Annotated in this window: 51 protein-coding genes and 1 pseudogene (2 of these 52 cut by a window edge); 22 read left to right on the top strand and 30 right to left on the bottom strand. The window is 73.2% G+C overall.

What is annotated here, in order from left to right; genetic code table 11:
- A protein-coding gene (locus FHX40_RS00490) for an MBL fold metallo-hydrolase (RefSeq protein ID WP_142257762.1) crosses the window boundary here: on the top strand, positions 1–671 show its 3' portion. The gene continues 172 nt to the left of window position 1, outside the view; only the last 671 of its 843 coding nucleotides appear in the window; its start codon lies beyond the left edge, outside the window; the stop codon is at positions 669–671.
- A 25-nt stretch (positions 672–696) separates the two neighbouring features.
- On the opposite strand, the gene FHX40_RS00495 is transcribed toward FHX40_RS00490, so the two are convergent.
- On the bottom strand, positions 697–2,139 hold the full coding sequence (locus FHX40_RS00495; protein WP_142257763.1) for an amidohydrolase: 1,443 nt from the start codon (positions 2,137–2,139) through the stop codon (positions 697–699).
- Positions 2,140–2,247: 108 nt separating this feature from the next.
- Between FHX40_RS00495 and FHX40_RS00500 the strand changes: the two genes are divergently transcribed.
- From FHX40_RS00500 to FHX40_RS00510, 3 genes are all read left to right on the top strand, one after another.
- Positions 2,248–2,742: a hypothetical protein gene (locus tag FHX40_RS00500; RefSeq protein ID WP_142257764.1), complete on the top strand. Its 495-nt coding sequence runs from the start codon at positions 2,248–2,250 to the stop codon at positions 2,740–2,742.
- Between the two features lie 577 nt (positions 2,743–3,319).
- Positions 3,320–4,612, top strand: coding sequence for a gallate dioxygenase (locus FHX40_RS00505; protein WP_142257765.1), 1,293 nt, complete (start codon positions 3,320–3,322; stop codon positions 4,610–4,612).
- A 175-nt stretch (positions 4,613–4,787) separates the two neighbouring features.
- Positions 4,788–5,774: a pirin family protein gene (locus tag FHX40_RS00510; RefSeq protein ID WP_142257766.1), complete on the top strand. Its 987-nt coding sequence runs from the start codon at positions 4,788–4,790 to the stop codon at positions 5,772–5,774.
- Between the two features lie 10 nt (positions 5,775–5,784).
- On the opposite strand, the gene FHX40_RS00515 is transcribed toward FHX40_RS00510, so the two are convergent.
- On the bottom strand, positions 5,785–6,282 hold the full coding sequence (locus FHX40_RS00515; RefSeq protein WP_142257767.1) for a MarR family winged helix-turn-helix transcriptional regulator: 498 nt from the start codon (positions 6,280–6,282) through the stop codon (positions 5,785–5,787).
- A 150-nt stretch (positions 6,283–6,432) separates the two neighbouring features.
- Between FHX40_RS00515 and FHX40_RS00520 the strand changes: the two genes are divergently transcribed.
- Complete coding sequence (locus FHX40_RS00520; protein ID WP_142257768.1) at positions 6,433–8,601, top strand: MMPL family transporter; 2,169 nt, start codon at positions 6,433–6,435, stop codon at positions 8,599–8,601.
- Between the two features lie 444 nt (positions 8,602–9,045).
- Entirely contained in the window at positions 9,046–10,080 is a 1,035-nt protein-coding gene (locus FHX40_RS00525) for a glycoside hydrolase family 11 protein (RefSeq protein WP_142257769.1), read from the top strand.
- 114 nt (positions 10,081–10,194) lie between these two features.
- Here FHX40_RS00525 and blaOXA read toward each other — a convergent pair whose 3' ends face one another.
- Positions 10,195–11,091, bottom strand: a complete 897-nt coding sequence (gene blaOXA / locus FHX40_RS00530; protein WP_142257770.1) for a class D beta-lactamase — start codon at positions 11,089–11,091, stop codon at positions 10,195–10,197.
- Positions 11,092–11,224: 133 nt separating this feature from the next.
- Positions 11,225–11,473 carry a hypothetical protein gene (locus tag FHX40_RS00535; RefSeq protein ID WP_142257771.1) on the bottom strand — a complete coding sequence of 83 codons (249 nt, stop codon included), beginning with the start codon at positions 11,471–11,473 and terminating at the stop codon, positions 11,225–11,227.
- 327 nt (positions 11,474–11,800) lie between these two features.
- Between FHX40_RS00535 and FHX40_RS00540 the strand changes: the two genes are divergently transcribed.
- On the top strand, positions 11,801–12,679 hold the full coding sequence (locus FHX40_RS00540) for an SMP-30/gluconolactonase/LRE family protein (RefSeq protein ID WP_142257772.1): 879 nt from the start codon (positions 11,801–11,803) through the stop codon (positions 12,677–12,679).
- 51 nt (positions 12,680–12,730) lie between these two features.
- On the opposite strand, the gene FHX40_RS00545 is transcribed toward FHX40_RS00540, so the two are convergent.
- Positions 12,731–13,693, bottom strand: coding sequence for a DUF3995 domain-containing protein (locus FHX40_RS00545; RefSeq protein ID WP_142257773.1), 963 nt, complete (start codon positions 13,691–13,693; stop codon positions 12,731–12,733).
- Between the two features lie 224 nt (positions 13,694–13,917).
- On the opposite strand from FHX40_RS00545, the gene FHX40_RS00550 reads away from it, so the two are divergent.
- From FHX40_RS00550 to FHX40_RS00560, 3 genes are all read left to right on the top strand, one after another.
- Positions 13,918–15,222, top strand: a complete 1,305-nt coding sequence (locus FHX40_RS00550; RefSeq protein WP_142257774.1) for an aspartate aminotransferase family protein — start codon at positions 13,918–13,920, stop codon at positions 15,220–15,222.
- Positions 15,223–15,453: 231 nt separating this feature from the next.
- The gene (locus FHX40_RS00555) at positions 15,454–16,773 is read left to right on the top strand and encodes a flavin-dependent oxidoreductase (protein ID WP_229788797.1); all 1,320 of its coding nucleotides are present in this window, start codon (positions 15,454–15,456) and stop codon (positions 16,771–16,773) included.
- A 2-nt stretch (positions 16,774–16,775) separates the two neighbouring features.
- Positions 16,776–17,798 carry a hypothetical protein gene (locus FHX40_RS00560; RefSeq protein ID WP_142257775.1) on the top strand — a complete coding sequence of 341 codons (1,023 nt, stop codon included), beginning with the start codon at positions 16,776–16,778 and terminating at the stop codon, positions 17,796–17,798.
- A gap of 79 nt (positions 17,799–17,877) precedes the next feature.
- On the opposite strand, the gene FHX40_RS00565 is transcribed toward FHX40_RS00560, so the two are convergent.
- Positions 17,878–18,717, bottom strand: a complete 840-nt coding sequence (locus tag FHX40_RS00565; RefSeq protein WP_229788800.1) for a CPBP family intramembrane glutamic endopeptidase — start codon at positions 18,715–18,717, stop codon at positions 17,878–17,880.
- 52 nt (positions 18,718–18,769) lie between these two features.
- Here FHX40_RS00565 and FHX40_RS00570 point away from each other — a divergent pair, with 52 nt between their 5' ends.
- A complete protein-coding gene (locus FHX40_RS00570) occupies positions 18,770–19,372 on the top strand; it encodes a TetR/AcrR family transcriptional regulator (RefSeq protein WP_142257776.1) in 603 nt (200 codons plus the stop codon).
- On the opposite strand, the gene FHX40_RS00575 is transcribed toward FHX40_RS00570, so the two are convergent.
- The 5 genes and pseudogenes from FHX40_RS00575 to FHX40_RS00595 form a co-directional block, all read right to left on the bottom strand.
- Positions 19,326–20,954, bottom strand: coding sequence for an ABC-2 transporter permease (locus tag FHX40_RS00575; RefSeq protein WP_229788802.1), 1,629 nt, complete (start codon positions 20,952–20,954; stop codon positions 19,326–19,328). The genes FHX40_RS00570 and FHX40_RS00575 overlap by 47 nt on opposite strands.
- Positions 20,951–21,847, bottom strand: a complete 897-nt coding sequence (locus tag FHX40_RS00580) for an ABC transporter ATP-binding protein (protein WP_142257777.1) — start codon at positions 21,845–21,847, stop codon at positions 20,951–20,953. Before FHX40_RS00580 ends, FHX40_RS00575 begins: the two co-directional genes overlap by 4 nt.
- Before the next feature lie 3 nt (positions 21,848–21,850).
- On the bottom strand, positions 21,851–22,591 hold the full coding sequence (locus FHX40_RS00585; protein WP_142257778.1) for a DUF4097 family beta strand repeat-containing protein: 741 nt from the start codon (positions 22,589–22,591) through the stop codon (positions 21,851–21,853).
- Positions 22,592–22,708: 117 nt separating this feature from the next.
- Entirely contained in the window at positions 22,709–23,854 is a 1,146-nt protein-coding gene (locus tag FHX40_RS00590; protein ID WP_211350121.1) for a sensor histidine kinase, read from the bottom strand.
- Positions 23,855–23,964: 110 nt separating this feature from the next.
- Positions 23,965–24,626: pseudogene (locus tag FHX40_RS00595) on the bottom strand (response regulator).
- A gap of 139 nt (positions 24,627–24,765) precedes the next feature.
- Between FHX40_RS00595 and FHX40_RS00600 the strand changes: the two are divergent.
- On the top strand, positions 24,766–25,944 hold the full coding sequence (locus tag FHX40_RS00600) for a CaiB/BaiF CoA transferase family protein (protein WP_229788805.1): 1,179 nt from the start codon (positions 24,766–24,768) through the stop codon (positions 25,942–25,944).
- Positions 25,945–26,115: 171 nt separating this feature from the next.
- Here FHX40_RS00600 and FHX40_RS00605 read toward each other — a convergent pair whose 3' ends face one another.
- Positions 26,116–27,759 (bottom strand): tetratricopeptide repeat protein, encoded by a 1,644-nt coding sequence (locus FHX40_RS00605; RefSeq protein WP_142257781.1) that lies wholly within the window; start codon positions 27,757–27,759, stop codon positions 26,116–26,118.
- 814 nt (positions 27,760–28,573) lie between these two features.
- Positions 28,574–29,890 (bottom strand): NsdA family TPR-like regulatory protein, encoded by a 1,317-nt coding sequence (locus FHX40_RS00610; RefSeq protein ID WP_142257782.1) that lies wholly within the window; start codon positions 29,888–29,890, stop codon positions 28,574–28,576.
- Positions 29,891–30,198: 308 nt separating this feature from the next.
- Here FHX40_RS00610 and FHX40_RS00615 point away from each other — a divergent pair, with 308 nt between their 5' ends.
- On the top strand, positions 30,199–30,633 hold the full coding sequence (locus tag FHX40_RS00615; RefSeq protein ID WP_170198667.1) for an ATP-binding protein: 435 nt from the start codon (positions 30,199–30,201) through the stop codon (positions 30,631–30,633).
- 421 nt (positions 30,634–31,054) lie between these two features.
- On the opposite strand, the gene FHX40_RS00620 is transcribed toward FHX40_RS00615, so the two are convergent.
- Complete coding sequence (locus FHX40_RS00620; RefSeq protein ID WP_142257784.1) at positions 31,055–31,570, bottom strand: hypothetical protein; 516 nt, start codon at positions 31,568–31,570, stop codon at positions 31,055–31,057.
- Between the two features lie 176 nt (positions 31,571–31,746).
- Here FHX40_RS00620 and FHX40_RS00625 point away from each other — a divergent pair, with 176 nt between their 5' ends.
- Both FHX40_RS00625 and FHX40_RS00630 read left to right on the top strand, forming a co-directional pair.
- Positions 31,747–32,139, top strand: a complete 393-nt coding sequence (locus FHX40_RS00625) for a hypothetical protein (RefSeq protein WP_142257785.1) — start codon at positions 31,747–31,749, stop codon at positions 32,137–32,139.
- Between the two features lies 1 nt (position 32,140).
- Positions 32,141–34,609, top strand: coding sequence for a DUF4132 domain-containing protein (locus FHX40_RS00630; RefSeq protein ID WP_142257786.1), 2,469 nt, complete (start codon positions 32,141–32,143; stop codon positions 34,607–34,609).
- Between the two features lie 38 nt (positions 34,610–34,647).
- Here the strand turns inward: FHX40_RS00630 and FHX40_RS00635 are convergent, their stop codons facing one another.
- Positions 34,648–35,124, bottom strand: a complete 477-nt coding sequence (locus FHX40_RS00635; protein WP_229788808.1) for an MSMEG_1061 family FMN-dependent PPOX-type flavoprotein — start codon at positions 35,122–35,124, stop codon at positions 34,648–34,650.
- Between the two features lie 32 nt (positions 35,125–35,156).
- A complete protein-coding gene (locus FHX40_RS00640; protein ID WP_142257788.1) occupies positions 35,157–35,417 on the bottom strand; it encodes a hypothetical protein in 261 nt (86 codons plus the stop codon).
- 145 nt (positions 35,418–35,562) lie between these two features.
- On the opposite strand from FHX40_RS00640, the gene FHX40_RS00645 reads away from it, so the two are divergent.
- A complete protein-coding gene (locus tag FHX40_RS00645; RefSeq protein WP_142257789.1) occupies positions 35,563–36,030 on the top strand; it encodes a MarR family winged helix-turn-helix transcriptional regulator in 468 nt (155 codons plus the stop codon).
- Between the two features lie 6 nt (positions 36,031–36,036).
- Here the strand turns inward: FHX40_RS00645 and FHX40_RS00650 are convergent, their stop codons facing one another.
- Complete coding sequence (locus FHX40_RS00650) at positions 36,037–36,879, bottom strand: hypothetical protein (protein ID WP_142257790.1); 843 nt, start codon at positions 36,877–36,879, stop codon at positions 36,037–36,039.
- Between the two features lie 271 nt (positions 36,880–37,150).
- Here FHX40_RS00650 and FHX40_RS00655 point away from each other — a divergent pair, with 271 nt between their 5' ends.
- The 6 genes from FHX40_RS00655 to FHX40_RS00680 all read left to right on the top strand — a co-directional run bounded on the left by FHX40_RS00655 (position 37,151) and on the right by FHX40_RS00680 (position 43,448).
- A complete protein-coding gene (locus FHX40_RS00655) occupies positions 37,151–37,897 on the top strand; it encodes a S1C family serine protease (protein ID WP_229788811.1) in 747 nt (248 codons plus the stop codon).
- 63 nt (positions 37,898–37,960) lie between these two features.
- Positions 37,961–38,950 carry an AAA family ATPase gene (locus tag FHX40_RS00660; RefSeq protein ID WP_142257792.1) on the top strand — a complete coding sequence of 330 codons (990 nt, stop codon included), beginning with the start codon at positions 37,961–37,963 and terminating at the stop codon, positions 38,948–38,950.
- A gap of 3 nt (positions 38,951–38,953) precedes the next feature.
- The gene (locus FHX40_RS00665; RefSeq protein ID WP_142257793.1) at positions 38,954–39,838 is read left to right on the top strand and encodes a DUF58 domain-containing protein; all 885 of its coding nucleotides are present in this window, start codon (positions 38,954–38,956) and stop codon (positions 39,836–39,838) included.
- A 148-nt stretch (positions 39,839–39,986) separates the two neighbouring features.
- Positions 39,987–40,946 (top strand): VWA domain-containing protein, encoded by a 960-nt coding sequence (locus FHX40_RS00670; RefSeq protein ID WP_142257794.1) that lies wholly within the window; start codon positions 39,987–39,989, stop codon positions 40,944–40,946.
- Complete coding sequence (locus tag FHX40_RS00675; RefSeq protein WP_142257795.1) at positions 40,947–42,044, top strand: VWA domain-containing protein; 1,098 nt, start codon at positions 40,947–40,949, stop codon at positions 42,042–42,044.
- 39 nt (positions 42,045–42,083) lie between these two features.
- Entirely contained in the window at positions 42,084–43,448 is a 1,365-nt protein-coding gene (locus FHX40_RS00680; RefSeq protein ID WP_142257796.1) for an FAD/NAD(P)-binding protein, read from the top strand.
- A gap of 1 nt (position 43,449) precedes the next feature.
- On the opposite strand, the gene FHX40_RS00685 is transcribed toward FHX40_RS00680, so the two are convergent.
- The 13 genes from FHX40_RS00685 to FHX40_RS00745 form a co-directional block, all read right to left on the bottom strand.
- Entirely contained in the window at positions 43,450–44,160 is a 711-nt protein-coding gene (locus FHX40_RS00685; RefSeq protein WP_142257797.1) for a class I SAM-dependent methyltransferase, read from the bottom strand.
- Positions 44,161–44,285: 125 nt separating this feature from the next.
- Positions 44,286–45,155, bottom strand: coding sequence for an HpcH/HpaI aldolase/citrate lyase family protein (locus tag FHX40_RS00690; RefSeq protein ID WP_142257798.1), 870 nt, complete (start codon positions 45,153–45,155; stop codon positions 44,286–44,288).
- Entirely contained in the window at positions 45,155–46,621 is a 1,467-nt protein-coding gene (locus FHX40_RS00695; RefSeq protein WP_142257799.1) for a dihydroorotase, read from the bottom strand. The genes FHX40_RS00690 and FHX40_RS00695 overlap by 1 nt, the downstream gene beginning before the upstream one ends.
- A gap of 61 nt (positions 46,622–46,682) precedes the next feature.
- A complete protein-coding gene (locus tag FHX40_RS00700) occupies positions 46,683–48,113 on the bottom strand; it encodes an MmgE/PrpD family protein (protein ID WP_142257800.1) in 1,431 nt (476 codons plus the stop codon).
- Positions 48,106–49,005: a cyclase family protein gene (locus FHX40_RS00705; RefSeq protein WP_142257801.1), complete on the bottom strand. Its 900-nt coding sequence runs from the start codon at positions 49,003–49,005 to the stop codon at positions 48,106–48,108. The genes FHX40_RS00700 and FHX40_RS00705 overlap by 8 nt, the downstream gene beginning before the upstream one ends.
- Entirely contained in the window at positions 49,002–50,198 is a 1,197-nt protein-coding gene (locus tag FHX40_RS00710; RefSeq protein WP_142257802.1) for a CaiB/BaiF CoA transferase family protein, read from the bottom strand. Before FHX40_RS00710 ends, FHX40_RS00705 begins: the two co-directional genes overlap by 4 nt.
- Before the next feature lie 68 nt (positions 50,199–50,266).
- A complete protein-coding gene (locus FHX40_RS00715) occupies positions 50,267–51,586 on the bottom strand; it encodes an MFS transporter (RefSeq protein WP_142257803.1) in 1,320 nt (439 codons plus the stop codon).
- Positions 51,583–51,936 carry a hypothetical protein gene (locus FHX40_RS00720; protein WP_142257804.1) on the bottom strand — a complete coding sequence of 118 codons (354 nt, stop codon included), beginning with the start codon at positions 51,934–51,936 and terminating at the stop codon, positions 51,583–51,585. Before FHX40_RS00720 ends, FHX40_RS00715 begins: the two co-directional genes overlap by 4 nt.
- A gap of 38 nt (positions 51,937–51,974) precedes the next feature.
- Positions 51,975–53,936: an oxidoreductase gene (locus tag FHX40_RS00725; protein WP_142257805.1), complete on the bottom strand. Its 1,962-nt coding sequence runs from the start codon at positions 53,934–53,936 to the stop codon at positions 51,975–51,977.
- The gene (locus tag FHX40_RS00730; RefSeq protein WP_142257806.1) at positions 53,929–54,876 is read right to left on the bottom strand and encodes an OsmC family peroxiredoxin; all 948 of its coding nucleotides are present in this window, start codon (positions 54,874–54,876) and stop codon (positions 53,929–53,931) included. Before FHX40_RS00730 ends, FHX40_RS00725 begins: the two co-directional genes overlap by 8 nt.
- Before the next feature lie 179 nt (positions 54,877–55,055).
- Positions 55,056–55,559, bottom strand: a complete 504-nt coding sequence (locus FHX40_RS00735) for a (2Fe-2S)-binding protein (protein ID WP_142257807.1) — start codon at positions 55,557–55,559, stop codon at positions 55,056–55,058.
- The gene (locus FHX40_RS00740) at positions 55,556–56,410 is read right to left on the bottom strand and encodes an FAD binding domain-containing protein (protein WP_142257808.1); all 855 of its coding nucleotides are present in this window, start codon (positions 56,408–56,410) and stop codon (positions 55,556–55,558) included. The genes FHX40_RS00735 and FHX40_RS00740 overlap by 4 nt, the downstream gene beginning before the upstream one ends.
- Positions 56,407–56,501: the end of a xanthine dehydrogenase family protein molybdopterin-binding subunit gene (locus tag FHX40_RS00745; RefSeq protein ID WP_142257809.1), read on the bottom strand. 2,287 nt of this gene lie beyond the right edge of the window; only the last 95 of its 2,382 coding nucleotides appear in the window; the start codon falls outside the window, past its right edge; the stop codon is at positions 56,407–56,409. Before FHX40_RS00745 ends, FHX40_RS00740 begins: the two co-directional genes overlap by 4 nt.

The raw sequence follows: 56,501 nt of genomic DNA on the forward strand, positions 1-56,501 counted from the left end.
TGCACGAGCTGCCGCCGATCGACGTGATCGTGCTCTCCCACATGCACGGCGACCACTGGGACCGCGTGGCCCGCCGCGGGCTCGACCCCAGGACGCCGGTGGTCACCACCCCGCAGGCCGCCCGCGTCCTCGCCCGCCAGGGCTTCGAGACCTCCGTCGGCCTCGAGGACTGGGAGACCCACCGGCTGTACGGCCCGGGCGGCACGCTCACCATCACCGCGGTGCCCGCCCGGCACGGGCCGTGGCCCGCCCACCTGCTGCTGCCGCCGGTGATGGGCAGCGTGCTCACCTTCACCGACGAGGCCGGCGAGGTGACGCTGCGCGTGCTGATCAGCGGCGACACGGTGCTCTCCCGCGAGCTGGCCGAGATCCCGCGCCGCTTCCCCGACCTCGACCTCGGCATCGTGCACCTCGGCGGCACCCGGCTGCTGCGCCTGCTCACCGTCACCATGAACGGCCGCCAGGGCGCCCGCTGGGTGGCGGTCATGCGCCCGCGCCGGGTGCTGCCGGTGCACTTCGACGACTACACCGTGTTCCGCTCGCCGCTCGCCGACTTCCGGCGCGAGGTCGAGCGCACGCCGTACGGCGGGCGGCTCGTCTGCCTGGACCGCGGGGAGAGCCTGGAGCTCACCCCGCGGTCCTTCCCCGCGGCGCAGCCGCAGCCGGGCTGACGGCCGGGCCGTACCGCGGGGCGGCTCAGATCGCGCGGTACGTCCACCTGCCGCCGAGCAGGGTGCCGAGCACCTCGATGTGGCGCAGCCGCGCCGGGTCGAGCGCGGCCGGGTCGTCGGCCACGATCACCAGGTCGGCCACGTCGCCCGCGCGCACCCCGTCGCGGCCCCGGGCGGACGAGCGCAGCGCGTCCCGGACCGAGATCGCCTGCTCCGGGTGCCACGGCTCGCGGTCGTCGTCGGTGCGGGCGGTCGCGGACTGGATGCCGTCCCACGGGTCGAGCGGCGCGACCGGCGCGTCCGAGCCGAACTCCAGCGTCGCCCCGGCCCGCACCAGGTCGGCGTACGCGTACGCCCGCCCGGTACGGCCCGGCCACTGCCGCTCGGCCACGTCCCGGTCGTCCGGCGCGTGGGCGGGCTGCACGCTCGTGACCAGCCCGGGCCGGGCGAAACGGGCGGCGTCGCCGGGGCGCAGCAGCTGGGCGTGCTCGATCCGGCCCGGGCAGCCGATCCGCTCGTAGGCGGACAGCGCGATGTCCACCGCGAGGTCGCCGATCGCGTGCACGGCGGGGTGCAGGCCGTGCTCGGCGGCCCGGCGCATGACCGCCTCCAGCTCGTCGGGCGGCGTCTCCAGGCTGCCGTGGCCGCCGCCGGACGGGTAGGGGTCGGCGCAGTAGGCGGTCCGGGTGTTGAGCGAGCCGTCCACGAACATCTTCACCGGGCCGACCTCGAGCAGCCCGGCCCCGTCGGGAACCGGGTCGCCGGTGCGCACCCCGGCGGCGATCGCCTCCTCCAGCCGGTCCCGGGGGATCGAGCAGACCACCCGCACGTCCACCCGGTGCCCGGCCACCCGGCGCCGCCAGTCGGCGATGTTGTCGGCGTACTCGAAGTCGAGCACCCCCACCACGCCGCGCGCCGCCGCGGCCGTCATCGCCTCCGCCACCCACCGGTCGAGCTCGCCCTCGCCCGGCGGCGGCAGCGCGGCCATCGCCGTGTAGCACTCCTGCTCGCGCAGCACCCCGGTCGGGTGGTCGCCGCGGCCGATCTCGGCGAGCGCGGCCGGGCTGAACCAGGCGGTGTGCAGGTCGTTGCTGACCAGGACGATCGGGCGGCCCGGGGCGACCGCCTCCAGCAGTGACTTGTGCGGCACGTCCGGCCAGAGGGCGTCGCGGAAGCCGAACCCGACGGTGAAACCGGTCCCGTCGCGCACCAGCTCGGCCGCCTCCTTCGCCGACCGGGCCCCGCTCACGTCGACGCGGCGGCGGGTCTGCGCCCACTGCGTCGCGTGCACGTGACAGTCCCACAGGCCGGGCAGCAGCGTGGCGCCGCCGAGGTCCACCACCTCGTCGGCGGACGGCGTCGCCGTGCCGACCGGGTCGATCGCCGCGACCCGGCCGTCGGTGATCAGGACGTTCCGGACGGGCCCCCGCAGCCCGATCCGCGCCTCGCGCAGCAGAAGTGAAGCCATGCGGCCGACGGTAGTCGGCCCGGTCCGGCCCGGTCACCACGGGTGCGGGCGCGGCCGCGGCTCCGCCGGGCCGTACGGGACGGGCGTGTCGCGCCTTGGACGCGCGCCGTGCCCGGAAGGTTGTGTGACCTATCTCGCTTTTATGCGCCGAACCCGGTCCGGTTATTCGCCATCAGACACGACGGAATCGCCAATACCCGCAAGCGGGGGAAAACGCATCCGAAAAGGAGGTCGGAAAGTGCGAAGGAACTCGTCGCCGCGGCCGTCGCCGGCGTCATGACCATCGGTTTCGCCGCAGGCTCCGCCAACGCCACCACACAGACCACCCGGACGGCGGCCACGAAGACCACCCATGCGCAGAGCGCGCCCTACAACATCAGGATCGACTCGCCGCTGAAGGAAGGCTACCTGCAGGTCGGAGTTGGGAAGTCCACGTCCTTCAAAGCGCTGCACTTCAGGATCGTCGACCGCGCGGATAACACGCGCGTCACCTGGGCCGAGTTCATCTACCGGGGCACGCGAGCGGCAAGCTCCGCTACGCCCACACCAGGAGCTTCGAAAACGACAGCGGCAAGGGGAAGATCCGCTTCGTCGGCTACATGAAGGTGCGGGTCTGCGAGGGTGACCCGACCGACCGAACCTGCACCAACTGGAAGAAGTTCCAGTGACATCCCGGACCGGGCGGCCGAGGGCCGCGAACGGGCCGCCGGCGCCGCCGTTCCGGACGCCCGGGCGCCCGCCACGCCGCCGGGGACGGCCCGGCGCGATCCGGTCCGGGCCGTCTATGCTGGGACGACGCCACGCGGCCGGGAACCGGCCGGCCGATCGCCCGGTGAGGCCGCGCCGCCCGCGCGAACCGTCCCCGGCCGCCGCGGCGAGTGCGCCCCGCGCGGGCGGCCGGTCCCCGTGCGCCCGCCGTCCACCGCCGGGCCGGTCACCCCGGCGAGGCCGCCGCGCCGCACGCGGCCGGTGCCGCCGGCCGGCGCGGGCATGCCGCACCACGTCGCCGCGGAGGGGTGGCAAGCGACAAGGAGCGTATTCCCGTTGGGACTTTCGCCCCTTTAGATCCTTTTTGTGGTCATGCAGATTCGCAGGTGGTGGTGCCGCCGGTGCGGATGCGTCGTCGGCGGCGTGCGACCTTCGCTAACCCTCACGCATCCATCCCGATCGGAGTGACGGCATGGCCAAGATCGTAGGCGGAATCGCTGCGTCGCACACGCCGACCATCGGTTTCGCCAAGGACGCGCGCAAGCAGCACGAACCGGGCTGGGCGCCGATCTTCGAAGGCTTCGAGAAGATCCGGGAGTGGCTCGCCCGGCAGCGGGTCGACGTCCTGTTCATGACCTACAACGATCACATCACCTCGTTCTTCTTCGATCACTACTCGGCCTTCGCGCTCGGGGTCGACGAGATCTACCACCCCGCGGACGAGGGCGGTAAGCCGCGTGAGGTCCCGCCGGTGAAGGGGCACGCCGAGCTCGCCCGGCACATCGGGTACGCGCTCATGGCCGACGAGTTCGACATGTCGTTCTTCCAGGGCAAGCCGCTCGACCACGGCATCCTGTCGCCGCTGTCGGTGATCGGCGACGAGACCGGCCGGTGGCACGGCAGCATCGTCCCGCTGCAGGTCGGCGTGCTGCAGCTCCCGATCCCGAGCGCCCGGCGGTGCTACAGGCTCGGCAGGTCGCTGCGCAAGGCGATCCAGAGCTTCCCCGACGACGACCTGCGCGTCGCGATCGTGGCCACCGGCGGCATGTCCCACCAGGTGCACGGTGAGCGGGCCGGCTTCCTCAACGAGGAGTGGGACAACGAGTTCATCCGCCTGCTGGAGACCGAGCCGGAGAAGCTCGCCGACATGCGCGTCGCCGAGTACGCGCGGCTCGGCGGCATGGAGGGCGCGGAGGTCATCACCTGGCTGATCATGCGCGGTGCGCTCTCCGACACGGTGACCAAGGTGCACCAGCAGACCTACGCCCCGTCGGTCACCAACATCGCCACCCTGATCTTCGAGGACATCGGCGACGAGCCCGACCCGAAGGAGATCGCCGAGTACCGCGAGCACATCTACGCCCAGCTCAAGGGCGCCGAGGAGCTGCCCGGCACCTACCCGTACACGCTCGAGCGCAGCCGCAAGGGCTTCCGCGTCAACGACTTCCTGCACCGGCTGATCGAGCCCGCGCACCGCGAGCGGTTCGTCAACGACTTCGAGGCGCTCGCCGACGAGTACGGCCTGACCGAGGAGGAGAAGGACCTGATCCGGCGCCGCGACTGGATCGGGCTCATCCGGTACGGCGCGATCTTCTTCGTGCTGGAGAAGATGGCCGCCGTGCTCGGCGTCTCCAACCCGGAGGTGTACGCGGCGTTCCGCGGCGAGACCCTCGAGCAGTTCCTCGCCACCCGCAAGGTCGCGATGACCTACGGCGTCGGCGCGGGCGGCAAGACCGGCGGCGAGCGGCAGGAGTCCGGCTCCTGATTCCCGCCCGGTACGGCCGGCACGCGCGGCGGTCGTGCCGGCCGTACCGGCCGGACGGGCCGGACGGGCCGATCGCGGCGGCGCCCGGCCCGTCGCCTGCCAGGAACATAACCGGCAGCATGGACGTTCTCCACAAAGTGGTTGATAATTCAATCAACCTGGAAAGGGGAACACCATGCCCGCGATCACAGCCGACACCCTCACCCTCCCGCGGATCCCCGCGCCCGACCCCGCCGTCGTCGAGCAGCGCCCGGTACGGCAGGTGACCACCGCCCCGAGCGGCCTCGAGGGCGAGGGCTTCCCGGTACGGCGGGCCTTCGCCGGCGTGTCCTTCGCCGACCTCGACCCGTTCATCCACATGGACCAGATGGGCGAGGTGGAGTACGCCCCGGGCGAGCCGAAGGGCACGCCCTGGCACCCGCACCGCGGCTTCGAGACCGTCACGTACATGATCGACGGGATCTTCGAGCACCAGGACTCGCACGGCGGCGGCGGTGTGATCACCAACGGCGACACCCAGTGGATGACCGCGGGCGCCGGCATCCTCCACATCGAGCGGCCGCCCGAGCACCTCGTCGCCTCCGGCGGGCTGTTCCACGGCATCCAGCTCTGGGTGAACCTGCCGCGGGCGAACAAGTTCAACCCGCCGCGCTACCAGGACATCCGCGGCAAGGAGGCGGTGCTGCTCTCCTCCGACGACGGCGGCACGCTGCTGCGGCTGATCGCGGGCGAGGTCGCCGGGCACACCGGCCCGGGCGCCACGTTCACCCCGATCACCATGATCCACGCCACGGTGAGCCCCGGGGCGCGGCTGAGCATGCCGTGGAACCCCGGCTTCAACGCGCTCGCCTACGTCCTCGCCGGGCGGGGCGCGGCCGGGGTGGACCGGCGGCCCGTCCACAAGGGGCAGCTCGCCGTGTTCGGCCCGGGCGGGGCGATCACGCTGTCCGCCGACCGCACCCAGTCCTCGGCCGAGCCGAACCTCGAGGTGCTGCTGCTCGGCGGCCGCCCGATCCGCGAGCCCGTGGTGCACTACGGCCCGTTCGTGATGAACACCAAGGCCGAGATCATCCAGGCGATCGAGGACTACCAGGCGGGCCGGTTCGGCGTCATCCCCGCCGAGCGCATGCCGCACACCGGCGGCGAGGCCCCGCCCGCCTGATCACGTGGGCTCAGCGCCCGTCGCCCGCGGCGAGCGTGTGGAGCGTCTCGGTGGCGCGCCGCAGCCAGTCCGCGATCACCTCGAGCTCGGCCTCCGAGTAGCGGGCGTGCAGCGCCAGCATCGCGGCGCGGATGTTCTCAGGTAAGGCGGAGGCCGGGGCGGCGTCGGTGAGCTCGGCCGGCCGTACCACGACCTTGCGCCGGTCGGCCGGGTGCGGGGCGCGGGTCACCAGGCCGCGCGCCTCCAGCCGGTCGATGAGCGCGGTGACCGATCCCGTGGCGAGCCGGAGGCACTGCGCGATCTCGCCGGGCGTCATCGGCCCCTCGATGCGCAGCAGCATGTACGCCTGGAAGTCGTTCGGTCCCAGGCCGAAGCCCACCGACAGGGCGTGCAGCAGCCGGACCACCCCGGCCGCGAGCCGCAGCCCGCCGTCCTGGATCTCCGCGTAGCAGTGCTCCCGGGAGCGCACGGGGCGGTCGCCTCGTGATCTCTCCCGCCCGCTGTCCATTCGTCTCCCTAGGTGTCGCCCGCAATTTTAGGGGCAGCACATCCGTCGGCCGGTCGGTCGGTACCCCCTCGCGTACCCGAGGCGGGGACCGTGTAGGTTGGTCCTCTCGAAAATCGAGATATTCGCTTCTCTAACGTCGAAGGGAAACCGATGACCACCGACGACGCCCCGGGCGGGCGAACCGCGACCCTGCCCGCCCCCGCACCGGAGCGGAGCAGGACCCGGCGGCACCGCTGGTGGTACGGCGCGGCCGCGCTCCTCGCCCTCGTCTGGCTGTTCGGCGTCGGGCCGCTCGGCGCGTTCATGGGCAAGCTCACCGAGGTGCAGACGAACGACCAGGCGAGCTTCCTGCCGATCAGCGCCGAGTCGACCGAGGTGACCGAGGCGCGCAAGGCGTTCCAGGGCACCGCGTCGATACCCGCCATCGTCGTCTACTCCGACTCCGCGGCGATGGGCCCGGAGCGGCTCGGCCAGATCGCGCAGGACGCGCAGCGCATCGCGCGGGAGCCGTACGTCGCCGGGCGGATCGCCGGTCCGATTCCCGGCACCGAGGACCGGAGCGTCGCCCAGCTCATCGTCCCCCTGACGAACGAGGGCAACGTCGGCGACCACGTGGAGAGCCTGCGCGAGCTGCTCGGCAACACCGCCGCGCAGGGCGCCACCGTGCAGGTCGCCGGTCCGGCCGCGCTCAGCGCCGACCTCAAGGCCGCGTTCGGCGGGGTGGACGGCACGCTGCTCGCGGTCGCGCTCGGCGCGGTGCTGATCATCCTGATCCTCGTCTACCGGTCGCCGCTGCTGCCGCTCGTCGTCATCCTCGGCGCGATGCTCGCGCTCGTGCTCGCCGCCGCGGTCGTCTACCTGGTGGCCGACGCGGGCTGGATCGAGCTGAACGGCCAGAGCCAGGGCATCCTGTTCATCCTCGTCGTCGGCGCGTGCACCGACTACGCGCTGCTGCTCGTGGCCCGCTACCGGGAGGCGCTGCAGGAGCACGAGCGGCCGATCGACGCGATCCGGGTCGCGGTGCGCGGCACCTACGAGCCGATCCTCGCCTCCGGCGGCACGGTGATCCTCGGCGTGCTCTGCCTGCTCGCCAGCGACCTCGCGTCGAACCGCGGCCTCGGGCCGGTCGCCGCGCTCGGCATCGCCGCCGCGCTCATCGCCGCGTTCACCTTCCTGCCCGCGGTGTTGCTGCTGCTCGGCCGGGCCGCGTTCTGGCCGCTCATGCCGCGGCCGTCCGCCGGCCGGGCCATGGCCGGCACCACCGAGGAGATCGTGCGCGAGCACCGGCTGTGGGGGCGGGTCGCCTCCGCGGTGCGCGCCCGGCCGCGGCTCTGGTGGGTCGGCACCGTGGTGGTGCTCGCCGCCGCCGCGGCGTTCGTGCCGCAGCTCCGCGCCGAGGGCACCTCGCAGTTCGACGTGTTCCGCACCGAGGTCGAGGCGGTCGCGGGCCAGCGCACCCTGGAGCGCGGCTTCGGTACGGCGAGCTCCGCCAACCCGGCGGTCATCATCGCGAGCGCGGACAAGGTGGCCGAGGTGACCGAGGCCGCCAAGGGTGTGACGGGCGTCACCGCGGTCACGCCGTACGCCGAGGGCGAGGGCGCCGAGCCGAAGGTGGTGGACGGCCGGGTGATGCTCAACGCCACGCTCGCCGAGCCGGCCGAGTCGAAGGCCGCGGTCGAGATCGTGCGCGACCTGCGGGCCGCGGTGCACGCGGTGCCCGGCGCGGACGCCAAGGTGGGCGGGATCACCGCGGTGAACCTCGACACCCTCGACACCGCCTCGCGTGACCTGCGGGTGGTGATCCCGCTCGTGCTCGGGGTGGTGCTGCTCGTGCTGATCGTGCTGCTGCGCGCGCTCGTCGCCCCGCTGCTGCTCATCGCCACCACCGTGCTGTCGTTCGCGTCGGCGCTCGGCGTGGGCGCGCTCGTGTTCAACCACGTGCTCGACCTGCCGGGCGCGGATCCCGGGGTGCCGCTGTACGCGTTCGTGTTCCTGGTGGCGCTGGGGATCGACTACAACATCTTCATCATGACCCGGGCCCGGGAGGAGACGATCCGGCACGGGCACCGGGACGGCATGATCCGCGCCCTCACCCTCACCGGCGGCGTGATCACCTCGGCCGGCGTGGTGCTCGCGGCCACGTTCGCGGCGCTCGCCGTACTGCCGCTGCTCTTCCTGCTCCAGCTCGCCTTCCTCGTCGCGTTCGGCGTGCTGCTCGACGCGCTGGTCGTGCGCTCGCTGCTGGTTCCGGCCCTGTCGCTCGACGTGGGGCGGACCATGTGGTGGCCGAGCCGCCTGGCCCGATCCCGGAAGTCCTGACAACGCCGTTTACGGCAGCGAATAATTCGGAAGATCACAGAAAACTTTCGGCCGCTCGACCCGTAGGTCGGCGGCCGAAAGTCGTTTCTCCGTGCCGGCCTGCGCGAACGCTGGGGAGGACGCCGTGAAACTCTCAGTCGAACCCGGGTATTCATGTGAATGATTAGCAACAGTTATGTTACGGAGATATTTCTGAGAGTGTTGACAGGTCGTGAAGTCGGTCCGATACTTTCGAGCTAGCTCCGATAGTTTTCGATACGCCGGCACATCGAGCACGTCGGACGAGTCACGCGCCACGTCGGTTTTCCGCCGCACGCCGCGCAGAGCGGCCGGAGAACCCCCGCGTGTCCGCGGCATCGGTGCCGGTCCGTCGTTCGCCGCCGACCGCGCGCCGGGTCGCGACACGCCAGCCCCCATCGGCCCTTCTTCACGAGGAAGCCGTACATGAACGAACCCCTCACCATCACGCAGGCCAGGCGCCGCAGACGCCTCGGCCTCCGGCGCATCGTCACCAGTGCCTTCGCCCTGGCACTCGCCATCGCCGGTGCGCTGCTGCCCGGCACGGCCCACGCCGACACCACCATCACCCAGAACCAGACCGGGTACGACAACGGCTACTTCTACTCGTTCTGGACCGACGCGCCCGGGACCGTCTCCATGACCCTCCACTCGGGCGGCAGCTACAGCACCTCGTGGCGGAACACCGGGAACTTCGTCGCCGGCAAGGGCTGGTCCACCGGCGGACGGCGGACCGTGACCTACAACGCCTCCTTCAACCCGTCGGGTAACGCCTACCTCACGCTCTACGGCTGGACCAGGAACCCGCTCGTCGAGTACTACATCGTCGAGAGCTGGGGCACCTACCGGCCCACCGGCACCTACAAGGGCACCGTCACCACCGACGGCGGCACGTACGACATCTACGAGACCTGGCGGTACAACGCGCCGTCCATCGAGGGCACCCGGACCTTCCAGCAGTTCTGGAGCGTCCGGCAGCAGAAGCGGACCAGCGGCACCATCACCATCGGCAACCACTTCGACGCCTGGGCCCGCGCCGGCATGAACCTGGGCAGCCACGACTACCAGATCATGGCGACCGAGGGCTACCAGAGCAGCGGTAGCTCCACCGTCTCCATCAGCGAGGGTGGCAACCCCGGCAACCCGGGTAACCCCGGCAACCCCGGCAACCCCGGTAACCCGGGTAACCCCGGCGGTGGCTGCGTCGCGACCCTCTCCGCCGGCCAGCAGTGGAGCGACCGCTACAACCTCAACGTCTCGGTCAGCGGCTCGAACAACTGGACGGTCCGGATGGACGTGCCCTACCCGGCCCGCATCATCGCCACCTGGAACATCCACGCCCAGTGGCCCGAGTCCCAGGTGCTCATCGCCAGACCCAACGGCAACGGCAACAACTGGGGCGTGACGATCCAGCACAACGGCAACTGGACCTGGCCGACGGTCACCTGTACCGCGAACTGAGTTCCCGCCCCCCAAAGGTGGCGCGGCGGCTCCCGGCCGCCGCGCCACCGCGCTTTGCCGTGCCGTCTCCGCTCGCCGGGAGCGCCCGTTTCCGGCGAGCGGAGCGCCTCGACGTCAGGACGCGGGCAGCACGCCGAGGCGGGTCAGCAGCTTCCGGGCGACCGGGATGCGCTTCTCGGCGTCGGCGTCCTTGACGACGTCGATGTTGAGGGCGAACGCGTACACCCTCCCGTCACGCTCCACCCAGCCGACCCACCAGCCGATGCCCGGCTCGGTCGCCGAGCCCCAGCCGGTCTTGGCGTAGAGCGTGTACTTCTTGGTCTGCTCGACCTTCACCAGCTCGCGCACGGTCCGCTGGTGCTTCTTCGCGGCCGGGAGCCGCAGCCGGGCGAGCCGGGACAGGAACCGGGTCTGCTCCACCGCCGAGATCTTCAGCGGCCCGTCGAGCCAGAACCGGTCCACCTTCGTGCCGACCTGGCGGTTGCCGTAGCCGAGGCGGTTGAGCCACTGCCGCTCCCGCTTGATGCCGATCCGGCGGGCGAGCGTCTGGAACACCGGGACGTTCGACACCTTGATCGCATCCCGCAGGTTCATGTCCCGCTCCCACTCGGGGATCGGCTGCGGCTGCCCGCCGTACGGGATCACCTCGTTCTCGTCGGCGACGGCGCCGGTCTCCAGCGCGATGAGGGCGTGCGGGATCTTGAAGGTCGAGGCCGGGATCAGCCGCCGGTTCGCCCGCGCCTGGTCGACCACGACGGTCCGGTTCCGCGCCACGTCGAGCAGCGCGAACGTGCCGGTCACGCCGGCCTCCCGGAAGACCTTCCGCAGATCGTCGCGGACGACCACCCGGCCGCCCTCGGCCGCGTGCCCCACGGCCGCCGCGGTCGCGGCCGTACCCGCCCCGGCGTACGCGACACCGCCCGCGAGCGGCACGGACGCCACGGCCAGTACGGCGGCGCCCAGCATGGCGCGCAGCCGCAGGCCGCGCAGCGGAGGTCGGCGATGACCCATCGATGGTCCCCCTTGCTCTTGATCACAAACGAACCCGTCGATCAGAGCAGGCGGAGGGGCCACTTGTCCACCCAATATGAAGATTCGTCATGTTTGGTGTGGATATGGCGACCCCGTGCGGCCGTTCCGGGCGTCAGGGGCGGCCCTGGTCGGTACGGCACTGCCGCAGCCAGGCGAAGACCACCTTGCCGAAGTTCACCATCATCGTGTGCGGCCGCTGGCCGGACGTCTGGGTGACCTGCAGCCCGACCACCCTGCCGTCCTGCATCCAACCGGCCAGGTCGCCCTCGCTCGGCGGCTCGCCGTGGCACCGCAGCGTGAGATCGTGGGGCTGCCCGGCCACCCGCAGGTGCAGCTCGTACGTCGGATCCAATCCCGCCATCGTCCGCCTCCAGGGCGTGGTCGCCACGACGAAGGGCGCACGCCGGCTCCGAGCCGGAGCCCGCCGCCTTCCCGCCCGACCCGACGCCCGGGGGCCGGTGTCGCCGTCCTCGACGAGGCGGGCTGCCCCGTTACCGAGGAAGTATTCGAAGGTCATCCAACCCGGGACGAACCGGCCCGGGGGAGCGGGCGCCGGAGATTGATGCGACCGGCGAGGGGGCATACGGATCACCGGGCACACGCCGGGCCGGCCCGGCACGCCCGTGCCGCCCGCGTTCCCGTGGTGATCACGCGCCCGGACCGGCTCCTGTCGGAGGGGAGGACACGAATGACGGACACGATCACGGTCGCCGAGGGCTTCCACTTCCTTGAGGCGCCGCGGTGGCGCGACGGGCGGCTGTGGTTCTCCGACTTCTACGGCCACCAGGTGTACTCGATGCGCGAGGACGGGTCGGACCTGCGCACCGAGGCCCACGTGCCCGGACAGCCGTCCGGCCTCGGCTGGCTGCCCGACGGGCGCCTGCTGGTGGTGTCGATGCGGGACCACAAGGTGCTGCGCCGCGAGCACGACGGCACCCTCGCCGTCCACGGCGACCTCGGCGATCTCCCCGGGCACGCCAACGACATGGTGGTGGACGCCCAGGGCCGCGCGTACGTCGGGGACTTCGGCTTCGACCTCATGGCCGGGGAGCCGATACGGCCGACCTCGCTGCACCGGGTGGACCCGGACGGCCGGGTGACCGAGGTCGCCGACGAGCTGTGGTTCCCCAACGGCTGCGCGATCACCCCGGACAACGTGCTGCTCGTCGCCGAGACCTTCGGCAACCGGGTCACCGCGTTCGACATCGCCCCGGACGGCTCGCTGGTGAACCGGCGCGTGTGGGCCGAGTTCGGCCCGCTCCCGTCCGAGCGCACGCTCGACAAGGTGCTCGGCTCGCTGCGCGTCGCGGGCGACGGCGCCTGCCTGGACGCCGAGGGCGGCCTGTGGATCGCCGACGCGCTCGGCAACCGGCTGGTCCGCGCGGTCGAGGGCGGCACGATCACCGACGAGATCAAGCCCGACACCCCGGTGTACGCCTGCGCCCTCGGCGGCGCCGCGGGCACCACCCTGTTCGCCTGCGCCGCGCCCGACTTCTTCGAGGAGCCCCGCAAGGCGGCCCGCGAGGCGCGCATGATCGCGATCGAGGTCACGATCCCCGCGGCCTGACGACCTGACGGGACGAGCGCCGCCGCGCCGTCAGGCCGGGGAGCCACCGGATCAGGCGGCCGTGGGGAACGGCAGGCGGTCCGGGTCCCGGGGCGCGGCGGCCCGCTCGGTGAGCAGGAACGCGCCGTGTACCGCCATGGCCAGGCCGGTCAGCGTCTCGAGGAGCCGCACCAGGGCGATCGCGCCGCCGGGTCCGCCGCCGAGCTCGGCCGCGGCCAGGGCGGTCGCCGTGCCGTACAACCCCCAGGCGAACAGCCCGCCCGCGCCCAGCCACGCGACGAGCAGGGGACGCCAGAACGGTACGGCGCGGCGCGCGTTGGCGATGGCGAGGAGGGCGAGCCCGGCGGCGATGGTGAGCAGGCCGCGGTAGCCCTCCTGCACGGCGTCGGCGAGGGTGCGCGTCGCCGATTGGGCGAGCCCGGCGGTGCCGCCGAAGGCCCAGTAGAGGTGGAGGCAGCCGAGCGGCACGGTCACCGCCAGCACGCCCCTGGCGAAGAGCACGTGCAGCCGCGCGGTCGCGGTGGCGGGGGAGCGGCCGAGCGGGGCGGTGACCACGGCCGGCCAGCGGTCCCGGGCGTACAGGGCGAAGGCGACCATGAGCCCGGCGCCCTGGACCAGGAAGGCGAGGTAGACCACCGCGTACACCCAGGGCTGGATCGGGCCGCCCGAGTCGAACAGGCCGGGCCCCTCCAGCAGCACGGCGATCGGCACGACCGCCACGACGTCGCCGAGCAGGCCGGTGCCGACGAACATCGGCACCAGCACCAGCCAGGCGGGCAGCCGCATGCCCCAGGACATGGTGAACGCGACCGCGAGGATCAGGGCGACGGCGCCCATGCCGAACGTCACGGCGTTGAGTGCGGCGAGGGCCGGGTCGTCGCCGAAGCCGGGGTCGTCGATGCCGACCCGGCTGCCCGTCATCCAGAGGATCTTGATCGTGAGGTACGGCAACATGGCCGCGGCTGCCACGCCCGCGGCGGTGATACGGCCGATACCGGCCTTCGCATGGGCCACACCCCCATGATGATCTCGACACCGCCCGGATCCTCCTCCGCGCAGCCGATCCCGGCCCTCATCCCCGAGGAGGACCGCCTCCCGTGGATTTCGTCCACCCCGCCGACGGCACACGAGGTACGGCGGGCCGGGCCCGACGCCGTCCGGAATTCGCGATCCCGGCGAAACGGCGCATTCCCGATCACGCTACGCTGCCGACGGTACGAGGAAAGGCAGGGCCGACCATGGCAGAGGCTGGCTTCTGGACCGCTGTGGAGCGTCATCTCGTCCGGTACGGCGGTGCCTTCACGCCGCGGATCATCGAGCGGGCCGAGGGCTCGTACGTCTACGACTCCGAGGGCAACGCGATCCTCGACTTCACCTCGGGCCAGATGAGCGCGGTGCTCGGCCACGCCCATCCGGAGATCGTCGCCGCGGTCACCGAGGCGGTGACCACCCTCGACCACCTCTACAGCGGCATGCTGAGCCGCCCGGTGGTGGAGTTCGCCGAGCGGCTCGCCGGCACGCTGCCGCCCTCGCTGTCGAAGGTGTGCCTGCTCACCACCGGCGCCGAGTCGAACGAGTTCGCCATCAAGATGGCGAAGCTGTACACCGGCGGCCACGAGATCATCTCGTTCGACCGGTCCTGGCACGGCATGACCTCGGCCGCGGCGAACGCGACGTACTCGGCGGGCCGCCGCGGGTACGGCCCGGCCGCCCCGGGCAACCTGGCGCTGCCCACGCCGTACGCCTACCGCTCGCCGTTCCGCCGCGCCGACGGCTCGTACGACTGGGAGACCGAGCTCGACTTCGGCTTCCAGCTGATCGACCGGCAGTCGTCCGGCAACCTCGCCGCGGTGATCGTCGAGCCGATCCTCTCCTCGGGCGGCATCATCGAGCCGCCGCCGGGCTACTTCGCCGCGCTCAAGCGCCGGTGCGAGGAGCGCGGCATGCTGCTCATCCTCGACGAGGCGCAGACCGGGCTGGGCCGTACCGGGACGATGTACGCGTTCCAGCGGGACGGCGTGGTGCCGGACATCCTCACCCTCTCCAAGACCCTCGGCGCGGGCCTGCCGGTGGCCGCCGTGGTGACGAGCGAGGAGATCGAGGAGGTCTGCCACTCGCGCGGCTTCCTCTTCTACACCACCCACGTGTCCGATCCGCTCGCCGCCCGGGTCGGGCTCACCGTGCTGAAGGTGGTGGAGCGCGACGGCCTGGTGGAGCGCGCCGCCACCCTTGGCGCACGGCTGCGCGAGCACCTGCTCGAGCTGCAGCGGCGGCACGAGGTGATCGGCGACGTGCGCGGCCGCGGGCTGCTGCAGGGCATCGAGCTCGTCACCGACCGGGAGACGAAGCGGCCCGCCGAGAAGCTCGGCCAGGCGGTCACCGCCGAGTGCCTGCGCCGCGGCCTGCACATGAACATCGTGCAGCTGCCCGGCATGGGCGGCATCTTCCGCATCGCGCCCCCGCTCACCCTCTCCGACGAGGAGCTCGACCGGGGGATGGAGATCCTCGACGCCGCGCTGACCGCGGCGGCCAAGGAGGGCTGACCCCTCCCGGCGGGTCCGCCGCGCGACCACCCCGGCGAAGTGGCCACTTGATGCCACTTCGTGCAACTTTCAACGGCTTTATTGCTGCCGTCCCCGCCAAGAGATAACAAGTTTTCCATCCTGACACGTTCAGGTCAGAAAACTTGTCACCGGCGATAGAGGGGTGTTCATGCTGCGTGACACGCACCTGCCGTACGGCCTGCCCGGGCCGGCGGTGGCGAGGGAGGGCGAATGTCAGCGGCATCCGAGGGCGGTGCGGTCATGCGGGTGCTGATCGCAGGGGCCGGGATCGCGGGCCTCACCACCGCGCTCAGCCTGCACGCGGCCGGCATCCGGTGCACCGTGGTGGACCGTGCCCGGCGGCTCACCACGGCCGGGGTGGGCATCAACCTCCAGCCGCACGCGGTACGCGAGCTCACCGAGCTAGGCCTGGGGGACGACCTCGCCGCGATCGGCGTCTCCATCGCGGAGATGGCCCACTTCGACCGGTTCGGCAACCGCATCTGGGACGAGCCGCGCGGCGTCGCGGCCGGGTACCGCTGGCCGCAGTACGCCGTGCACCGCGGCGAGCTGCACGCGCTGCTGCTGCGCGCGGCGCACGACCGGCTCGGCCCCGGCGCGGTGGTCACCGGCCTCGCCGTCGAGGACTTCGCGGAGGTGCCCGGCGGCGTCCGGGTACGGCTGCGCGACCGGACGACCGGCGAGCCCGTGGAGCGGGAGGCCGACGTGCTCGTCGGGGCCGACGGCCTGCACTCGGCCGTGCGCGCCCGGCTGCATCCGGCCGAGGGGCCGCCGATCGGCAGCGGCATCCTCATGTGGCGCGGCACCGCGCGGCGCGAGCCGTTCCTCACCGGGCACACCATGATCGTGGCCGGGACGAACTCGGCCGCGAAGTTCGTCGCGTACCCGATCTCGCCGACCGTGGCGGGCCGGGCCGTGATCAACTGGGTGGCCGAGGTATGGCTGCCGGGCCACCGGATCGCCGCGGACTGGACCGCGCGCGGCCGCCTCGAGGACGTGCTGCCGCACTTCGGCGACTGGCGGTTCGGCTGGCTCGACGTGGGCGGGCTGATCCGGGCGAGCGAGCAGATCCTCGTGTACCCGATGGTCGACCGGGACCCGCTGCCGTTCTGGAACGCCGGCCGGGTCACGCTCGTCGGCGACGCCGCGCACCCCATGTATCCGATCGGGTCGAACGGCGGCTCCCAGGCCGTGCTCGACGCCCGGGTGCTCGCCTACCACCTCGCGACCGCCCCCGACCCGGCCGCCGCGCTCGCCGCCTACGAGGAGGCCCGGCGGGAGACGGTGAACGCGATCGTGCTCGCCAACCGCTCGCTCGGCCCCGAGCGCATTTTGCGAACTGTGGCCGAGCGTGCCCCGAATGGCTTCACCGACATCCGGGACGTGTTGTCGGAAGACGAGATCGCCGCCATCGGCGCCGCGTACCGTAGCACCACCAGCGTCGACGTGGCGATGCTCAACGAGCGGGAGTCCTGGACCCCGCCCCGCGCCGCCGAGGTCGGCGCGACCCGAACGGCGACCGGAGGATGACCATGTCCCACCCCCCGACCTCCTCGCGCCGGCGCGGCCCGTTACGCGCCGCCGTACTCGCCCTCGTGCTGCTCGCGAGCGTGTTCGTGCCGCTGCACCCCGCGTCGGCGGCCGCCCTGGTCACCGTGTGCGAGGTCAGGCCCGCGGCCCCGTGGCACGAGCGGACCGTGCGCGTGCCCAAGCCCGTCGCCGACCACCTGGTCCGGGACACGCTCTCCTACCTCGGCCCGTGCGCCGCGTACGGCGAGCGCGCCCGGCTCGGCCGCGGCGAGCTGGTGGCCTACGCCCAGGCCGAGGGCCCGGTGCCGACCGCGATCGGCGTGATCTTCCGGCGCGGCACGCTCGACGGCCTGCCGTACCATCCGCCCACGGCCGGGCTGTGGTGCCACGACCGGGACGGCGACGGCACCGTCGACCCGCACGCCGAGTGCGCGGGCGGGTACGAGAACGCGCTGCACCTGTCCCCGGCGTTCAAGCGGAAGGTGGACACGCCGTTCACGTACGTGCTGGTGAACTGGAACCCGCACGGCCACATCCCGGAGGGCGTCTGGGACACGCCGCACTTCGACGTGCACTTCTACCTCAACGCCAACGCCGAGCGGCTCGCGATCCGGCCCGGCCCGTGCCCGGTGCTCACCCACTGCGACGACTACCGGCTCGCCAAGATCCTGCCGCCCGCCCGGTACATCCCGCCGGGGTACGAGGACGTGGACGCGGTCGAGCCCGCGATGGGCAACCACCTGATCGACCCGAGCAGCCCGGAGTTCCACGGCTCGCCGTTCACCCACACCTTCCTCTTCGGCGTCTACAACGGGGCGATCACCTTCTACGAGCCGATGGTGAATCTCACGTACTACGAGGGGCTGCGCGACGGTACGATCGCCGGTCGCTGCTTCCCGATCAAGCAGCCCGCGGCGTGGCAGCGCGGCGGCTGGTACCCGACGAGCTACTGCCTGCGCTACCGCGCCAACCGCGGCGAGCTCGTCACGTCGCTGGAGAACTTCGTCTACCGCAAGGCCACCTGACCACCCTGGTGGGGGGTGACCGGCCGGGCTCGCGCCGTGATGGGGATGGGCGGAGCGAGCCCGGCCGTTTTCGTCGTCGTCATGCCGAGGCCCGGGCCGGCTCGACCCGCGCGGTACGGCGGGGCATGGTGGCGATCGCGACGAGCCCGGCGGCGAGGTAGAGCACCGAGACGAGCACGGTCCGGGTGGGGTTGCCGCCCTCGGTGGCGAACACCGGCACGGTGTTGAACGCGAGGTTGGCCGAGGCGTGCATGAGCATCATCGCGAACACGCTGCCGCCGGTCGCGGCGAACAGCCGGGCGAAGATCATCGTGGCGCCGATGACCTGGAGCGTGAACAGCCAGAACTCCTGGTCGGCCTGCGCGGTCCCGGCCCGGAAGAACATCGGCAGGTGCCACAGCCCCCACAACGCGCCGTGGATCACGCACGCGGTGACCGGACGCCACCGGTCGAGCGCCCGGGACAGGGCGTAGCCGCGCCAGCCGAGGTCCTCGCCGATCGCGGCGATCCAGAACGTGGCGAGGGTCTGCGCGGTGGGCGCGACCAGCCAGGCCGCGGGAGCCGTACCGGACAGCAGGGCGTCGATCGCGACGGCGGTGAGCGGCACGGCGAACGGCACGGCGAGCGCGAGCAGGTACCAGCGCGGGCCGAAGCGCACCTTGACCGCCATGCCGAGGAGGCGACGCAGCTCCCGGCGGCCGCCGCGGACCGCGGCGAGCGCGCACGCGGTGAGCGCGGGGGCGAGGATCGCGGTCAGGCCGAGCAGCCCCTGGGTGTCGAGGTCGATGTCGAGGGTGCCGTTCTGGGCGAGGACCACCGGCACGTAGCAGGCCCAGGTGACCGCCGTGGCCAGCACGTAGAACCAGATCAGCCCGCGGATGTCGGCGCGTCGGGCGTCCCCTCTCAACACCGCTGTCATCACCGCCTCCTTTTTATTTCGGACGTCCGTCTTAGAACGCTACGATAGCGCCATGCCACGAGTGGTCGATCACCGGGCCCGCCGCGCCGAGATCGTCAACGCCGTCATCGAGCTGATCGCGACCGAGGGGGCGGAGGCGCTGACCGTGCGCAAGGCCGCCGCGGCCGCGGGCCTGTCGACGGGCGCCCTCGCGCACTACTTCGCCGACAAGGACGCGCTGCTCGCCGCCGCGTTCGCCGAGGTGGTGGCGCGCAGCGGGTTCCGCATCCGCACCCTGCCCGGCGACGCCGACCCCGCCGACCTGCTCTACCAGGCACTGCTCGCCCCGCTGCCGCTCAACGACGCCCGCCGTACCGAGTCGCGGGTCTGGCTCGCGTTCCTCGACCGGGCGCTGGTCCGCGAGGACGCCACCGAGCTGCTGCGCGAGGTCTACGCCGAGTGGCGCCGCCAGGTGAGCGGGATCATCGTGCGCGGGCAGCGCGAGGGCCGGTTCCGCGCCGACATCGACCCCGAGGCCACCGCCCACACCCTCACCGCGCTCGTCGACGGCCTCACCGTGCACGCGGTCTTCGACCCCGCCCGCCTCGACGCCGACGTGCTGCGCCGCCTCATCGACGCCCAGGTACGCTCCCTGCTCGCCGGCCCCGCTCGATGACCGGCACCACGGCGAGCAGGGCCACCGCGAGCCCGGCGATCGCCCCCGACGGCGGCCCGGCCAGGCCGTCGCCGTCGCGCACGATCCCCATGTAGTCGACGACGGGCACGCCGTTCACCGCCCCGTACCACAGCACCAGGTGGATGATCTGGAAGAGCCGGTGGGTACGGCTCAGCGTCCCCAGCGCCAGCGCGAACGCGGGGATGAACGGCACGGCGGCGCACCAGGCGGCCACCCCGGCCCGGTCGCCCGCGAGCACCATCCGGGCCAGCGGCACCGCCCCGGTCGCGGCGGCGACCGCGGCCCCGGCCGCCCACTCCGCCAGCACGCGGAGCCGCGCCGCCGGGTAGGCCGCGACCAGCGACTCGACCCCGTACTCGTGCCGCTGCGTGCCGAGCCGCGACCAGACGAGCACCGGCCAGATCCAGGCGACGGGGAGGACGAACCCGGCGACGGCGGGAGCGGGCGCGACCGCGGCGGCCAAACCGATCGCCAGCGCGCCGAGCCACCATCGCCGCGACACCCCATGCAGGAGGATGCGGAGCTCACCCGCGAAGAGCCGCCCCGCCGCGACGCCCCGCCGCGCCCCGGCGCCGGCGAGGGCCGGGCGGGGGACCGCCGGCGGCTCCGGGAACGCCGCCGCGGGCTCGGGCGCGGCGGGCGGCTCGGGGACGGGCGCGGCCCGGCGGGCCGGGTCGAACCGGCCGAACCACAGCGCGGGCAGCAGCGCGAGCAGCACCGCCACCGCGACCAGGGCGACCCGCCCGAGCACGAACGCGGCGTCCGGGTCGAACCCGCTCCACTCGAACGTGCGCAGCGGCCGGTCGCGGTAGGTGAGGCCGAGGCTGAACTCCTGACCGGACGGATCGATCCCCCGCGCGACCATCTCCTCGCGCATCGACACGGCCACCGGGTGCACCCCGATGCCGCCGAGCGGCGCGTGCGGTGACTGGCCGCCGAGCGCGATCGCCAGCCACACGACGAACCAGACGATGTTGCCCAGCCCGGCCCGCAGCGGCGGGATCGCCTCGAACAGCAGCGCCGCGGCCGCGGTGAGCGCCACCATCGGCAGCCCGATCAGCAGGAACGGCGTCACCAGCGCGACCGGGTCGACGGCCGTGGACTCGCCCCGGGCGAGCTGGACGACGAGCGCCGTCCCGGCGAGCACCCCGAGCATCGAGCCGAGCACGAGCAGGTTGCCGAGGAACTTCGCGGCGAAGTAGGCGGACGTGCGCAGCGGCGTCGCCGCCAGCACCTCGCCGACCCCCGACGCGGCGTCCCGGGCGATCGCGTTGCGCACGACGTAGAACCCGCCGAGGGTGAGCCAGATCGCGCCCGCGAGCGCGGTCGCCATGCCGACGTACGCGCTGGTGTACAGGCCCCGGTAGTGGCCGAGGTTGAGGACGGCCCAGCGGGAGTCCGCCTCCGGCACGGCGAGGTACCCGAGCCCGACCGCCGCCGCGAGGATCACCAGGTAGGCCGGTCGCCGTACCCGGTCGCGGAAGTCCCCGGCCGCCAGACCGGCGACCGTCCGCACCGCCCGCGCCGGGCCACGCCGCGCCACGGCCCGTTTCGCGGTCACCGCCGTACCACCCCCGTGGCCGCCTGCATCCGCGGGTCGACGAGCGCGAGGTAGGCGTCCTCGAGGTCGGGGATCACCGCGGCCGCCCCCGGGTACGGCCGGGCCGCGGCGAGCAGCCGCACCCGTACGCCGCCGGGCGTGCGGACCAGCCGGGTGACCACGTGCCGCGCCTGCACCTCGGCCACATCGGCGGGGTCGGCCAGCAGCACCTCCCACACCAGCCCGTCCACCTCGCGCAGCAGATCCTCGGGCGAGCCGCGGCGGCGCAGCCTGCCGCCCGCCACCACCGCCATGTCCGACGCCACCGACTCGACGTCGGAGACGATGTGCGTGGACAGCAGCACCACCCGGTCCGCCGCCAGCTCGCTCAGCAGGTTGCGGAACCGCACCCGCTCGGTCGGGTCGAGTCCCGCGGTGGGCTCGTCCACGATGATCACCCGCGGGTCGCCGAGCAGCGCCTGCGCGATGCCGACGCGCCGCAGCATGCCGCCGGAGTACCCGCCGAGCGGGCGTCTCCCCACGTCGGCGAGGTTGACCAGCTCCAGCAGGTGGTCGATGTGGCGGCGCGCGGTACGGGCCGGGATCCCCTTCGCCGCGGCGAGGTAGCCCAGGAACTCCCGGGCGCTGAGGTTCGGGTAGACGCCGAAGTCCTGCGGCAGGTAGCCGAGCACGCGGCGCAGCACGTCCGGCCGGGCCACGACGTCCACCCCGTCGAAGGCGACCGTGCCGGAGGTCGGCCGGGTGACCGTGGCGGCGATCCGCATCAGCGACGACTTGCCCGCGCCGTTCGGCCCGAGCAGCCCGATCAGGCCGGCCTCCAGCCGCAGCGTGACCCCGTCGACGGCGCGCTTGCCGCCCGGATAGACCTTGGTGACGTCGACCAGCTCGAGCATCGCCTACCGGTCCCTCCGGATCGTCACGGTGCCGCCGGCCTGGGCGACGATCACCCGGTCGCTGCGGGGATCGCTCGGCACGTCCGACCCCGGCGCGTCGATCCGGTACGTCTCGGCCCCGGCCGGGAGCGTGATGCCGACCGAGCCCGCGGCCCGCGCCTCGACCCGGGACGGCGCGGCCGCGAACGCCAGATCGATGTTCCCGTCCCCCGAGGTCGACGCCTCGACCTGGGCCGAGCGCGCGTCGATCACGGTGATGTGGCCCCCGGTGCTGTGCAGCCGCAGCCTGCCCGCGGGCCGCACCACCCGGATCGTGCCGTCGTGGCCCAGCCTCGCGGTGACGTCCCCGGTCAGGCCCTCGAGCCGTACGGCACCGCCGACGCCGTTGACCGTGAGCCCGATTCCCTCGGGGATGCGCACCCGGTGCTCGCTCTCGCAGGAGAGCACGATGCCGCTGCAGTCGACGCGGATGCTGAGCGTGTCGCCGCGCAACGCCCAGGACGCGTTGCCGTCCGCCGCGGCCGTGCCGCGCAGCTCGCGCTCGGCCGCGATCTCGCCGCGCTCACCGGCCACCACGGTGAGCCCGGTCTCGTGCGCCTCGATGGTGAGGTTCCGCCCGGCGAACGGGAAACGGCGGCTGTCCCGGCTCGTGGTGGCGCCGCTCGCCGTACAGGCGGGCAGGAAGGCGAGGAGCACGCAGGCGCCCACCGCCGCGGCCCACGCCCTCGTGGTACGCGATCTCATGAGGTCCCCTCTGGTCCCGACGTGGTGCGCCGTCCAGCATCGGCCGCGGGCCGGGCCCGCCACATCTGCCGTTCGGCAGATTTCGCCGCCGGGGCCGTCGACCGGGAGGACCGCGTTTCAGCCGCCGTCGCGGATCGGGATGCGCGCCCGCACGCGCCAGCCCTTCCCCTGCGGGCCGGCGGTGAGCGTGCCGCCGAGCGCCTCGACGCGGGCGGCCAGCTCGACCAGGCCGGTGCCGCCGCCGCGCCGCCGGTCGAGGCGGAGCAGCCCGCCCCGGCCGCCGTCGTCGGTGACGGTCACCTCGACCGCGTCCCGGTCCTCGGCGGCCCGCCGTACCGACACCGTGACCTCGGTGGCCTTGGCGGCGTGCCGCCGTACGTTGGTCAGCGACTCGAGCACCACCCGGTAGACCGTCCGCTGCACCTGACGGGGGAGGAGGTCGGCGAGCCCGTCCTCCAGCTCGAGTACGGCGTGCTTGGTGGCCGCGCCGCGGAACCGCTCGACCAGCGCGGGCAGCTCGTCGACGCGATCCCGGCGCAGCGTGGCCGGCTCGTCGGCGTGCGCGTCGGGGTCGCGCAGCGCGCGCAGCGTCTCGTCCATCGACTCCAGGGCGCGGAGGCTCGCCTCCTCCAGCCGGGCGAGCAGCGCCTTGTTCTCCTCCGGGTCGTACGCCTGCACCTGGGCCGCCTGCACCTCGAGCAGGATGCCGGTGAGCTCGTGGGCCACGAAGTCGTGCAGGTCGCGGGCGAGCTCGAGCCGCTGCTCCCGGCGGGCCTCGGCCACTGCCCGCTCCCGCTGGGTGTCGAGCGCCCGCAGGTAGAGCCCGACCGCGGCGGCGAGCGTGACCGGGAACATCGCCGTGACGACGAGGACCAGCGACAGCCGCCAGTCGGGCGGGCCGGCCCACAGCGTGACCCGCAGCGGCACCAGCACCGCGGCCGCCCCGGTCACGGCCGCGACCACGGCGACCCGCCGGCCCGGCACCCCGCGCACGACCCGCCCGAGCAGGACCGCGAGCCCGCACACCTCGAACGGCAGCCACAGCAGCGCCGCCTCGCGCATCCCGGTGTAGCCGGCGGTCACGGCGAGCGAGACCGCGCCGAGCCCGAGCCCGGTCCGGGCGAGCGAGACGCGCCCGAGCGGCCACGGCAGCATCGGGGCGGCCACCGCGAGCGCCGCCGGGACCGCGACGAGGAGCGCGCTCGGCGGGGCGAGCAGGGCGGGCAGCAGGATCGCGACCACCGTCGCGCCACAGACGAACACGCGGAAACGCGAGACGGGCCGCGAACGGGACACGGATGCGCCGCGCATGGCCCGAGCCTACGTAGCGATCGCCGCCGGTGAGGGTGCCGCGACCTCGGCTCGCGCCGTCGTCACTCGGCGAGCCGCCCCGTGGCGTACCCCAGCTCCCACGCCCGTACGGCGATGCCGACCCGGTTGCGCACGCCGAGCTTGCGCTGGATGTTCGCCACGTGCGTCTTCACCGTGCCGGGGGAGATGAACAGCTCGGCCGCGATGTCGGCGTTCGTCTTCCCCTCGGCCACCTTGGCGGCGATCTCGATCTCCCGCTCGGTCAGCGGCTCGATCAGTCCCTGCCGTTCCCGCCGCCCGCCGGTGACGTGCTTGAGCAGCCGCACCGTGATCGACGGGCTGATCAGGCTGCTCCCGCCATCGCCGCACGGACCGCCTCCACGAGCAGCGCCGGCCCCGGCCGCTTGAGCAGGAACCCGGACGCGCCGTACCGCAGCGCCGGATAGACGTACTCGTCCAGGTCGAACGTGGTCACCACCACGACCCGCACCGGCGGGTCCGCCCCGGGCCCGGCGAGCCGCCGCGTCACCTCCAGCCCGTCCATCCGCGGCATCCGGATGTCCACCAGCGCCACATCCGGCCGCGTCCGCCGCGCCAGCTCGATCGTGGCCTCGCCGTCCGCCGCCTCGGCGACCACCTCCATGTCCGGCTGCCGCTCCAGGATGCGCCGCATCCCCCTGCGGACCATCTCCTGGTCGTCGGCGATCAGCAACCGGATCGTCATCGCCGATCATTCTCGCACCCGCCCGCCCGCTGTGCCCCGCGTTCGGTACGTACGCCCGGCGTGCCCGGCTCGCCCCTCCCTCGCCTCCGGCGGGCCGAGCTGGGTACCGTCCCATGCGAAACCGGACGAAAGGGATGCCGTGCTGCCACTTACCGGGATCACCGTGGTCGCCCTGGAACACGCGGTGGCCGCCCCGTTCGCGACCCGGCAGCTCGCCGACCTGGGCGCCCGCGTCATCAAGATCGAGCGCCCGGGCGGCGGCGACTTCGCCCGCCGGTACGACGAGTCGATCAAGGGCCAGTCGAGCTACTTCGTCTGGCTCAACCGCTCGAAGGAGTCGGTGACCCTCGACGTGAAGTCCGAGCCCGGCCGCGCGATCCTCCACGAACTGGTCGGCCGCGCCGACGTCCTGGTCCAGAACCTCGGCCCCGGCGCCGCCGCACGCCTCGGCCTCTCGCCCGAGGCCGTGCTCGCCCGCGACCCCAGCAAGATCGTGGTCGGCATCACCGGCTGGGGCGGCGACGGCCCCTGGGCCCACCGCAAGGCGTACGACCTGCTCGTCCAGTGCGAGACCGGCCTCGTCTCCCTCACCGGCTCGCCCGACGAGCCGGCCCGCGTCGGCATCTCGGTCGCCGACATCGCCGCGGGCATGTACGCCTTCAGCGCCGTCCTCGCCGCGCTCTACCGGCGGCGGCTCACCGGCGAGGGCGCGGCCCTGGAGATCTCCCTGCTCGACGCCCTCGGCGAATGGATGGGCCAGCCCGCCCACTACACCGAGGGCACCGGCACGCAGCAGCCCCGGGCGGGTGCCCGGCACGCCACCATCGCCCCGTACGGCCCGTACACCACCCGCGACGGCCGCACCATCCTGATCTCCATCCAGAACGAACCCGAGTGGACCCGCTTCTGCGCCGACTTCCTCGCGCAGCCCGACCTCGCCACCGACCCCCGCTTCGCCACCAACCCCCTGCGCGTCGCCAACCGCGACGCCCTGGAGGAGATCGTCGCCGCCCGGTTCGCCGAACTCGACGCGTCCGAGGCCACCTCCCTGCTCGACCAGGCCGGAATCGCGAACGCCGGGGTCAACACCGTCGCCGACTTCCTCGACCACCCGGTCCTCCGCGCCCGCGACCGCTGGCGCGAGGTCGCCACGCCCAACGGCCCGATCCGCGCCCTGCTCCCGCCGATCACGTTCGCCGGCCTGGAGCCGCGCATGGACCCCATCCCCGCCGTCGGCGAGCACACCGCCGCCGTCCTCGCCGAGCTCGGCCGTACCCCCGAGGAGATCGCCGACCTCGCCCGGCGCAAGGTCATCTGACCGGTCCGCCCGCCGGTGGCCCACGGCGGCCGGTCCTTCCGCGGGGGCCGGGTACGGCCGGGCCGCTCGCCGCGCCCTGCGTGACCTGGCCGCGCCGCTGCGGGGTCGATCGGTCACCGGTCGCGGCCTTGCCCTGGAGCGTCCGCCGACGGCCGTCGGGTCACGGTGTGGTCATGACCCTCTGATCAACGCCGTCGGTGACCGATTGATCACCGTGGCGTACGCGGCGCGGATATCCCCGTTGGAGGGATTCACCAATCTGCTGTCCTCGGTCTCGTAATCGGAATAATGATCGAAGTAAAGCAGCCAAGGACACGATTTCCCGCTGATCTGCAGGTTGATTTTCGCGACGAGCGCCCCGGTTCGCAGCTCATAGATCCGGACCGGAACCTTTTCCTTGTGGAAACTCACCTTGATCGTGCCGGTCAGATGGCTCGGCCTCGCTTTATAGCTGCAGGTTTGGACTTTGGTCCCGAGCCGGGACTCCCCGGCGCAGATCACCAGAGCGGCGTCGGCGGGATCCTTGGCCAGCCACGAGCGGGGCAGCGCCGCTCTGTGCTCGTTCTGGCCGAGGAACAGCGTGCGGTGCGGTCCGCTTCCCCGATAGCGGGGAGCGCCTTCGTACCGGGCCGGCTTCGAGCAGTAGGCGGGTAGCCCTGATTTCCGCGGCTTGATGAGTTTCTTGACGTTCGCGAGCTGGATCGCCAGGGTTGCTTTCCTTATCCCGCGCTCGGCGGTGGCGACGAGCTTGTGGTCGGGATAGTCGGCGACCAGCGCCCGGTACGCCTTGCGCGCCTCCTTCCAGCGTTTGTCCGCGGCGAGAGCGTGGCCGCATTCGACGAGCGCCGCGGGCGCGAGCTTCGCCGCGCCGCTCCTGGCCCGGTCGAGCACGTCCTCGCGCTTGGACCGGGCGCGGAGCCAGTCGGCGATGGCCCTGGTGTCGCAGGCGTTCTTCACCGGCAGCCGGTCGAGCAGCCGGTCGACGACCTTCCCGGCGTCCTGCTCCCGGCCGGGGAACTCCTTGAGCACGCCGTCCAGCCGCTCGTAGCCCGTCTGCAGGGCCTTGACGTCACCGGTGAGTGCGGTGTCGAACTCGGCGGCGGCCTGGGCGAGGAGCACCGTGGCCCGGTGGTCGCTCGCGCCCTTCCACAGCGCCGCCGGGTGGGCGGCGTACCGCTGCAGCGTCCTGACGGCTTGCAGCCGGTCGCTCCGTTCCTGCCGCTTCGCCTGCACCAGCAGGCGGCAGGCCTCGGCATCGGCATCGGTCCGGACGGTGAGCGGACCGTTGGCCACGCGATGGCGGATGCTCAGCTCGTCCAGGATCGACAGTGCCCGCTCGCAGTCGCCGTTCCGGTGGGCCTCGGCGGCTCTCCGCCGGATGTCCTCGGCGCCGCTGCGATGGAGGCCCACCGCCACCAGCACCGGAATCGTGACGAGGGCGGCCATCACCCGCTGCGCGCCCGCCGTGGGCGCCGGCGCGGGCTGCGACGCCGTACCGGGGGACGCCTGGCCAGCCGCCTCCGACTTGGTACGCCGGCTGTGGCTGCGCGCCAGGTACCAGCCGTGCCCGATGACGAACACCCACCACAGCAGCACGACGCGTTCGACGCCGACCTGCCGCACGGTGGCGAGGAGGACGGCGAGCGCGATCGTGACGAACACGCTGAATTTGGCGAGCCGTCGCCGTCCCAGCAACAGGTATCCGATTCCGAGCAGAGAGGCGTTTCCCAGGGCGGCGGCGAGCGGATCACAGGCCCGCTCCTCGACACCGCGCGTCTCTTGTTGCGCAGGGACAGGATTGTTCATCGCGTTCACCGGGCTTGTGTCCGTACGCGAACCGCTTGGTACGACTGCTCCGTCTTTCCGATCACCGACGTGGGGTCGACCGAATTCTTTTCGGGCGACGCGCTGATCTCGACGTCGGCGTCGCGTGCTCTCATGTCACAAGTAGGCTTCATGCGACTTCATGGCACGGCGAGAGGAATCGCCGTGGCCATGGACCGGCGACAGGTCAAGGCGAGTGACTGATTTCATTACACTACGGATTCGCCGGTTAACCACATCTTGTTTTCTGCCATCGCCGGGTCGGCGCCGTGTCCGGTTGGCGGCGGCCGCACGAGGTATCGGGCGTCGTACTCCCGTAACCGGGCCGTCACGCGAGTTCAGGAATCGGCGGAGGTGTGGACGGCGGCAGGCTGTCGGCGCACCGCGCGGCCGACGGGGGGACCGAGTTCTCGGCCGACCATCGGCGGAGTCTCGTGAAATTTTCAGTGCGTGCCGGTTCCGTGGCGGTCAGGAAGCGCAGCGCCGGGGAAGCGCCTTGATCTTGACCGGGTTCGTGTGGCTCGCCGGGTGATCGGCCTGTGTTTCTCGACTCGCCGTGCCACGGAATGCGACGTGCCGGGGCGGCGGCGCGGGTGCTCGGCGGGCCTCAAGAACCTCAAGGAGGAGACGGCCCATCCAGTGCGGATTTCAAAGCTGGGGGACCGAGCCGGTCGCGGGCCTGCTGGCCGAGCAGGGGCACACGGAGGTGGTGTGCGCCGGCGAGGACAAGCCATCCCCGTTGGGGCAACGCGATAGCCGAGGATGCGGCTTCGACCGTCATCGGATCCCCTGACGTGGCCTGCCCTCACCTGGGGGCGGGGACGCCCGCCAGAGTCTCGCGCCACTCCTGAGCGGCGGCGGCCTTCCGCGGCACCAACGCGTCGAGCTCGCGTGCCCGCACCATCACCGCGAAGGCGGGGACCGGCCGAGATGTGACAGCCATTGTGGCGAGGCGGCATGCCTCCTCGACCTCGCCCGCCTTCGCCAGCGCCGTGGCGTAGGCAAGGCGCGTCAAGGCGGCGTTGATGGCTGTGGGCGAATCGAAGTCCGCGAGCGCTCGGCATGCCGCTTCCTTGGCACCCTCTACGTCACCGAGCTCCGCGTACCCGCGAGCCTCGTAGAACGCCTGCTTACGAGGTAGGAACGAAAAGACGCTGGGAGTGAGGCTGTCGGGTGAGCAGCGGGCCAAGGTGTTGCGGGCCATGGTGTTCGCTCGTTCGAACGCGTTGCGGTCGCCGAGAGTCGCGTGGGCCATGGCTGCCAGTCCCCACATCCAGGCGATGGCGGGGGTGGCCTTGGTCGCCTGTTCCAGGCGCGGGGTGACGTGCGCGAGCACGGCCTGCGGGTCACCGAAGTAGGTGGGAAGGTAGGCGCATGCCGCGTAGGCGTGATCGGCGAAGTGTCGGTCTCCCGCTTCCTCGGCTGCGTAAATCGCGGTCCGCCACCACCGGCGAGCCAGTTCGGGCTGGTGCAGGGTGAACAGGTGCTCGCCCACGATGAAGGCCAGCCGGGCGCCGACCCGTGCGAGCCGTTGCTGGATCGCGCTGGGCTGATGGTTTTCCAGCAATGCTCGGACGCTCGACAGGTGCAGCATCGATTGCTGGATCAGGGTTTCCGGGGGAACGATGCCGCCGCGCAGGCCGAGTTGCTCGGCTTCCGATTCGAGGAAGGCCAGTTTGGCCTCGCTGACGGTGGTGGAGTGGAGCGCCTGCTCAAACTGGTCGGGGCCGTGGATCACGTTGTCCAGCAGCCCGGCCGTCACCGTCATGGCACCGATCTGGAATACCTGTCGCCGGTCCGTGGCTGCCTCCTCCAATTCGGAGGTTATGGGAGAAATATCCCGGTTGCCCTTTCCAGGATCGTATGGTGCGAGCAATTCGGCAACGGTGTAGCCGGGGAACATGTGCTCCAGCACCCGGCAGCGGTCGGCCGACGGTTTGGTCTTGATCTTGCCGGCGAGCCAGCGGGCGTACTGTTCGCGGCCCGGTGCCCTCGTGATCAGATTGCGGTCCAGCTTCCGGGCGACTTTGTCGTATTCGCGGCAAAAGGCGCGGTGTGTCACCAAGTGTCGCTTGGCGAGCAACACCTTCAACAGGGTTTCCCGGCGCTCCGGCCCCGCCATCGCCCTCACCTACTTTCCGAGTTCGTTACGTTACGGAGAGTGATGGTGATGGTGGTCACTGTAACGCCAAAGCGCGAGTAAAGCGCGCGTTTTCGCGGGTGCGGTAAGGCGCGGGCCGACGGGTGGGCGTCCGTGCCACGATGACGCCACAGTCATGCCGCACCCGCGTCCGCGACGACTCCCTACGGTCGCCGTCCGTACCTGGCCCAACCGCCATACGTGACCCGGCCTGTCGCCGGGAGGTTTCCGTACGGCCCGCCGTCCGCCGGGCGACGGCGAACGACCGACAGGGGGAGGCAACGACGACGATGCCCGACATCCCGTACTACCGGCTGCTCGACCGGGCCGCGTTCGCGTCGGCGAAGGCGTCCGTCGGCGAGGCGCGGCGCTGGTTGAGCAAGGTTCTCGATCGCCACCCGCGCCGGAACGACGCGGTGATCCTCCTGTCGGAGGCGGTGACGAACTCGGTGGTGCACACCCGTTCCGCGGCGATCGAGGTCACCGTGCACGCCGACGTCGACGGGCGACTGCTCGTCACCGTCACCGACGAGGGCGCGGACACCGTGCCCGGCATCCCCGCACAGCCGGTCGACGACCTCTCCGAGTCCGGCCGCGGGGTTCACCTGATCCGTGCGTTGTCCGCCCGCTGGGGCTTCACCGAGGAACGGTCCCGCTGCTCTCTCTGGTTTGTCCTCAAACCTGTTGCCCCGTCCTGCTTCCGAAATGGTGACCTGACGGCCTGAGCGACCGCGCCCCGCATCGACCACGCCGCGCTCGTCGCCGACGACGCCTGTCACCGCCGCCTACACCGGCGTCTTCCACCGGCTCGCCGAGATGGGCGGCCTGGCCGAGACCTCAGGGGAGACGAAATTCCCCGCGGACTTCGAGGTCGGCTACGTGCGGGTCTGGCAGCGCCGACATTGCGGGAAGGCCGTGCGCGCGGGCCCGACCCTCCTGCCTACCGGCCGACCTTCGCCCTGAGATCCCGAGGGCTCATGGGACGGGTGGGGTCACCTCACCACTTCGCGCCGAAGCGGACGTCGAGGGTCGGCGGGTACCACCACGGGGTGGGGCGCGGATCGTCCAGGTCGAAACGGGTGATCGCGCCGCTGCTCGCGTCGTGAGAGGACGCGTTCGGCGCCCGCCGGCCGGGAGCCGAGGCCGTCACCCGCAGGCCGGGGCCCGACGGTGACGGCCCGGCCGAACTGGGCACCGGCACCCCTGCGGTTCGACGATCCGCGGGGACGGCGCGCCCGGGTCCAGCAGATGGATGCTCACGTTGCCGCGCGACCCGTCGGCGCGTGGGGCGCCCACGACGGCGCGGCCGTCGGCCAGGGCGAGGCTGTGGCCGAACCCTGCGCCCCGCTTCGGGAAGGTCAGTGTGTTGGAGGGCCGCGGGTCGCCGTTCAGCGAGACGACCTCGACGGCGTCCGCGCCGGGAGCGCCGGCCTGCAGGTAGCGCTCGTCGTCCCGGTTGCCCACGGCCAACGAGTGGCCGAACCGCGCTCCCGCCGTACGGCCCTCCGCGTGCACGATCTTGGTGCTGCACGGGCGGGCGGTCAGCGGGTCGAACAGCACGGTCACCGCCCCGGCGTTCGGGACGCCGGGGGCAGGCCCGGTGTCCTCGGTCGTGGCCGGGGAGGTCCCGGAACCGTCGGTGCTCTCACCCGGCGCGCCCACCACTTTTTCCAGCCATCCTGACCGATTCGCGCCCCGGCCGTACGGCCGGCGCTTGTCGCGCCGGCCGAGGCTTTTCGGCGGTGCAGCGTGCATGTGCCTGCGGTTTCCCGGATTTGTCGGACGCGGTTGCTACCTATACGGCCAGTCGATGTCGATCTTCCGTTGGGAGGCCGCCGATGGCCACGGTCACGTTCCGAGATGAAACGGTGCTGGGCAAGCCGCTTGAGGAGTTCACGCTGCCCGGGCTGCCCACGCGGATCACCGCGCGGGAGCTGGTGCGCACGCGGGTGCGGGAGGAGGTCGCCCGCTACAACGCCGCACCCCGGCCGAGATTCAACGGACTGGTCCAGCCGGTGGAAGAGGAGATCGAGCGGAACGGGTACCGGCAGGCCCCCAGGCGGCGGATCGACTGGGAACGGCAGGCCGACGCGGCCGAGCGGGCGTTCCTGCGCAACGGGTTCCTGCTGCTGGTCGGTGACCGGCAGATCGAGGACCTCGACGAGGAGATCGACCTGTCCGGGGACCCGGTCGTGTCGTTCATCAAGCTGGTCCCCCTGGTCGGAGGCTGATGTGGGCGTCAAGGGACGGCTGCCGCGGACGTTCCCGTACACGGAGTACGGCCTGTCGGAGGGCGAGAAGGATGTCATCGCCCGTTTCGAGCACCTCTTCGGGCCTCCGCCGTGGGAGACCCCGCTGACCTCGTTCGTCGACCGTTTCGACGAGGACGAGCTCCGGGCGTTCGGGCGGTGGGTGCAGATGCGGCTCTGGCTCGGGCCTTTGGGCGGGCACGACTACGACCGGACGCTGCTCGATGCCGTCGACTTCGTGGCCGGCGTGGACATGGGGTGGACCGCCACGGACGTCCGGCGGCTCTGGGGTTTCGCGGACATCCTGATGAGGGCGCAGCACACCAACTTCGAGGTGCTGTACCGGATTCCCCTGGCCGCGGCCGCTGAGCTGAGCCACTTCGACCGGCGGCGCGTCCTCGGCAACTGGGAGTCGTGGACCCGGAGCTACTGGAAAGAGGTCTGGAACGCCATCGGCGATGACGTCAAGGCGCTGCTCACCGAGCCCGAGAAGGCCGATCCCGCCGCCCGGGTGCGGAACCTTGTCTGGGATTTCGACCCGTTCGCCTGCCTGCTCGCCGATGAGTTCGGCGAACGGCTCGGCGAGGAGCCGGTGCTGTCCCTGCTGCGGCACTGGGCCACGGCCACCTCGGCCAAGCCGAGCGAACGCTGGCTCGGTACGGCTCGGCGGCTGTATGTACCTGAGGCGGCCGGGCTGATGCGCGACATCCTGACGCGGCTGGCCGCGCACCGCGAACGGCCCTTCCTCAACGAGTGGTACCACGAGGACACGATCTTCCTGCACCAGCGAACCGCCCGCATGCTGCGCGGCCTGGTGTGGACGTGTGAGCTCGTCGACGAGCCGTGGGTCGCCCCGCTGCTCGGCGACGTGGCGGTCACCTGCGGGGTCGGCATGGGCGGCAGCGGGGCGAACTGCCGCAGCGAGCTGCTGGCGAACGCGGCCGTGCTCACCCTGGGCCGCCGCGGCGGTCTCGACGCCGCCGCCGCGCTCGCGAAGGTCCCGGTGAAGGTGCGCAAGAAGACCGTGCTGGCGAACGCGACGCGCGCCCTCGACACGATCGCCGAGCAGCTGGGCCTCAGCCGGGAGCGGCTGCTCGACCGCACCGTGCCCGACTTCGGTCTCGACGCCGACGGCGTGCGCGAGGAGAAGATCGGTGACTATCGGGTACGGCTGTGCGTGGACGGCCCGGCCCTGCGGTTCGTCAACCCGGCCGGCCGTACCGTGAAGTCGGCGCCGCAGGCGATCCGTAAGCATCCGGTGGTGGCCGAGCTGAAGGCCACGCTGAAGGAGCTCAAGCAGACGCTGGCGGCCGAGCGGTTCCGGCTGGAGCGGGCGCTGGTCGAGGAACGCGTCTGGCGCTGGCACGAGGTGACCGAATACTTCCTCGACCACCCGGTCACCGGCCGGTACGCACGGGACCTCATCTGGCAGATCCTGCAGGGCCCGGCCGGGATTCCGGTGCGCGCCGGTGACGGCTGGGAGCTGACCGATCCGCAGGGCCGTCGCATCCAGCCGTTCCCGGACACGCCGGTCCTGTTGTGGCATCCGATCCGGGCGTCCGCCGAGGAGGTGCGGGCCTGGCGGGACTTCCTGCTCGACCGTGGGGTGCGGCAGCCGTACAAGCAGGCGTTCCGCGAGGTGTACCTGCTCACGCCCGCCGAGCGGGAGACCGGCACGTACTCGCGGCGGTTCAGCGGGCACGTGCTGCGGTACGGCCAGGCGAAGGCGCTGCTCAACCAGCGCGGCTGGACCGGCCTGGCGATCGGCCACTGGGACTACGAGTGCGGCAGCGATCACGGCGCGGCGGTCAAGGAGCTGCAGGGCATGCAGGCACGGTGGAGCATGCACGTCGCCGGCGATCCGGAGGACGACGGCTGGGGTACCGCCTCGTACTGCCTCGCCGAGGAGGTCCACTTCTGCCGCGAGGGGGAGGTCCACCGCGGGGACGCCTACTGGGCGCCGGGCCGTTGTGACGCGGTGCCGCTCACCGAGGTGCCGCCGCTGGTGCTGTCGGAGGTGATGCGCGACGCCGACCTGGCGGTGGGCGTGGCCTCGGTCGGGCTCGACCAGGAGGCGGTCGCCGGGCACGAGGACTACTGGCGGGAGTACGGCTTCGGCGAGCTCGGCGAGACCGCCAAGACCCGGCGGGACGTGCTGGCCCGGCTGCTGCCCCGGTTGAAGATCGCCGACCGGGTGGAGCTCACCGACCGGTTCCTGCGGGTGCGGGGCGACCTCCGCACGTACAAGATCCACCTGGGCTCGGGCAACGTGCTGATGGAGCCGAACGACGCCTACCTGTGCATCGTCCCCGATCACGGCCGGGGCGCCGACCAGGTGTTCCTGCCGTTCGAGGAGGACGGCGGCATGCTGTCGATCATCCTGTCGAAGGCGTTCCTGCTCGCCGCCGACGCCGCGATCACCGACCCGTCGATCACCCGCCAGCTACGGTGAGGCACAGCCGTGGCCGCGGTGGCGCGGCCACGGCACGGTCAGTACTGGTTCGTGGCCGCGTCGAGGGCGAGGTTCCGGTCGAGCTCCTCGGCGGTGACGCTGAGCTTCATCTGGTCCTTGACGATCTGGCCGAAGGTGGGCAGGGTGCTGCGGTCCGGCCAGGTCTCCGGGTTCCAGAGGCCGGAGCGGAGGAAGGCCTTACCGCAGTGCATGTACAGCTCCTCGACCTCGACGAGGAGGGCGAGGCGGGGGCGCTTGCCCTTCACCACGAGGTCGTCGAAGAACGGGGCGTCCGACACGATCACGGCGCGGCCGTTCACCCGCAGGGTCTCGGTCATGCCGGGCACGACGAACAGCAGGCCGACGTGCGGGTTGCGCAGCACGTTGCGGAAGCTGTCGGCCCGGTGGTTGCCGGGGCGGTCGGCGATCACGAGGTGGTGGTCGTCGAGGACGAGCACCGAGCCGGCGGGGTCGCCACGCGGGGAGACGTCGCAGGTCCCGTCCGAGTTCGCCACGCGACCTGAGCCGCCGCGCCCGGGGGTGCGGGTCAGGCGGCGGCCTTGACCGTGAACAGGTCGTCGCCCTCGCCCTGCCCCGGCCGCATCACCCGGTGGAGCACCCCGCCGACCAGCGGGAGCTGGAAGGCGCGGGCCGCCACCGGCCGGAGCGCGATCTGCATCCGGCTGCCCGGGGTGAAGAAGAACCGCCGCTGCACGCCCATCTTCTGGATCTTGGCGACGAGCGGCCGCAGGTGGTCCTCCCAGGCGCGCAGCGCGGCGCCGACGTCGCCGCGGTGGTGCTCCAGCATGGTGCCGAGCAGCTCGGTCCCGACCAGGCCGGACGAGGCGCCCGGGGAGGGCGATCGCAGGAGTGTGGACGGCGTTGCCGCAGGGTGTGGCGGCGGGCCGTCACCCTTGGCCGGGAGTGACGGCAGCGCCGACTAGCATGGCCGCATGACGCCCGACGCCCACCCGGACGGATCGACGGAGGCGCTGGAGGACGCCCTCATCCGCATCGCCTACTACGTGGTGGGCATCCTCACCCGGCTCGGCGCGGAGCACGACCTGTCGCTCACCCAGCTGCGGGTGCTCGGCATCCTGCGCGACCGCCGCGGCCGGATGACCGACCTCGCCGCCTACCTCGGCCTCGACAAGTCGACCATGTCCGGCCTCGTGGACCGTGCCGAGCGGCGCGGGCTGCTGGCGCGCGGCAAGAACCCCGAGGACGGCCGGGTCGTCGACGTGTTCGCCACCCCGGCGGGCCTCGAGCTCTTCGAGCGGCTCTACCGGGAGTTCCGCAGCGCCCTCGCCCCGGCGACCGGCCGGCTCACGCCGGAGCAGCGCGAGCAGCTCACCCGGCTGCTCGCGCCCATCCTCGACGAGGCCGAGCAGGCGACCATCCGGCCCATGCGCGCCCGCTGACCGGCGCTAGTTCGCCGCCGCGGAGGCCGGCTCCGGGTCGGGTACGGCCGGGCCGTACAGGTCGTCCTGAGCGATCGTCTCGGCGGCGGGCGGGGCGGTGATCGTCACGCGGCGGCCCCAGGCGGAGTAGCGGGTGTCCACCCGCATGACCACGGCGGATTTCCCCGAGCCCTGGGTGTTGGTGGTGACCAGCCGCGTGGGCAGGCCGTCCCGGCCGGTGAACAGCCGCCAGGTGATCCTCCCCTTGCTCGTGGCGGTGACGCGGGCGTTCGTCGCGGGATTGCGGTAGGACTTCGGGACGATCTTGCTCAGCTCCCGGTACGTCAGCGCGCCCTGGTAGCGGTGGCCGCCGCGCACCGCCGTCCGGGTGGAGCGGCGCAGCACGGCCCGCAGCATGGCCGGGTCGTACACGTCGATCGGCTGCAGGCCGGCGCGCTGCGCCATTGTCCAGCAGAACCCGGCCCGCCGGGTCTGCGCCACCCACCGCCTGCCGTCCGGCACGGGTATCGGGTACTGCCCGGCGTCGCAGTACACGACGTTGCCGATGCGGATCGCCGAGTGGGCCGGGTCGCGGCCGGGGACATCCCGCCAGGTGACCGCGACCGCCGCCGGGCCGGTGCGCGCGAGCCGTACCCGGCCGGTGGACCGGTACCCGGACGCGGTGGTCGTGCCGCCGAAGGAGATGCGCACGGTCTCGGAGGTACGCACGCCCTGACCGGCGGCAAGCCGCCGCTTGACCGCGTGCGCCGGGTCCGGAACGGCCGCGGCCGCGGGCCGGGCGACGGCCGTGACCGAGGCGAGCAGTACGGTGCCCAATACCGTGGCCGCGGTGACGAACCCTCTTGTCATGGCGCGTTCACCCCGTCACCCTCTCCATGGAGGAAGGTTCGCGTAACCCCGGACGGGGCTGCGGTGGAAACCCGCGGGATCCTCGCGCCACGCGCGTGACCTGCGGATATTTCGACTGGCGACGAATCGCGGCCGGCGCTGATCGGAGCACTCCTCGGGTTTTTCAGATTTTTCTCAGGTGAATTTTATGGCGCTTTACCCCCGTTCCAATGACGATGGGGCGGTGCAGCAAGAGCCGCAGACAGCAGTTGCGGCCGAGAATCGGGGAACCGTGGCCAGGAGGGCTCGGTGGTTTGTCGTCGGGGGCGCCGTGCTCGTCGTGGTGGCGATCCTGGCTTACTGGCTGGGTGCCGCACACGGGGGCGACGCCACGGCCGCGCCCGCGCCGAGTCCCACACCCACGCCGACGCCCACCGCGACCGGGCTCGACGCGACCGAGATCTACCAGCGGGTCTCGCCGTCGGTGGTGGTCGTCCGGGCCGGGGAGTCGCTCGGCACCGGAGTGATCGCGGCGGAGGACGGCAGCATCCTCACCGCGCACCACGTGGTCAGGAACGCGGAGGAGATCACCCTCACCTTCGCGGACGGCACGCGGGCGAGGGCGACCGTCGTGGAGTCGGACCCGCGGCGCGACATCGCCACCCTCCGGCCGGCGCGTCTCCCGGAGGTCGTCGTTCCCGCGACGATCGGCGGCGCCGCCGAGATCGGCGCGCCCGTCGTGGCGATCGGCAACCCGCTCGGCCTCACCCACAGTGTGTCGACCGGTGTGATCTCCGGCCTCAACCGGACCTCCACGGACGGCCGGCTCACCGGGCTCATCCAGTTCGACGCCGCGGTCAACCCGGGCAGCTCGGGCGGCCCGCTCCTGGACGCCCAGGGCGCCGTCATCGGGATCGTGGTCTCGATCGCCGACCCCGGGGGCGACGAGGCGTTCGCCGGGATCGCGTTCGCGGTGCCGATCGGCGAGGCCCTCGGCGGCCAGGGCGACGGCCCCTCGGGCGGTGGCCCGCAGATCTGACCCCGGCTTCGGCCGCAGCGCCGTACCGCATTTCACCGCACTGACGTCACACGAAGGAACCCCATGACCGCGTCTCACCCCGCACAGTCGACCCAGCCGCTGGAGCGCGTGCTGTTCGAGGTCAAGCGGGTCATCGTCGGGCAGGACCTGCTGCTGGAGCGCATGGCCGTCGCGCTCATCGCCGACGGTCACCTCCTCGTCGAGGGCGTGCCCGGCCTGGCGAAGACCCTCGCGGTGCGCTCGCTCGCCGCCGCGATCGACGGCACCTTCCAGCGCATCCAGTTCACCCCCGACCTGGTGCCGGCCGACCTGGTCGGCACCCGGGTCTACAACCAGCGCACCGGCGAGTTCACCACCGAGCTCGGCCCGGTCTTCGCCAACCTGCTGCTCGCCGACGAGATCAACCGGGCGCCCGCCAAGGTGCAGAGCGCCCTGCTCGAGGTGATGCAGGAGCACCAGGTCACGATCGGCCGCGAGACCTTCCCGGTGCCCGAGCCGTTCCTCGTCATGGCGACGGAGAACCCGATCGAGTCCGAGGGCACCTACCCGCTGCCCGAGGCCCAGGTCGACCGCTTCATGATGAAGGTGCTCGTCGACTACCCGTCGCAGCCCGAGGAGCAGGCGATCGTCGCCCGGGCGCTGCACGAGCCGGTACGGCCGCGCCCGATCGTCACCACCGAGGACCTGATGCGCATGCGCGAGCAGGCCCGGAAGGTGTACGTCGACCCGGCGATCATCGACTACGCGGTGCGCATCGTCGGCGCGACCCGGTCGCCCGGCATGGCCGGGCTCGGCGAGCTCGAGCGCTACGTCACCCACGGGGCGAGCCCGCGGGCCTCGATCGCGCTGGTCACCGGCGCCCGGGCGCTGGCGTTCCTGCGCGGCCGCCACTACGTGCTGCCGCACGACGTGTCCGAGCTCGCGCTCGACGTGCTGCGCCACCGCCTCGTGCTGTCGTACGAGGCCCTCGCGGACGACATCGACCCGGACACGATCATCAACCGGGTGCTCGGCGCCGTCCGCGCCCCCGAGGTCGTGCTGCAGAACCGCTGAGCCATGGCGACCGCTCCCGAGAAGCTGCTGCTCCGCCTGGAGTGGCGGATCGTCCGCAGGCTCGACGGCCGGCTCCAGGGCGCGTACCGCACGGTCCACCGGGGCACCGGCATCGACTTCACCGGGCTGCGCGCGTACGTCGAGGGCGACGACGCGCGGCAGATCGACTGGAACGTCACGGCCCGGCTGGACGAGCCGTACCTGCGGGTGTTCACCGAGGACCGCGAGGTCACGGTGTGGCTCGTGCTCGACCGGTCGGCGTCGATGACCGCCGGGCGGCCGGGGCGCGGCAAGCACGAGGTGCTCGCCGAGCTGGCGATCGTGCTCGCCCGCATGTTCACCCGGGCCGGGAACCGTGTCGGGGCCCTGTTCTTCGACACCGGGATCCTGCGCGTGGTGCCGCCCGGCACGAGCCGCCGGCACGTGCTGCGGATCGCCGCCGAGCTGGGCCGTACCGCCCGGGCGCGCGGCGGCGCCACCACCGACCTGGGGGAGATGCTCGACGCGGCCGGGCGGCTCGCCCGCCGCCGGTCGCTCATCCTCGTGCTGTCCGACTTCATCGGCGAAGGCGACTGGGAGCGCGCGCTGCAGCGGCTCGCCCGGCGGCACGAGGTGGTCGCGCTCCGCATCGTCGACACCGCGGACGACATGCTGCCCGAGGCCGGGCTCATCGTCATCGAGGACGCCGAGACCGGCGAGCAGCTCATCGTCGACTCCGCCGACCCACTGCTCCGCGCCGGCCTGCGCACCGCGGTCGACGCCCGGGAGGAACGGCTCGCCGCCGGCATGCGCCGCGCCCGGGTGCCGCTGCACCGCATCGACACCGACCGGGACCTCACCCAGGCCCTGGTCGAGGTGGTCGCCCGGACCCGGAGCCGCGCGCGATGAGCAGGCACATCCCGGCCCGGCAGGGACGTCACCGCAACCCCACGTCCCGGAGGGGACGTGATCGAAACCCCACGTCCCGGAGGGGGCGTAATCAAGAAGCGTCCCGGCCGGGCGTCACCGCACCGCATCCGACGGGGGGAGGGATGCCATGACGCTGTCATCCCCGCTGTTGCTCGTCATCGGGCTGCTGCTCACCGCGGCCCTGATCGCCGCCGCGGTCACCACGGCGCGCCGCCGTACCGCGGCGCTCGTCGCGGCGGGCGTCGCCGTACCCGGCAGGCGGCGCGGCGGCGCCGGCTTCGGCACCGGCCTGACCATCGCGGGCGTGGCCGTGCTCGCGGTCGCCGCCGCCGGGCCGACGGCGATGGTGCCGGTGCCACGGGCCTCGGGCACCGTGATGCTCGCCGTCGACGTCTCCAACAGCATGGCCGCGGACGACGTCAGGCCGAACCGGCTCGCCGCGGCGCAGCGGGCGGCCAGGGCGTTCGTCCAGGCCCAGCCGGAGAGCGTCGACATCGGGCTCGTCGCGTTCGAGCAGGGGGCGCTCGTCACCGCGCGGCCCGACAAGGACCACAACGTCGTGCTCCAGGCGATCGACCGGCTGCGGATCACCGGCGGCACCTCGCTCGGCTCGGCGATCCTCGCCTCGCTGTCGGCGATCAGCGGCCGGCAGGTGGCCCTCGGTCCCGACGGCTCCGTGCCCGACATCGGCTACTGGCCGTCCGCCACCATCGTGATCTTCTCGGACGGCCAGAACCAGGGCGGCGCCGACGTGGAGCGGGCCGCCGAGGTGGCCCAGCGGGCGGGGGTGCGCGTCCACACGGTGGGCGTCGGCACCACCGCCGGGACGACGGTGCAGGTCGACGGCTACCGCGTGCGGACCGCGCTCGACGAGCAGGCCCTCACGATGATCGCGCGGACCACCGGCGGCGCCTACCACCCGGCCGCCGACGCCGCGCAGCTCGACGGGATCGCCGACTCGATCGATCTGCGGCTCACCGTCTCCGACGAGCCGCTTCCCCTCGCCGGCGCGTTCATCGCGTTCGCCCTCGTGCTGCTCACCGGGGGAGCGGTGCTCACCGTGCTTCGCACCGGGCGGGTGATCTAGATGTCACTGTCATGGCCTTGGGCGCTGCTGTCCATCCTGGTCATTCCACTGATCTTCGGCGTGTGGTGGCTGACCCGCCGTCGCCGGCGACGGGCCGCCGTCCGCGTCACCTCGATCGCGCTCGTCCGCGCCGCGCTGCCGAAGCGCGGCCGGTGGACGAGGAGGATCCCGGCGGCGCTGTTCGTGGCCGGGCTCGTGCTGCTCGCGCTGGGCGCCGCCCGGCCGCAGGCGACCATGCCGGTGCCGCGCACCTCGGCGACGATCATGCTCGCGCTCGACACGTCCGGGTCGATGTGCACCACGGACGTCGACCCCAACCGCATCACCGCCGCCAAGCAGGCCGCCGCCGAGTTCATCGAGTCCCAGCGCGGCGGCCCGCGCATCGGCCTGGTCACGTTCGCGGGCACCGCGGGCGTGCTCGTGCCGCCCACCGACGACACCGACGAGCTCATCGAGGCGCTCGACGCCATCACCGTCGGCCGCGGCACCGCGATCGGCCAGGCGATGCTCACCTCGATCGACGCGATCGCCGAGGTGGACCCGGACGTCGCGCCCACCGGCGTGAGCCCGACCCCGGGCCAGGGAGGGTCGGACCAGGGCGGCTCGAACGAGGGCGAGTACGCGAACTCGGTGATCGTCCTGCTCACCGACGGCGCGAACACCCAGGGCGTGGAGCCGGACACCGCGGCCGAGGAGGCGGCGGCGCGCCGGGTCCGGGTGTTCACCATCGGCTTCGGCACCACCAACCCGGCCCCGATGGTGTGTGAGAACTCCGAGTTCGACGGTTTCGGCCCGTTCGGCGGCGGGTTCGGCGGGGGCTTCGGCGGCCGTGGCGGGTTCGACCGGGGCCGCAACATGCTCGACATCGACGAGCCCACGCTGCAGCGGGTCGCCGAGATGACCGGCGGCTCCTACCACCGCGCCGAGAACGTCGGCGAGCTGCAGGACGCGCTCGGCTCGCTGTCCGGCACCTTCACCGTCGTGTACGAGCGCCGCGACGTCGCCGCCGCGTTCGCCGCCGGTGGCGCGCTGCTCGTCGCCGGGGCGCTGGGCCTCTCCCTCTGGTTCAGCCGGCCCCGGACGCTTGTCCGCAGGTAAGGGGCTGTTATAGGGAATCCCCACATGTAATATGGGTTTATGTCCCGGCCGTCGATCGCGATCGTCGGGGGTGGCGCGAGCGGCACCCTTGCCGCGATCCACCTGCTGCGCCTCGCCCGCGCGTCCGGGACGCCGGTCGCGGTCACCATCGTCGACCGGTACGGCAGGCACGCCGCGGGCCAGGCGTACGCCACCACGGACCCCTGCCACCTGCTCAACACCCGGGCCGCGCAGATGAGCGCGATCGACGGCGAGCCCGGGCACCTGGTGGACTGGGCGCGGGCGCAGGGCCTCGACCCGGGCGGCTTCCTGCCCCGCGCGGTCTACGGCCGCTACCTGCGCGAGACCCTCGCCGCCGCGGAGGACCCGCCCGACCGCACGGTGCACCGCGTGACCGCCACCGCCGTCGCGCTCGACGCGGAACCCGGCACGGCCCCCGCGGTACGGCTCGCCGACGGGCGGCGGGTCGCCGCGGACGCCGTGGTGCTCGCCCTCGGCAACCGCGGCCCGGCCCCGCTGCCCGGAGTGCCCGCCCACCCCCGGCACGTCGCCGACCCGTGGGCGGGCGACGCGCTCGCCGCGATCGACGACGGCGCGCCCGTGCTCGTGGTCGGCACCGGGCTCACCATGGTCGACGTCGCGCTCACCGTGACCCGCGCCCACCCCGGCGCCGTGGTGTACGCGCTGTCCCGGCACGCCCTGCTGCCCCGCCCGCACCGCGCCGTCCCGGCGGCACCGTTCCCCGTCCGGCTGCCGGACGACGGGCCGCTGCGGGTGGCCGGCCTGCTCGCCGCGGTGCGCCGTGCCGTACGGGAGAACGGCGGCGAGTGGCACGGCGTGGTGGACGGGCTGCGCCCGCAGGTCCCGGCGCTGTGGCGGCGGCTCGACCTCGACCAGCGGCGGCTGTTCCTGCGGCGGGTGGCCCGCTACTGGGAGATCCACCGGCACCGCATGCCGCCCGCCGCCGCGGCCGCCATCGCCGACCTGCGCGAACAGGGCAGGCTGCGGCTGCTGCGCGGCCGCCTGCTCGCCGCCGAGCCGGTCGCGGGCGGCCTGCGGGCGCGCGCCGAGATCGACGGCGCGGTGACCGAGCTCGACGTCGGCTGGATCGTCAACGCCACCGGCCCGGGCTGCGACGTGGCCGCCGACCCGTTCGTCGCGGGCCTGATCGACGCCGGTACGGCACGGCCCGACCCGCTGCGGCTCGGCCTCGACGTGGCCCCGGACGGCGCCGTGCTCGACGCGGCCGGGCGCCCAAGCGACCGGTTGTTCGCGCTCGGCCCGCTGCTGCGCGGCGTCCACTACGAGACGACGGCCGTGCCGGAGATCCGCGCCCAGGCCGCCGCGCTCGCTCCCCGGCTGCTCGCGATCGCCCGGTCCCGCGCGGCCCAACCGGCGGCGTGAGCTAGGGCCGCCGTGCCAGCACCAGCGCGCAGCGCGGGCCGCCGTCCTGGCGGCGACCCAGCGGCTCCAGCGGGGCCACGGTCACCGTGAACCCGGTCGCGGCGAGCTCCTCACGGATCGCGGCCAACCGGCAGGTGCGGTAGTACATGACGAACCTCGGCCGCCATACCGCGTTCCGCACCCGCATGGCGAGGTCGAACCCGAGCGTCCACCAGTAGCCGGCCGAGCCGACCCGCGGCGGCGCGGCGAGCGGGAACGCCAGCAGCCCGCCCGGCCGCAGCGCCCGGTACACCCCGGCGAACAGCGCGGGCCGCTCCTCAGGCAGGAAGTGACCGAGCGCCCCGAAGGTCACCGCGAGATCGAATCCGCCGGTGAACGGCAGCCTCCGGGCGTCCGCCCGCACCCAGGTGGCGTCCGGGTGGGCGAGCCGCGCCCGGGCGAGCATGCCCGCGCTGAAGTCCACCCCCACGACCCGCTCCCGGCACACCGGGCGGAGCGCCCGCACGCCCGCGCCGGTGCCGCAGCACACGTCGAGCCCGCGCGCGAACGGCCCGAGCGGGCGCAGCGCCTCGGCGGTCGCGTCGAGCACGGCGTCGCCCGTGCGGAACGGCGTGTGGTCGAACTTCGGGGCGAGCAGGTCGTAGCCGCGCTCCACCGAGGACAGCGCCTGCACCACCAGCTCGCCCAGCGACGGACCCTGCGGCGAGAACACCCGCCCAGCGTACGGCCACGGCCTGCCCCACGGCACCGGGCCGGCGGCAGGCGATCGGCGCCGCGGACCGCCCCCGGTGGCCACCGGGGGACCGGATGGCGGTGGGGCCGGGCGCGCACCGGGGGTCAGCGCGCCCGGCCCAGCACCTCCCGGGCGCTGCGGGCGACCGCCGGGTCGATGAGCCGGCCCGCGCGGTCGACCGCCACGCCCCGGCCGTTCCGCTCCGCCTCGGCGAGACGGTCGAGCAGGTCGCGGGCGGCCTCGACCTCCTCCGGGGCGGGGGTGAACACCTCGTTGATCGTCGGGATCTGGCGAGGGGAGATGGCGGTGCGCGCCCGGAAGCCCTGCCGCAGCAGGATCTCGGTGGTCTCCCTCAGCGGACCGGTGTCGCGCACCGCCGTGTCCGTCGGCCCGACGGGGGCGAGCAGCCCCGCCGCCGCGGACGCCAGCACGATCCGGGACCGGATCGGCCACAGCTCCTCGCGGGCCGGCCCCGGCCGGATGGCCAGCTCCCCGGCGAGGTCCGCCTCGCCGAGGCCGAGCCGTACCACGCGGGGGGCGAGCGCGACCTCCTCGGCGCGCAGCACCCCGACGGCGGACTCGATGAGCGCGAGGATCGCGAACGTGCCCGCGGGCAGGCCGTGCGCCTGCTCGCTCGCGCCGAGCGCGGCGTCCGCCCGGGCGAGCAGGGCGGGCTCGGCCTTGGGGACCATCACGCCGCGCAGGCCGGGCACGGCCACCGCGCCCACGTCCTCCTCGAGCGTGTCCGCGTTCACCCGCACCCACAGCTGCGGCCCCTGCCCCGCCTCGGCGGAGACGAGGAACGTGCGGGCCTGCTCCCGCGCCGCCGCCTTCGCCGCCGCGGCCACCGCGTCCTCCAGGTCGAGGATGAGCGCGTCGGCGCCGCTCCGCGGGGCCTTGGCGAGCTTGTCCGGCTGGTCCGCCGGGACGTACAGGTAGCTGCGCGGGACGGGCTCGTCCGGCCGTGCCGCCATCAGGCGGTGACCGGACGGCGCAGGTACACGCCCTGCGGGGTGCCCACGACCTTGCCGTTCTCCAGCACGTGGTGGCCGCGCACGAAGGTGTCGGTCACCTTGGCGGTGAGCTCGAAGCCCTCGAACGGGGTGTACTCCTGGGTGGACTCGGAGTCCTCGGCCCGCACCACCCAGGTCCGGTTCGGGTCGACCAGGGCGAAATCCGCGTCGAGGCCCTCGGCGATCGCGCCCTTGGTGCGCAGGCCGTACCGCCTGGCCGGGTTGTACGCGGTGAGCCGGGCGATCGCGTCGTACCCGAGGCCGCGCCTGCGGCCCTCGGAGATCAGGCCGGGCAGCAGGTACTCGGCGCCGCCGAACCCGGACTTGGCGAGGAACACGTCGTCGCGCGGGTCGCCGAACTTCTGCTCGTCGCGGCAGCAGGCGTGGTCGCTCACCACCCAGTCGACCTCGCCGGCGAGCACGTGCTCCCACAGCGCCTCGACGTCCTCGCGCGGCCGGATCGGCGGGTTCACCTTGCCGCCGATGCCGCTCGCGGTGTCGATGTCGGCGAGCAGGTGGCCGATCGTCACCTCGCGGCGGAAGTCGATGTGCGGGAACGCCTTCGCCATGCGCAGCGCCGCGTCCAGCGCCTTCGCCGAGGACAGGTGGAGCAGGTTGATCGTGGGCAGGCCGGTCTCGTGCGCCAGGTACGACGCGATGCTGACCGCCAGGCCCTCCGAGTGCGGCGGCCGGGAGGCGCTGTACGCGGCGAGTCCGGTCAGCCTGCCCTCCTGCTCCACCATCTCGGTGTACGCGGCCATGATCTCGGCGGTCTCGCAGTGCAGCGAGAGCGAGATCTCGTCGGCGATCTCCGGGAATTGCTCGCGAGCCGCCTGGATGCCGCGCATCACGAACTCGAAGTGCGCGTAGTCGTACCGCTCGCCCTTCGGGGTCATGAGGAAGGAGCTCTGGTCGCTCGACCGGCCGTGCAGCCCGTGGCCCCCGTAGAACATGAAGATCTTGAACGAGGTGACCCCGTGCTCGCTGATCAGCGAGGGGATCTCCGCAATGTGCCGGCGGGACATCGGCGCGAGGTGGAAGGCGTAGTCGACGTACGCCCGGCCGTTCGACAGCGCCAGCGCCTCGGGGAACACCTCGGCGTAGTCCCCGCCCTTGTTGAGGTAGTACCTGCCGGTGCGGATGTAGTTGAGCGCGGTGGTCACGCCGCCCTGGGCGCACGCCCGGCTCTCGGTCTCGGTGTCCACCTCGAGCGGGTTGTAGATCCCCCAGTGCTGGTGGGCGTCGACCACGCCGGGGAAGGCGAGCTTGCCCTCGCCGTCCACCACGGTCCTCGCCGTGGTGGCGTCGAGCCCCGGCGCCACCTGGGCGATCCGCCCGTCGCGCACGGCGATGTCCGCCTCGAACGGCTCGCTCCGGTCGTGCCGGACGACCCGGACGTTCTTAACGATCAACTCGAACTCTGACACTGGAGTCTCCTTCTGGGGGCGCCGGTAGGCAGGGTCGGCCGTCATGCGGGTGCGGCGGCCGTCAGGGACGGGGGGTGGGGTCGGTGAGCGTGCCGAGGAGGCGCATGACGTCCCCCACGCCGGGGAGGGTGTCGAGCCGGGCGACCAGGTCGTACACCGCGCGGGCGGTCTCCTCCGGCAGCCGTCCGGCCACGTTCGCGTGGAACTTGGTGGCGAGCTCGGCGTCGGACAACGGGCGCTTCGAGCCGCCGCGGTTGGCGAGCACCTCCTCGGTCCACTCCCGGCCGTCGTCGGTCCACAGCCGGACGATGGCGGGGAACTGGTACGGGAAGATCGCGTCGCAGCGCTCGTCGGGGACCACGTCCACCTTCGCCATGAGCGCGCGGCGCACCGGGTCGCGGGCGAGCTCGTCGGTGAAGTCGTCGAGGCCCACGCCGAGCCCGCCGCCGCCGAGCAGGCCCGCCACCACCGCGTACGGCCCGCTGAACTGGGCCTGGTACCCGGTCTCCGGGGCGCGCTTGGTCTCGATCGGCTGGCCGATGGTGCGGATCACCGCGCTCGGCACGCGCAGCTCGATGCGCTCGATCCGGTTCGGGTCGACGCCGCGGGCGCGCAGCGCCATGCCCGCGTCGATCGCGGTGTGGGTGAAGTGGTTCGCCGGATACGGCTTGAAGAAGATGCCCGGGACCTCCCAGGTCTCGCCGAGGCCCTCGACCACCTGCGCGTGGTCGGCCTCGCCGCGCAGGAACGCCTCGAAGAACCCGAACCGGCCCTCGAGCACGGTGGGCGGGCCGGTGAAGCCGCGCGCCACCAGCGCCGCGGCGGTGACCGCGGAGTGCGCGGCCCAGCCGCAGTGCAGCCGCTTCACCGTGCCGCCGGTGCGGTTCGCCTCGATGATGCCGGAGGCGAACGAGGCGGTGATGCCGAGCGCGTGCAGCACGCCCTGCTCGCCGAGGCCCATGAGCATCGCCGCGGCGGCGGCGCCGCCCATCGCGCCGCAGATCGACGTGGCGTGCTGGCCGTGCTCGAAGAACACCGAGTTGCCCAGCTCGGTGTCGTAGCCGGCCATGCCGAGCCGTACCGCGATCTCCAGGCCGACCGCGATCGCCGCACAGGCCGCGGCCCCGTCCGCGCCGGCGGCCTGGGCGGCGGCGAGCGCGGCCGGGACCACCGCGGCGCTCGGGTGCAGCACCGAGGGCAGGTGGGTGTCGTCGTAGTCCAGCGAGTGGGCGAGCACGCCGTTGGCGAACGCGGCCTGGGCGGCGGGCAGCGCGTCCGGCACGCCGACCGCGTTCGCCTCGGGACGGCCGCCCTGCTCGGCGACGTACCCGACGGCGGCGGCGCTGGTCGGCAGCCGGTACGCGGCGACGCACAGGCCGAGCACGTCGAGCACCCGCTGCCGGACGCTGCGCGCCACGTCCTCCGGGAGCGGCTTGGCCGCGGTCTCGGCCGCGAACCGGGCGAGGGCGGCGGCGAGGGTCGTCTCAGCCACGGCCGACCACCGCCAGCGGGCGGACCGGGGAGCCGGTGGCGCCGAAGATGGGCAGCGGGGAGAGCACGAAGGTGAACTCGTGCACCCCGTCGGCGGCGAGCTCCTCGAGGTTGAGCGTCTCGATGATGTACACGCCGCGCTCCACGAGCAGCACGCGGTGGGCGGGCAGGACCGAGTGGCCCTTGCCGGGCTTGAGGCACTCGAACGCGATCGTGTCCGCGCCGGCCGCGTGCGGCCTCTGGTCGGCGAGCCAGACCGCGCCCGCCTCGCCCACGCCCGGGACGCCGGACTCGTGGCCGATGTAGACGTTGCGGTCGGGGTTGGCGAAGTGCCGCCCCCAGCCGCTGCGCACGAGCACCACGTCGCCGGGGGCGATCGGGGTGCCCTGCCGTTCGACGGTCTTCTCCAGGTCCTCGGGGGTGATCTCGTAGCCGGGCTCGCAGCCCTCCGGGGTGCCGAGCGCGGCGGGCACGTCGAGCAGCACGCCGCGGCGGAGCATCGGGGCGATGGTGTGCGCGCCGAGCTCGGCGAACCGGCCGCCCCGGGACGCCTCGTCCGCGGCCGCGCCGCCGAGCAGCCGGCCCTCGTGGGAGACGTGGGCGAAGGCGTCGATGTGGGTGCCGACGTGGGTGCCCATCACGATGATGTCGTTGGCGGCCGAGCCGCCGTCCGGCCGCACCATGTCGCCGTGCCGCCGCGGCAGCGAATGCCAGAACGGGGGGTGGTTGGGGGACTGCGGCATGCCGATGGTGAGCGGCCGTCCCAGGTCGTAGATCCGGACCCCCTCGCGGACCGCCCGCAGCAGCGGGTCGGCGGTGCCCGCACCGGTCACTTTCCCTCGCCCTTCCGTGTCGAAATGGGTGTCGCTCTGGGTGTCGATGCGGGTGGTCATGCGATCACCCGCTTCTCGCGCAGCTCGGCCACGGTTTCCGCGTCGATGCCGAGCTCGTTGCGGAGGATGTCGTCGGTGTCCGCGCCGAGCGGCCGGCCGGGGAACCGGATGCGGCCGGGGGTGTTCGACATCCGCCACATCACGTTGTGCATGAGCACCGACCCGAGCTCGGCGTCCTCGACCCGGGTGAGCATCCCGGTCTCCCGGACGTGCGGGTCCTCGACGATGTCGCGGGCGTCGTAGACGGGGGCGACCGCGGCGCCGACGCGCTCGAACTCCTCGATCACCTCGGCCCGGGTGCGCTCGGCGATCCAGTCGCCGACGTACCTGTCGAGCAGGTCGGCGTGCCTGGCACGTTCCCGGCCGGTGGCGAACCAGGGCTCGTCGATCACCTCGGGGTGGCCGACCAGCCGCATCACCCGCTCGGCGATGCTCTGCGCGCTGGTGGACACGGCCACCCACTTGCCGTCCTTGCACCGGTAGGTGTTGCGCGGGGAGTTGTTCGTGGAGCGGTTGCCCTGCCGCTGCCCGATGACGCCGAGCGCGTCGTAGACCATCGGGCCGGGGCCGACCGCCGTCATGATCGGCTCGAGCAGGCTCATGTCGACGATCTCGCCGCGGCCGGTGCGCTCCCGGGCCCACAGCGCCATCATCGTCGCGGCCGACGCGGCGATCCCGCAGATGCTGTCGGCGAGGCCGAACGCGGGGAGCGTCGGCGGCCCGTCCGGCTGCCCGGTGAGGTGGGCGAAGCCGCTCATCGCCTCGGCGAGGGTGCCGAACCCGGGACGCGCCGCGTACGGCCCGCGCTGCCCGAACCCGGTGATCCGGACGATGACCAGCCGCGGGTTCGCCTCGTGCAGCACGTCCGGGCCGAGCCCCCAGCGCTCCAGCGTGCCCGGCCGGAAGTTCTCCACCAGGACGTCGGCGGTCCGGGCCAGGCGGAGCAGGATGTCGGCGCCCTCCGGCGCGGACAGGTTGAGGCCGAGCGTGCGCTTGTTCCGGGAGATCTCCTTCCACCAGAGCGGAACGCCGTTCTTCGCGGGGCCGTGCCCCCGCATGCCGTCCCCGGCGACCGGGTGCTCGATTTTGATCACGTCGGCGCCCTGATCACCGAGGATCTGGCAGCACAGCGGTCCGGCGAGGATGGTGGACACGTCCAGCACCCGCAGTCCCGTCAGTGGCCCGTCTTTCACTGAGTTCTCCTGTTCCGCCATAGTGGACGCCGTTCCGCTCAGAGGTTAAGCCTTCGGTCGTTGCAGGGTCAACTCGGTGCCTGACGCCCCGAGCCGTCCCCGGAAAAGGCCTGCTGACCTGCGATTTCCCGGTTCCCGGCCGATGCGGCCCCGCCGTTCCAGGCCGCGCGGGCGAACAGCACCGCGAACGCGGCACCGCCGCAGCAGGCCGCGGTCAGCGCCCAGCCGGCCGGGTACGACGCGTACTCGGCCACCGTGCCGACGAGCAGCGGCCCGGCGATCCCGCCGACCGCGCCGCCCGCCTGGACCACGCCCGAGGCCCGGCCCGCCTGGGCCGGATAGGTCTCGGCGAGGGCGAGCGCGGCCACGCTCGTCCACCCCCAGCCCGCGCCGGACGCGATGAGCACGCCGGGCAGCACCAGCGCCGGGTCGCCCGGAATCAGCAGCGCGAAGCCCGCCGCCCCGAGCACCATCAGCCCCGCCACGGTGAACCGGCCGTGCCGCCGCCCCCGGCCGAGGCCGAGCGCGAGCCGTACCGCGATGATCGTCAGGCTGCCCAGGGCGAGCAGCCCGCCCGCCGCGCTCTGCGACATCCCGAGCCGCGCCCCGTAGTCGACGATCAGCCCGCTCAGCGCGGTCGCCGCCGCCGAGCACAGCAGGTACGCCAGGGTGAGCAGCACCAGCGGCGCCACCGGGGTGAGCCGGGTGCGCGGCGGCGCCGGATCCCCGCGGCCGGGCCGCGGCCCGCCCTCGTCGGGCACCCGTAACACGAGCAGTGCCACCACCGCCGCGGCGTCGAGCAGGAACACCAGCCGCCACGGCAGGCCGAGCGTGAGCAGGGACGGCGCCAGCCCGGCGAGCAGCGTGGAGGCCGGCAGCGAGGAACGTTCCAGGCCGAACACGAGCGGCCGCCACGCCGGGCGCACGTTGCGGACGATGAGCAGCGTGCCGAGCGGCGCGCCGATCGCCGAGCCGACCCCGCCGACCGCCATCGCCACGAGCAGCCCCGGCCAGGAGCCGCCGAACAGCGCCACGGCGACGAGGCACGCCCCGGTCAGCGCCGCGGTGAGGCGCAGCGCCCGCCGCGGGCCGAGCCGGTCCGCCGCCAGGCCGCCGAGCGGCATCGCGGCCGCGCCCACCGCGAAGAACACGCTGATCGTCAGGCCGAGCGAGGCGCTGTCCAGGCCCAGGTCGGTGCGGACCGCCACGCCGAACGCCCCCACCAGGTAGGCGGGGTGGATGTACAGCATGCCGACGAGCACGGCGAGCACGATCGCCCGCCGCGAGGCCCACGCCGGCGACGCGCCGGCGGTGCCCGACCGGCTCGCCCCGCGCCCCCGATCCGCGCCGCCGTACCGTGGCCGCCGCCACAGCCCGGGGCGCGTCACCCCCAGATCTCATCCGCGTAGAGGATGTTGACCGGGGTACGCCAGCCGGTCGCCTCGTCCCGGCCCCAGCGGCGGCGCCACTCGGCCGCGTGCTCGAGGATCACCGGGTCGCCGAAGTGCAGCCTGCCGTCCGCGTGGAACGCCTCGAAGTCGTCGACGAACAGCAGGTCGAAGTGCTTGAACCACTCCTCGCCCCGCACGTTCCGCCGGACCACGAAGTTCGCGTACGACTGGATTCCGGGGTTCTGCCGGAAGACGGGGTAGTCCACGGTGCGGGTGAACTCCTCGTACTCCTTCAGGTCCACGCCCGGTTTGATGTTGTAGGTGAGCAGCACCAGCTTGCGCGCCATGGCGGACAACTCCTTCTGAATCGGAAACCTCGGATGGTTCACAGGGCGCGGCCGAGGGCGTGGCCCTCGAACATCGCCTCCAGCAGCGAGCGCGGGGCCACCGCGTCGCCCACGACGTGGACGTCGAGTCCCGCGCCGGCCAGCTCGGCCGCGAGCCGGTCGGCGGCGTCCGGCGGCTCGGCCACCACCACGTCGGTGACCCCCTCGATGACCTGCGTGGCCGAGACCAGCGACGAGGTCAGCTCCGCCCGGTCGCCGCGGAACGTGGCCTGCACGCCGGTCCACAGGTTCACGCCGAGGTCGCGGAGCCGTTCCACGGTGGTCATCCGGCTGTAGTAGCTCACCCCCCACAGCGGCGAGCCGGCCCGGGTGACCACGTGCACGGTGGCGCCGCCGCGCGCCGCGGTCTCCGCGACGGACGCGGTCGTCCAGCTCCCCTCACCGTCGAGGATCACCAGGGTGCGGCCCGCCCAGGACCGCCCGTCGAGCGCCTGCTCGGGGGTGAGCGGCCGCGCCCAGCCGGGCGCCTTCGGCCGGCGGCGGGCCGAGCCGGTGGCGATCACCACGGCGTCGGGCCCGGCGGCGAGCACGTCGGCCGCGGTGACCGGCGTGCCGGTGCGGATCTCCACGCCGAGCCGCCGGAGCTGGTTCTCCTCGTAGCGGCGCAGCAGGTCGAGCTCGTGCCGCCCCACGCCGCGCCGCCCGGTGCGGATCTGCCCGCCGAGCTCGGCCGCCTGCTCCCACAGCCGCACCCGGTGCCCGCGCTCGGCGGCCACCCGGGCGGCCTCCATGCCCGCCGGGCCGCCGCCGACGACGAGCACCGACCGGGGCGGGTCGGCGTCCCGGGTCGGCTCCGGCCACTCGGCCTCCCGGCCCACGCGGGGGTTCATCATGCAGGTGATCGGCCGGTGCCCGGCGATCTCGCCGATGCAGAAGTTGCACGACACGCAGGGCCGTACCTCTTCCTCCCGGCCCTCGGCGACCTTGGCCAGCAGGAACGGGTCGGCCATGTGCGCCCGGGTCATCGCGACCAGCGCGATCTTCCCCGTGGCGAGCGCCTTCTCCGCGTCCGCGACCTCGGCGAACCGGCAGGCGGTGAGGATCGGCACGTCCCCGGCGACCTCGGCGATCGCCAGCGTCTTGTCGAGGTACGGCGCCCGCCCCTCGCTCATGTCGGCGACGTGGTGGCCGATCGACGGCTCGGTGTAGGAGGCGACCGACACGTTGAGGAACGCGATCGGCCGGGTACGGCACAGCGTCTCGGCGATCCGCCGGCCCTGCGCGAGGTCCTGGCCGCCGGGCAGCAGCTCGTCCGCGCTCATCCGCACGCCCACCAGCAGCTCGGAGCCGACCGCCTCCAGCACGTCGTCGAGCACCTCGAGGGGGAACCGCAGCCGGTTCTCCTCCGAGCCGCCGTAGGCGTCGGTGCGGGTGTTGGAGGCCGGGGAGATGAACTGGTGGAGCAGGTGCCCGTGGCCGAAGTGGACCTCCAGGCCCTGGAAGCCCGCCTTGACCGCGAGCCGGGCCGCGTCCACGTAGGCCCGCCGTACCTCGCGCATGTCGGCGAGCGTCATCACGTGCGGCACCGGGCCGGTGACGTGCCAGCGCACCGTGCTCGGCCCCCACGAGGCGGTGCGGCGGAACACGTTCTCGCTGTGCCGCCCGGTGTGGGTGATCTGCACGAAGACCGCGGCGCCCGCGGCGCGGACCGCCTCGACGATCCGGGTCAGCCCGGGCAGGGCCTCGGGCGCGGAGCTGAGCCCGCCCGCCCGGCCGAGGCTGGTGTCGTGCACCCGCAGCGGCTCGACGATGATCAGCCCGGCGCCGCCCTGCGCCCGTTCCCGGAAGTAGGCGACATGCCGGTCGGTGGGCAGGAAGTCGACGGCGAAGTTCGTGGTGTGCGCCGACACGAAGATCCGGTTGCGCAGGGTCAGGCCGCCGAGCCGCAGCGGCCGGAACACGTGGGGGTAGGCGGCGGCCCCCGGGTACGGCTCAGGCATCGGTGTCCTCCTCCCGGACGGTGACCGTGACGGTGGCGTTGCCCCTGACCACCGCGGAGATCGCGCAGCGCCGCTCGGCGACCGGCAGCGCGGCGTCGAGCACGTCGCGCGGCACGCCCCGCGCGGACACCTCCAGGCGGATGGCGTCGATGGTCCAGCCCGAGGCGTCGATGCGCAGCACGCACGTCCCGGTCACCTCGACCGACTGGCCGTCGGGGGAGGCGTCGGGCCGTGCCGCGTCGAGCGCGCCGCGCAGCGCCATGGCGAAGCAGGCGGCGTGCGCGGCGGCGAGCAGCTCCTCGGGGGAGGTGGCGGCCGCGTCGCCGGAGCGTTTGCGCGTCTCCAGCGAGATCGGCAGCGGCCCGGCCGCGCCGGAGCCGAACCCGAGGCTGCCCGCACCGCCCCGCAGCGCGCCCTGCCAGGTGGCCTGGGCGGTGCGCCGTACCAGCGCGGTGGGCACGGCGGTGGGCACGGTGGGCTTGGCGTCCGCGGGCGGGGCGTCGGCGGCCCGCCACTGCGGCTCGATCTCCTCGGGGGTGCGGGCCCGCAGCACCCCGCTGATCTCCAGGTCGTTCCAGACCCGCTGCTCGACGATGCGGCCGTCGCGCAGCCGGAACCGGTCGACGTAGCGCACCCCGTCGTAGCGGACCCCGGCGTTGTTCTCCCCGTAGAGCGTCCCCATCGACCAGACGACCACGTCGCCGCCGCCGTCGCGGAACGCCTCGTACTCGGTGCGGTGCTTGTCGACCCACCGGTAGCGGCGGGCCGAGGCCGCCGCGAGCTCCTCCAGGGTGGTGTACCGCCGCCCACCCGGGAAGATCATCACGACGTCGTCGGCGAGGTGCTTCGCGGCGGCGGCGTGGTCGCCCCGCCCGACCGCCGCCAGGAAGTCCTCGACGACCGCGATGGCCGCGTCGGTGTCACCGGATTGGCCGCTCATGGGCGTCTCCCTGATCGAAGATCCTGGGCACGGGCCCCGGCCGGGTGGCCGGGGCCGGCCCGTCGCTGGCGTGTGGTCCGCGCCCGCGCCCGGTGGACGGCCGGGGGAAACGTCGCCCACCGGGGCGCGGGGCGGGAGCCCCGGCACGGGAACCGGGGCGGACGGTCACCCTCGTGTCCTCACCGGTCGGCGGGGGAGGGGGCCGGTTCGGGCCGGTCGGCGGAGATGCGCTCCGCGGCCCGGCGGATCGCGCGCCGGATGCCCGCGTATCCGGTGCACCGGCAGAGCGTGCCGTTGATCGCCTCGTCGATCGCGGCGTCGTCCGGGTCCGGGTTCCGCTCCAGCAGCTCGCAGGTGACGAGCAGGGTGCCCGGCAGGCAGAACCCGCACTGGAAGCCGAACTCGTCCCAGAACGCCTGCTGCACCGGGTGCAGCTCGCCGTCCTTGGCGAGGCCCTCGATCGTGGTGATCTCGGCGCCGTCGGCGGACACCGCGAGCACCGAGCAGGACTTCACCGTCTGTCCGTTCACCAGCACGGTGCACGCCCCGCAGTCGCCGTTCAGGCACCCGACGTGGGTGCCGGTGAGGCCGACCTCCTCGCGGATCGCGTGCACCAGGAGCCGGCTCGTCTCGACGTCGATCTCGCGTTCCTCACCGTTGACGGTGATCCGGATCCTGGTCACGGTGTTTCCTCTCCGCCGGCCGCGAGGGCCTTGGCGACGCTTCGGGCAACGATCGCGGGGGCCACCCGCATCCGGTAGGCGCCGTCCGCGAGGAGGTCGCTCCACGGCTCGGGGACCGCCGCCGCCACGGCCCGGCGCACGTGGTCCCGCCACGCCGGGTCGTCGACGCCGGCGGACGGCGGCTCGACGTCGATCAGCCGCGGGGTCTCGGCCACCGCGCCGATCGCCACCCGCAGCGAGCCGTCCGGCCGCGACACCACGGCCGCGGTCACGATCGGCCAGCTGCTCTCGGCGAGCTTCAGCTTCGTGTAGCCCGCCGTACCGTCCGGCCGGGGGAGCACGATCGCCGCGAGCACCTCGTCCCTGCGGCGCACGGTGGCGAAGGCGCCCGTGTAGAACTCCTCCGCGGGCACCTCGCGCACGCCCCGCGCCGAGGCCAGCCGCATCCGCGCGCCGAGCGCGACGAGGCACGCCGGCACGTCGGAGCACGGGTTGGCGTACGCGGCCGACCCGCCGATCGTGCCCTTGTTGCGGATCTGCGGGCCTCCGGTGATCCCGGAGGAGAGCGTGCGCAGCAGCGGCACGAGCGCGGCGGCCCGGTCGTCGGAGAGCACCTCGGTGTAGGTGGTGGTGGCGCCGACCACCACCTCGTCGCCCTCCTCCCGGATCCCCGACAGGCCCGCCCGGGACAGGTCCACCACCACGTCGGCGGAGGCCCGGCCGTGCGTCAGGTCGGGGATGATCATCGTTCCCCCGCCCAGCACGACGACGTCCCCGCGGGCCTCGGCGAGGGCCGCGACCACGCCGTCGAGGTCGGGCGGGGCGTGGTAGCCGAAGTTGTTGGTGATCATGAGCTGCGCGCCTCGTCGATGAGAGCCAGAACGACCGGAGGGGTGAGCGGCACCTGCCGCACCGTGACGCCGAACGGCGCGAGCGCGTCCT

This window comes from Thermopolyspora flexuosa, from assembly GCF_006716785.1.
GTDB lineage: Bacteria > Actinomycetota > Actinomycetes > Streptosporangiales > Streptosporangiaceae > Thermopolyspora > Thermopolyspora flexuosa.

What these genes read in the sequence shown, in the direction of transcription:
- FHX40_RS00495 (WP_142257763.1), bottom strand. Translation starts at nt 2,139, where the DNA reads ATGGCTTCACTTCTGCTGCGCGAGGCGCGGATCGGGCTGCGGGGGCCC.
- FHX40_RS00505 (WP_142257765.1), top strand. Translation starts at nt 3,320, where the DNA reads ATGGCCAAGATCGTAGGCGGAATCGCTGCGTCGCACACGCCGACCATC.
- FHX40_RS00510 (WP_142257766.1), top strand. Translation starts at nt 4,788, where the DNA reads ATGCCCGCGATCACAGCCGACACCCTCACCCTCCCGCGGATCCCCGCG.
- FHX40_RS00515 (WP_142257767.1), bottom strand. Translation starts at nt 6,282, where the DNA reads ATGGACAGCGGGCGGGAGAGATCACGAGGCGACCGCCCCGTGCGCTCC.
- FHX40_RS00520 (WP_142257768.1), top strand. Translation starts at nt 6,433, where the DNA reads ATGACCACCGACGACGCCCCGGGCGGGCGAACCGCGACCCTGCCCGCC.
- FHX40_RS00525 (WP_142257769.1), top strand. Translation starts at nt 9,046, where the DNA reads ATGAACGAACCCCTCACCATCACGCAGGCCAGGCGCCGCAGACGCCTC.
- blaOXA (WP_142257770.1), bottom strand. Translation starts at nt 11,091, where the DNA reads ATGGGTCATCGCCGACCTCCGCTGCGCGGCCTGCGGCTGCGCGCCATG.
- FHX40_RS00535 (WP_142257771.1), bottom strand. Translation starts at nt 11,473, where the DNA reads ATGGCGGGATTGGATCCGACGTACGAGCTGCACCTGCGGGTGGCCGGG.
- FHX40_RS00540 (WP_142257772.1), top strand. Translation starts at nt 11,801, where the DNA reads ATGACGGACACGATCACGGTCGCCGAGGGCTTCCACTTCCTTGAGGCG.
- FHX40_RS00550 (WP_142257774.1), top strand. Translation starts at nt 13,918, where the DNA reads ATGGCAGAGGCTGGCTTCTGGACCGCTGTGGAGCGTCATCTCGTCCGG.
- FHX40_RS00555 (WP_229788797.1), top strand. Translation starts at nt 15,454, where the DNA reads ATGTCAGCGGCATCCGAGGGCGGTGCGGTCATGCGGGTGCTGATCGCA.
- FHX40_RS00560 (WP_142257775.1), top strand. Translation starts at nt 16,776, where the DNA reads ATGTCCCACCCCCCGACCTCCTCGCGCCGGCGCGGCCCGTTACGCGCC.
- FHX40_RS00565 (WP_229788800.1), bottom strand. Translation starts at nt 18,717, where the DNA reads ATGACAGCGGTGTTGAGAGGGGACGCCCGACGCGCCGACATCCGCGGG.
- FHX40_RS00570 (WP_142257776.1), top strand. Translation starts at nt 18,770, where the DNA reads ATGCCACGAGTGGTCGATCACCGGGCCCGCCGCGCCGAGATCGTCAAC.
- FHX40_RS00580 (WP_142257777.1), bottom strand. Translation starts at nt 21,847, where the DNA reads ATGCTCGAGCTGGTCGACGTCACCAAGGTCTATCCGGGCGGCAAGCGC.
- FHX40_RS00585 (WP_142257778.1), bottom strand. Translation starts at nt 22,591, where the DNA reads ATGAGATCGCGTACCACGAGGGCGTGGGCCGCGGCGGTGGGCGCCTGC.
- FHX40_RS00610 (WP_142257782.1), bottom strand. Translation starts at nt 29,890, where the DNA reads ATGGCGGGGCCGGAGCGCCGGGAAACCCTGTTGAAGGTGTTGCTCGCC.
- FHX40_RS00615 (WP_170198667.1), top strand. Translation starts at nt 30,199, where the DNA reads ATGCCCGACATCCCGTACTACCGGCTGCTCGACCGGGCCGCGTTCGCG.
- FHX40_RS00625 (WP_142257785.1), top strand. Translation starts at nt 31,747, where the DNA reads ATGGCCACGGTCACGTTCCGAGATGAAACGGTGCTGGGCAAGCCGCTT.
- FHX40_RS00640 (WP_142257788.1), bottom strand. Translation starts at nt 35,417, where the DNA reads ATGCTGGAGCACCACCGCGGCGACGTCGGCGCCGCGCTGCGCGCCTGG.
- FHX40_RS00645 (WP_142257789.1), top strand. Translation starts at nt 35,563, where the DNA reads ATGACGCCCGACGCCCACCCGGACGGATCGACGGAGGCGCTGGAGGAC.
- FHX40_RS00650 (WP_142257790.1), bottom strand. Translation starts at nt 36,879, where the DNA reads ATGACAAGAGGGTTCGTCACCGCGGCCACGGTATTGGGCACCGTACTG.
- FHX40_RS00660 (WP_142257792.1), top strand. Translation starts at nt 37,961, where the DNA reads ATGACCGCGTCTCACCCCGCACAGTCGACCCAGCCGCTGGAGCGCGTG.
- FHX40_RS00665 (WP_142257793.1), top strand. Translation starts at nt 38,954, where the DNA reads ATGGCGACCGCTCCCGAGAAGCTGCTGCTCCGCCTGGAGTGGCGGATC.
- FHX40_RS00670 (WP_142257794.1), top strand. Translation starts at nt 39,987, where the DNA reads ATGACGCTGTCATCCCCGCTGTTGCTCGTCATCGGGCTGCTGCTCACC.
- FHX40_RS00675 (WP_142257795.1), top strand. Translation starts at nt 40,947, where the DNA reads ATGTCACTGTCATGGCCTTGGGCGCTGCTGTCCATCCTGGTCATTCCA.
- FHX40_RS00680 (WP_142257796.1), top strand. Translation starts at nt 42,084, where the DNA reads ATGTCCCGGCCGTCGATCGCGATCGTCGGGGGTGGCGCGAGCGGCACC.
- FHX40_RS00690 (WP_142257798.1), bottom strand. Translation starts at nt 45,155, where the DNA reads ATGGCGGCACGGCCGGACGAGCCCGTCCCGCGCAGCTACCTGTACGTC.
- FHX40_RS00705 (WP_142257801.1), bottom strand. Translation starts at nt 49,005, where the DNA reads ATGACCACCCGCATCGACACCCAGAGCGACACCCATTTCGACACGGAA.
- FHX40_RS00720 (WP_142257804.1), bottom strand. Translation starts at nt 51,936, where the DNA reads ATGGCGCGCAAGCTGGTGCTGCTCACCTACAACATCAAACCGGGCGTG.
- FHX40_RS00725 (WP_142257805.1), bottom strand. Translation starts at nt 53,936, where the DNA reads ATGCCTGAGCCGTACCCGGGGGCCGCCGCCTACCCCCACGTGTTCCGG.
- FHX40_RS00730 (WP_142257806.1), bottom strand. Translation starts at nt 54,876, where the DNA reads ATGAGCGGCCAATCCGGTGACACCGACGCGGCCATCGCGGTCGTCGAG.
- FHX40_RS00740 (WP_142257808.1), bottom strand. Translation starts at nt 56,410, where the DNA reads ATGATCACCAACAACTTCGGCTACCACGCCCCGCCCGACCTCGACGGC.